Source organism: Nonomuraea sp. B10E15 (assembly GCF_039871615.1).
GTDB lineage: Bacteria > Actinomycetota > Actinomycetes > Streptosporangiales > Streptosporangiaceae > Nonomuraea.
This window is the reverse complement of sequence record NZ_JBDPMB010000005.1, coordinates 171533-229203: the sequence shown is the minus strand read 5'-3', so window position 1 is coordinate 229203 and position 57671 is coordinate 171533. Positions and strand designations below refer to the sequence as shown.

At 72.5% G+C, this 57671-nt stretch carries 48 protein-coding genes (2 of these 48 running past the window's edge); 31 read left to right on the top strand and 17 right to left on the bottom strand.

From position 1 onward, the window contains the following. The 6 genes from mtlA to ptsP form a co-directional block, all read left to right on the top strand. Positions 1-802, top strand: the 3' portion of a protein-coding gene (gene mtlA / locus ABGB14_RS18860; protein ID WP_347644979.1) for a mannitol-specific PTS transporter subunit IIC. It extends 389 nt beyond the left edge of the window; only the last 802 of its 1191 coding nucleotides appear in the window; the start codon falls outside the window, past its left edge; it ends in the stop codon at positions 800-802. A 3-nt stretch (positions 803-805) separates the two neighbouring features. Next, a complete protein-coding gene (locus ABGB14_RS18855; protein ID WP_132518575.1) occupies positions 806-1114 on the top strand; it encodes a PTS lactose transporter subunit IIB in 309 nt (102 codons plus the stop codon). Next, positions 1107-1532, top strand: coding sequence for a PTS sugar transporter subunit IIA (locus ABGB14_RS18850; RefSeq protein ID WP_347644978.1), 426 nt, complete (start codon positions 1107-1109; stop codon positions 1530-1532). Before ABGB14_RS18855 ends, ABGB14_RS18850 begins: the two co-directional genes overlap by 8 nt. Beyond that, complete coding sequence (locus ABGB14_RS18845) at positions 1529-2533, top strand: zinc-dependent dehydrogenase (protein ID WP_347644977.1); 1005 nt, start codon at positions 1529-1531, stop codon at positions 2531-2533. The genes ABGB14_RS18850 and ABGB14_RS18845 overlap by 4 nt, the downstream gene beginning before the upstream one ends. Positions 2534-2627: 94 nt before the next feature. Further along, positions 2628-2909 carry an HPr family phosphocarrier protein gene (locus ABGB14_RS18840; RefSeq protein WP_347619323.1) on the top strand — a complete coding sequence of 94 codons (282 nt, stop codon included), beginning with the start codon at positions 2628-2630 and terminating at the stop codon, positions 2907-2909. Then, entirely contained in the window at positions 2902-4671 is a 1770-nt protein-coding gene (gene ptsP, locus ABGB14_RS18835) for a phosphoenolpyruvate--protein phosphotransferase (protein ID WP_347644976.1), read from the top strand. Before ABGB14_RS18840 ends, ptsP begins: the two co-directional genes overlap by 8 nt. 111 nt (positions 4672-4782) lie before the next feature. On the opposite strand, the gene ABGB14_RS18830 is transcribed toward ptsP, so the two are convergent. Further along, complete coding sequence (locus ABGB14_RS18830) at positions 4783-6000, bottom strand: MFS transporter (RefSeq protein WP_347644975.1); 1218 nt, start codon at positions 5998-6000, stop codon at positions 4783-4785. A gap of 67 nt (positions 6001-6067) precedes the next feature. Here ABGB14_RS18830 and ABGB14_RS18825 point away from each other — a divergent pair, with 67 nt between their 5' ends. Continuing rightward, complete coding sequence (locus ABGB14_RS18825) at positions 6068-6553, top strand: MarR family transcriptional regulator (RefSeq protein WP_347644974.1); 486 nt, start codon at positions 6068-6070, stop codon at positions 6551-6553. A 24-nt stretch (positions 6554-6577) separates the two neighbouring features. Here ABGB14_RS18825 and ABGB14_RS18820 read toward each other — a convergent pair whose 3' ends face one another. Further along, complete coding sequence (locus ABGB14_RS18820; protein WP_347644973.1) at positions 6578-9355, bottom strand: BTAD domain-containing putative transcriptional regulator; 2778 nt, start codon at positions 9353-9355, stop codon at positions 6578-6580. A gap of 111 nt (positions 9356-9466) precedes the next feature. Here ABGB14_RS18820 and ABGB14_RS18815 point away from each other — a divergent pair, with 111 nt between their 5' ends. The 12 genes from ABGB14_RS18815 (at position 9467) to ABGB14_RS18760 (ending at position 25203) form a co-directional block, all read left to right on the top strand. Then, positions 9467-10366 (top strand): winged helix-turn-helix domain-containing protein, encoded by a 900-nt coding sequence (locus tag ABGB14_RS18815; RefSeq protein WP_347644972.1) that lies wholly within the window; start codon positions 9467-9469, stop codon positions 10364-10366. A 312-nt stretch (positions 10367-10678) separates the two neighbouring features. Next, positions 10679-11719 (top strand): hypothetical protein, encoded by a 1041-nt coding sequence (locus ABGB14_RS18810; RefSeq protein WP_347644971.1) that lies wholly within the window; start codon positions 10679-10681, stop codon positions 11717-11719. After that, positions 11716-12669 carry a T3SS effector HopA1 family protein gene (locus ABGB14_RS18805; RefSeq protein WP_347644970.1) on the top strand — a complete coding sequence of 318 codons (954 nt, stop codon included), beginning with the start codon at positions 11716-11718 and terminating at the stop codon, positions 12667-12669. Before ABGB14_RS18810 ends, ABGB14_RS18805 begins: the two co-directional genes overlap by 4 nt. Before the next feature lie 125 nt (positions 12670-12794). Then, the gene (locus tag ABGB14_RS18800) at positions 12795-12977 is read left to right on the top strand and encodes a hypothetical protein (protein WP_347644969.1); all 183 of its coding nucleotides are present in this window, start codon (positions 12795-12797) and stop codon (positions 12975-12977) included. A 125-nt stretch (positions 12978-13102) separates the two neighbouring features. After that, the gene (locus tag ABGB14_RS18795) at positions 13103-15262 is read left to right on the top strand and encodes a glycosyltransferase (RefSeq protein ID WP_347644968.1); all 2160 of its coding nucleotides are present in this window, start codon (positions 13103-13105) and stop codon (positions 15260-15262) included. A 1-nt stretch (position 15263) separates the two neighbouring features. Then, positions 15264-16076 (top strand): DUF692 domain-containing protein, encoded by an 813-nt coding sequence (locus tag ABGB14_RS18790; RefSeq protein ID WP_347644967.1) that lies wholly within the window; start codon positions 15264-15266, stop codon positions 16074-16076. Then, positions 16046-17461 (top strand): SagB family peptide dehydrogenase, encoded by a 1416-nt coding sequence (locus ABGB14_RS18785; RefSeq protein ID WP_347644966.1) that lies wholly within the window; start codon positions 16046-16048, stop codon positions 17459-17461. Before ABGB14_RS18790 ends, ABGB14_RS18785 begins: the two co-directional genes overlap by 31 nt. Continuing rightward, complete coding sequence (locus ABGB14_RS18780; RefSeq protein ID WP_347644965.1) at positions 17442-19478, top strand: hypothetical protein; 2037 nt, start codon at positions 17442-17444, stop codon at positions 19476-19478. Before ABGB14_RS18785 ends, ABGB14_RS18780 begins: the two co-directional genes overlap by 20 nt. Beyond that, complete coding sequence (locus ABGB14_RS18775; RefSeq protein ID WP_347644964.1) at positions 19471-21423, top strand: TOMM precursor leader peptide-binding protein; 1953 nt, start codon at positions 19471-19473, stop codon at positions 21421-21423. Before ABGB14_RS18780 ends, ABGB14_RS18775 begins: the two co-directional genes overlap by 8 nt. Continuing rightward, the gene (locus tag ABGB14_RS18770) at positions 21420-22331 is read left to right on the top strand and encodes a sulfotransferase (protein ID WP_347644963.1); all 912 of its coding nucleotides are present in this window, start codon (positions 21420-21422) and stop codon (positions 22329-22331) included. The genes ABGB14_RS18775 and ABGB14_RS18770 overlap by 4 nt, the downstream gene beginning before the upstream one ends. Before the next feature lie 2 nt (positions 22332-22333). Continuing rightward, positions 22334-23479, top strand: a complete 1146-nt coding sequence (locus ABGB14_RS18765; protein ID WP_347644962.1) for an FAD-dependent oxidoreductase — start codon at positions 22334-22336, stop codon at positions 23477-23479. Further along, positions 23473-25203, top strand: coding sequence for a carbamoyltransferase N-terminal domain-containing protein (locus ABGB14_RS18760; protein ID WP_347644961.1), 1731 nt, complete (start codon positions 23473-23475; stop codon positions 25201-25203). The genes ABGB14_RS18765 and ABGB14_RS18760 overlap by 7 nt, the downstream gene beginning before the upstream one ends. Here the strand turns inward: ABGB14_RS18760 and ABGB14_RS18755 are convergent. Both ABGB14_RS18755 and ABGB14_RS18750 read right to left on the bottom strand, forming a co-directional pair. Continuing rightward, the gene (locus ABGB14_RS18755) at positions 25200-27707 is read right to left on the bottom strand and encodes an ATP-dependent Clp protease ATP-binding subunit (RefSeq protein WP_347644960.1); all 2508 of its coding nucleotides are present in this window, start codon (positions 27705-27707) and stop codon (positions 25200-25202) included. The genes ABGB14_RS18760 and ABGB14_RS18755 overlap by 4 nt on opposite strands. 101 nt (positions 27708-27808) lie before the next feature. Continuing rightward, the gene (locus tag ABGB14_RS18750) at positions 27809-28450 is read right to left on the bottom strand and encodes an SDR family oxidoreductase (RefSeq protein ID WP_347644959.1); all 642 of its coding nucleotides are present in this window, start codon (positions 28448-28450) and stop codon (positions 27809-27811) included. Between the two features lie 328 nt (positions 28451-28778). On the opposite strand from ABGB14_RS18750, the gene gndA reads away from it, so the two are divergent. Next, positions 28779-30203 (top strand): NADP-dependent phosphogluconate dehydrogenase, encoded by a 1425-nt coding sequence (gene gndA / locus ABGB14_RS18745; RefSeq protein WP_347644958.1) that lies wholly within the window; start codon positions 28779-28781, stop codon positions 30201-30203. Between the two features lie 16 nt (positions 30204-30219). Here gndA and ABGB14_RS18740 read toward each other — a convergent pair whose 3' ends face one another. After that, positions 30220-30996, bottom strand: a complete 777-nt coding sequence (locus ABGB14_RS18740; RefSeq protein ID WP_347644957.1) for an acyl-CoA thioesterase domain-containing protein — start codon at positions 30994-30996, stop codon at positions 30220-30222. A gap of 85 nt (positions 30997-31081) precedes the next feature. Here ABGB14_RS18740 and ABGB14_RS18735 point away from each other — a divergent pair, with 85 nt between their 5' ends. The 6 genes from ABGB14_RS18735 (at position 31082) to ABGB14_RS18710 (ending at position 38004) form a co-directional block, all read left to right on the top strand. Then, positions 31082-31510 carry a type II toxin-antitoxin system PemK/MazF family toxin gene (locus ABGB14_RS18735; protein ID WP_347644956.1) on the top strand — a complete coding sequence of 143 codons (429 nt, stop codon included), beginning with the start codon at positions 31082-31084 and terminating at the stop codon, positions 31508-31510. 203 nt (positions 31511-31713) lie between these two features. Beyond that, positions 31714-33243, top strand: coding sequence for an FAD-dependent oxidoreductase (locus tag ABGB14_RS18730; RefSeq protein ID WP_347644955.1), 1530 nt, complete (start codon positions 31714-31716; stop codon positions 33241-33243). 244 nt (positions 33244-33487) lie between these two features. Continuing rightward, on the top strand, positions 33488-34231 hold the full coding sequence (locus ABGB14_RS18725) for a DUF3152 domain-containing protein (protein ID WP_347644954.1): 744 nt from the start codon (positions 33488-33490) through the stop codon (positions 34229-34231). A gap of 13 nt (positions 34232-34244) precedes the next feature. Beyond that, positions 34245-35678, top strand: coding sequence for a carboxylesterase family protein (locus ABGB14_RS18720; protein ID WP_347644953.1), 1434 nt, complete (start codon positions 34245-34247; stop codon positions 35676-35678). 230 nt (positions 35679-35908) lie between these two features. After that, positions 35909-37024 (top strand): MBL fold metallo-hydrolase, encoded by a 1116-nt coding sequence (locus ABGB14_RS18715; protein WP_347644952.1) that lies wholly within the window; start codon positions 35909-35911, stop codon positions 37022-37024. 29 nt (positions 37025-37053) lie between these two features. Next, positions 37054-38004, top strand: coding sequence for a pirin family protein (locus ABGB14_RS18710; RefSeq protein ID WP_347644951.1), 951 nt, complete (start codon positions 37054-37056; stop codon positions 38002-38004). A 13-nt stretch (positions 38005-38017) separates the two neighbouring features. On the opposite strand, the gene ABGB14_RS18705 is transcribed toward ABGB14_RS18710, so the two are convergent. From ABGB14_RS18705 to ABGB14_RS18685, 5 genes are read right to left on the bottom strand one after another with little or no spacing between them, the layout of a single operon-like run. After that, on the bottom strand, positions 38018-38971 hold the full coding sequence (locus ABGB14_RS18705; protein WP_347644950.1) for an ABC transporter permease: 954 nt from the start codon (positions 38969-38971) through the stop codon (positions 38018-38020). Further along, complete coding sequence (locus ABGB14_RS18700) at positions 38968-39939, bottom strand: ABC transporter permease (protein WP_347644949.1); 972 nt, start codon at positions 39937-39939, stop codon at positions 38968-38970. Before ABGB14_RS18700 ends, ABGB14_RS18705 begins: the two co-directional genes overlap by 4 nt. Continuing rightward, the gene (locus tag ABGB14_RS18695) at positions 39932-41506 is read right to left on the bottom strand and encodes a sugar ABC transporter ATP-binding protein (protein ID WP_347644948.1); all 1575 of its coding nucleotides are present in this window, start codon (positions 41504-41506) and stop codon (positions 39932-39934) included. The genes ABGB14_RS18700 and ABGB14_RS18695 overlap by 8 nt, the downstream gene beginning before the upstream one ends. Then, positions 41493-42560 carry an ABC transporter substrate-binding protein gene (locus ABGB14_RS18690; protein ID WP_347644947.1) on the bottom strand — a complete coding sequence of 356 codons (1068 nt, stop codon included), beginning with the start codon at positions 42558-42560 and terminating at the stop codon, positions 41493-41495. The genes ABGB14_RS18695 and ABGB14_RS18690 overlap by 14 nt, the downstream gene beginning before the upstream one ends. A 58-nt stretch (positions 42561-42618) precedes the next feature. Next, positions 42619-45162, bottom strand: coding sequence for a PA14 domain-containing protein (locus ABGB14_RS18685; RefSeq protein ID WP_347644946.1), 2544 nt, complete (start codon positions 45160-45162; stop codon positions 42619-42621). A gap of 161 nt (positions 45163-45323) precedes the next feature. Here ABGB14_RS18685 and ABGB14_RS18680 point away from each other — a divergent pair, with 161 nt between their 5' ends. Both ABGB14_RS18680 and ABGB14_RS18675 read left to right on the top strand, forming a co-directional pair. Continuing rightward, positions 45324-46124: a DeoR/GlpR family DNA-binding transcription regulator gene (locus ABGB14_RS18680; RefSeq protein ID WP_347644945.1), complete on the top strand. Its 801-nt coding sequence runs from the start codon at positions 45324-45326 to the stop codon at positions 46122-46124. An 86-nt stretch (positions 46125-46210) separates the two neighbouring features. Then, complete coding sequence (locus tag ABGB14_RS18675) at positions 46211-47704, top strand: sugar ABC transporter ATP-binding protein (RefSeq protein ID WP_347644944.1); 1494 nt, start codon at positions 46211-46213, stop codon at positions 47702-47704. Positions 47705-47708: 4 nt separating this feature from the next. Here the strand turns inward: ABGB14_RS18675 and ABGB14_RS18670 are convergent, their stop codons facing one another. Next, positions 47709-48410 (bottom strand): hypothetical protein, encoded by a 702-nt coding sequence (locus ABGB14_RS18670; protein WP_347644943.1) that lies wholly within the window; start codon positions 48408-48410, stop codon positions 47709-47711. An 88-nt stretch (positions 48411-48498) separates the two neighbouring features. Beyond that, positions 48499-49341 (bottom strand): RNA-guided endonuclease TnpB family protein, encoded by an 843-nt coding sequence (locus ABGB14_RS18665; protein WP_347644942.1) that lies wholly within the window; start codon positions 49339-49341, stop codon positions 48499-48501. Positions 49342-49378: 37 nt separating this feature from the next. On the opposite strand from ABGB14_RS18665, the gene ABGB14_RS18660 reads away from it, so the two are divergent. After that, positions 49379-49528, top strand: a complete 150-nt coding sequence (locus ABGB14_RS18660) for an Arc family DNA-binding protein (protein WP_347644941.1) — start codon at positions 49379-49381, stop codon at positions 49526-49528. A gap of 113 nt (positions 49529-49641) precedes the next feature. On the opposite strand, the gene ABGB14_RS18655 is transcribed toward ABGB14_RS18660, so the two are convergent. Then, entirely contained in the window at positions 49642-50244 is a 603-nt protein-coding gene (locus tag ABGB14_RS18655) for a hypothetical protein (protein WP_347644940.1), read from the bottom strand. Continuing rightward, positions 50178-51374 carry a serine/threonine-protein kinase gene (locus ABGB14_RS18650; protein ID WP_347644939.1) on the bottom strand — a complete coding sequence of 399 codons (1197 nt, stop codon included), beginning with the start codon at positions 51372-51374 and terminating at the stop codon, positions 50178-50180. The genes ABGB14_RS18655 and ABGB14_RS18650 overlap by 67 nt, the downstream gene beginning before the upstream one ends. Positions 51375-51509: 135 nt before the next feature. Between ABGB14_RS18650 and ABGB14_RS18645 the strand changes: the two genes are divergently transcribed. Further along, positions 51510-52148: a GNAT family N-acetyltransferase gene (locus ABGB14_RS18645; protein WP_347644938.1), complete on the top strand. Its 639-nt coding sequence runs from the start codon at positions 51510-51512 to the stop codon at positions 52146-52148. A 64-nt stretch (positions 52149-52212) separates the two neighbouring features. Here ABGB14_RS18645 and ABGB14_RS18640 read toward each other — a convergent pair whose 3' ends face one another. The 3 genes from ABGB14_RS18640 to ABGB14_RS18630 form a co-directional block, all read right to left on the bottom strand. Next, entirely contained in the window at positions 52213-53274 is a 1062-nt protein-coding gene (locus ABGB14_RS18640) for an NAD(P)-binding domain-containing protein (RefSeq protein WP_347644937.1), read from the bottom strand. Between the two features lie 80 nt (positions 53275-53354). Next, a complete protein-coding gene (locus ABGB14_RS18635) occupies positions 53355-54374 on the bottom strand; it encodes a substrate-binding domain-containing protein (protein ID WP_347644936.1) in 1020 nt (339 codons plus the stop codon). Next, positions 54358-56793, bottom strand: coding sequence for a glycoside hydrolase family 3 N-terminal domain-containing protein (locus tag ABGB14_RS18630; RefSeq protein WP_347644935.1), 2436 nt, complete (start codon positions 56791-56793; stop codon positions 54358-54360). The genes ABGB14_RS18635 and ABGB14_RS18630 overlap by 17 nt, the downstream gene beginning before the upstream one ends. A gap of 408 nt (positions 56794-57201) precedes the next feature. On the opposite strand from ABGB14_RS18630, the gene ABGB14_RS18625 reads away from it, so the two are divergent. Then, positions 57202-57671, top strand: partial view of an extracellular solute-binding protein gene (locus tag ABGB14_RS18625; RefSeq protein ID WP_347644934.1) — the start only. It continues 826 nt past the right edge of the window; 470 of the gene's 1296 nt are visible here — the first part of the coding sequence; it begins with the start codon at positions 57202-57204; its stop codon lies beyond the right edge, outside the window.

The following is a 57671-nucleotide window of genomic DNA, read 5'->3' as shown; positions in this document are numbered from 1 at the left end:
GACCAAGGCCGGCTTCGAGATGCTGGTGGACAACTTCTCCGCCGGCATCGTGGGCGGCGTGATGGCCGTCATCGGCATGCTGGGCATCGGCCCCATCGTGGAGGCCGCCACCACCGCCGCGGGCAACGCCGTGAGCTGGCTGATCGGCAACAACCTGCTCCCCGTCGCCTCCGTGCTGATCGAGCCGGCCAAGGTGCTGTTCCTCAACAACGCCATCAACCACGGCGTGCTCACCCCGCTCGGCATCGCCGAGGCCGCCGAGACCGGCAAGTCGATCCTGTTCATGCTCGAGTCGAACCCCGGCCCCGGGCTCGGCCTGCTGCTGGCGTTCCTGCTGTTCGGCCCGCGCCAGCTGCGGCCCAGCACCCCCGCCGCGATGCTCATCCAGTTCTTCGGCGGCATCCACGAGATCTACTTCCCGTACGTGCTCATGAAGCCGCGCCTCATCCTGGCCGTCATCGCGGGCGGCGCGGCCGGCGTGTTCACGTTCATCGCCACCGGCGCCGGCCTGGTCGCCTCGCCGTCGCCCGGCAGCATCTTCGCGTATCTCGCGGTCACCCCGAGGGGCGGCTGGCTCGGCTCCAGCCTGGGAATCCTCGTGGCCGCGGCCGTGTCGTTCGCCGTCGCCGCCGTCCTGCTCGGCTTCGGCCACGGCGAGAAGGCGGAGCAGGACGACTCCGCGGGCCCCACCGCGTCCGCAGAATCCGCCGAAGGCACCGAGCCCGCCGCCGGGCCCGCCACCGGGCCCACCACCGGCTCCACCACCGGCTCCACCACTGAGCCCGCTACCAAGGAGGCCTGAACCATGCCCAGCATCGACAGCAAGGACATCAAGAAGCTCATCGTCGCCTGCGACGCCGGGATGGGCAGCAGCGTGATGCTCGCCTCGCAGTTGCGCAAGCAGCTCAAGGACAGCGGCGTCACCGTCGAGCACACCCCGGTCAACTCCATCCCCGACGACGCCGACGTCATCGTGTGCCACTCGGGGCTCGCCGCCAGGGCCAAGGCCTCCGCCCCCGGGAAGCCCCTGGTGTCGTTCCAGATCTTCCTCGGCGACCCGGCGGTGACCAAGCTGGTGAACACCATCAAGAACGGCGGCACCGTCGATGCGTGACGACCTGCTCGACCCGCGGGCCGTGCTGCTGCACGAGAGCGCCCCCGACCGCGAGGCGGCCATCCGCCGGTGCGGGCGGGCGCTGGCCGACGTCGGGGCGGTCGCGGAGCCGTACATCGAGGCGATGCTCGAACGCGAACGGTCGATCTCCACCTACGTCGGCGAGGGGGTGGCCATCCCGCACGGGACGAACGCCTCCAAGGAGGACGTCCGGCGCGACGCGATCTGCGTGGTCCGCTTCCCCGGCGGGGTCGACTGGGACGGCGAGCAGGTCACCCTGTGCGTCGGCATCGCCGCCAAGGACGACGGGCACGTGCGGTTGCTGTCGCAGCTGGCCGAGATCCTGCTCGACCCCGACCGCGCGAGGACGCTGCGCGAGGCCACGGAGGTCTCGCAGGTGATGAAGGAGCTCACATGAAGGTCGCCAGATTTCACGCACCCGGCGACATCAGGATCGCGGACGCGCCCGAACCCGAGGCGGGGCCCGGCGAGCTGAAGATCCGGGTGCGCAACTGCTCGACGTGCGGCACGGACGCCAAGATCTTCACGTTCGGCCACCACCACATCAGGCCGCCGCGCGTCATGGGCCACGAGATCGCCGGCGAGGTCGTCGGCACGGGCGCGCGGGTGCAGGTGATCGCCGCCATCCCGTGCGGCACGTGCCAGGAGTGCGTACGCGGCCGCCGTACGGTCTGCCCGAACCAGGAGTCGATGGGCTACCACTACGACGGCGGCTTCGCCGAGTACATGATCGTCCCTGCCAAGGTGCTGGCCGTGGACGGCGTCAACACCATCCCGTCCGGCGTCGGCTTCGCCGAGGCGTCGGTGGCCGAGCCGCTGGCGTGCGTGCTGAACGGCCAGTCGCTGGCGCGCGTCGGCGCGGGCGACGACGTGGTGGTGATGGGCGCGGGCCCGATCGGCTGCCTGCACGTGCGCCTGGCGCGGGCGCGCGGCGCCTCCCGGGTCTTCCTCGTGGACGTCAACGCCGAGCGCCTGGCGATGGCGGCCGAGCTCGTACGCCCCGACGCGGCCATCGACGCCGACCCGGCCGAGCAGGTGCTCAAGCTGACCGGCGGCAGGGGCGCGGACGTCGTGATCACGGCGGCGGCGTCGGGCGCGGCGCAGGAGCAGGCCGTGCGGATGGCGGCCAGGCAGGGCCGGATCAGCTTCTTCGGCGGCCTGCCCAAGGACGATCCCGTCATCGCGCTCGACTCCAACCTGGTGCACTACCGCGAGCTGACCATCGTCGGCGCGAACGGCTCCAGCCCCGCGCACAACGCGGAGGCGCTGCGACTGGTCGCCGACGGCGCCGTGGTGGTGTCCGACCTCATCACCCATCGGCTGCCGCTGCCCCAGGTGCTCGACGGGATCGATCTCGTCAGCAGGGGCGCGGCCATCAAGGTCACCATCGAGCCCTGACGAACGAACGCTGATGAACGAACGCTGAAGAACGAGCCCCGAAGACACGAAGATCGAGCACGCGAGATCGAACATGGAGCCTGGGAGGCTTCTCATGGCACAACGAACGGTGGCCGTGGCCTCGGCCAGTGGCCTGCACGCCCGTCCCGCCAAGCTGTTCGTCCAGGCGGCGGCGAAGCTGGGGGTGCCGGTGACGGTCCGGCTGGGCGAGAAGTCCGTGCCGGCCAGGAGCATGCTGGGGGTGCTGTCGCTGGGCGCGGTGCGCGGCTCAGAGGTCACGCTCGAAGCGGAGGGGCCCGGGGCGGAGGAGGCTCTGGACTCCCTGGCGGCGCTGCTGTCGCGCGACCTGGACGCGGAAGAGGCCCTCGATGCGTGACCTGTCCCGCCCTGACCCCCTTCCCCCCGGCACGGGACCGCAGAGGGCCACGACTCACGACGGCGGCTCCGGCGGCGGCCCCGAGGCGGGCGCCGCCGGAGGGCTCGCCGGCCTCGGCGTCAGCCAGGGTCGGGCGGCGGGCCCGGTGATCCGGATGGCGGGGCCGCCGGCGCTGCCTGAAGCGCGCCCGGTCACCGACCCCGCCGCTGAGGCGGCCACGGTCGCCAGGGCCCTGGAGGCGGTCGCCGCCGACCTCAACCGCCGCGCCGCCGCCGCCCGCGCCGCCGCCGCCCGCGCCGCCGCCGCCCGCGCCGCCGCGGCCCCGGGCCGCGGCGCGACGACCGGTGAAGCGGGGGTCGCGGGCGGGGAGCAGGCGGCGGAGATTCTCGAGGCGCTGGCCATGATGGCCGAGGACCCCATGCTGCTGGAGGAGGCCGAGCGGCGGGCGCGCGACGGCGCCGGCGCCGCGCACGCCCTCGACGCCGCCTTCGCCCAGCACCGCGACGCCCTGGCCGGGCTGGGCGGCTACCTGGCCGAGCGGGCAGCCGATCTGGACGATCTCAAGCACCGGGCGGTGGCGTTCGCGCTCGGCCTGCCGATGCCCGGCCTGCCCGCCCCCGGCCACCCGTACGTGCTGGTGGCCGAGGACCTCTCCCCCGCCGACACCGCGGGGCTGGGGCCGGACGTGCTGGCGCTCGTCACGGAGCGGGGCGGGCCCACCAGCCACACCGCGATCCTGGCGCGGGGCCGCGGCCTGCCCGCGGTGGTGGCCTGCGCGGGCGTCATGGGCCTGCCCGACGGCACGGTCGTCGGCGTGGACGGCGGCACCGGCGAGGTCACGACCGGCCTCACCGAGGAGCGGGCGGCCGAGATCGTGGCGGGCGACCGCGCGGAGCGGGCCAGGCTGGCCGCGAGCAGCGGCCCCGGCAGGACCGCCGACGGCCATCCGGTGAAGCTGCTGCTCAACATCGGCTCGGCCAAGGATCTGCGGCCGGGCGCGGAGGGCGTCGGGCTGTTCAGGACGGAGTTCCTGTTCCTCGGCCGTACGGTGGCGCCGTCGTTCGAGGAGCAGGTGGCCGCGTACGCGGAGGTGTTCGAGCAGGCGGAGTCCGTGATCGTGCGCACGCTCGACGCGGGCACCGACAAGCCTCTGCCCTTCCTGGGCCTGCCCGAGGAGCCGAACCCCGCCCTGGGCGTGCGGGGCCTGCGGGTGGACCGGATCCTGCCCGGCGTGCTGGACACCCAGCTCGACGCGATCGCCGAGGCGGCCAGGGCGACGGGCACGCGGGCATGGGTGATGGCGCCCATGGTCACCACCGTCGAGGAGGCGAGCGGGTTCGCCCGCCGCGCCCGCGAGCGGGGCGTCGCGAAGGTGGGTGCGATGGTGGAGGTGCCGGCGGCGGCACTGCGGGCCGGGGCGCTGCTGCGGGAGGTCGACTTCCTCAGCATCGGCACGAACGACCTGGCCCAGTACACCTTCGCCGCCGACCGCCAGCACCCGGCGCTGGCCGATCTGCTGGACCCGCGTCAGCCCGCCCTGCTCCAGCTCATCGGCATGTGCGCGCGGGCGGGCAGGGAGGCGGGCAAGCCGGTCGGGGTGTGCGGCGAGGCGGCCGGCGATCCGCAGCTCGCGCCGCTGCTGGCCGGGCTGGGCGTGACGAGCCTGTCCATGGCCCCGGTGTGCGTGCCCGCCGTGCGGGAGGCGCTGGCCGGCCTCACCCTGGAGGAGTGCCGGCGCCGCGCCGAGGCCGCCGTCGGCTGAACCGGTCAGTCCGACCCCCGGTCAATGGTCATAGGAGACCAGCGACCGGGCTCGTGACGGGATCACCGCGAAGCCGTCCCGTCAGGGCGTCCCACCGCACGACGCGGGGCCTCACTGCGAGGACGGGGCGTGCTTGCGGTCCGGGTCGGGGCCGGAGGACGCCTTGGAGGGCTTGCCCAGGAGGAGGATTGCGGCGAGGTTCGCCGCGGCGACCAGGGCACCGCCGATCAGGGCCAGCGCCGTCACCCCGGTGACGGCGGCCAGCGGTGCCGCCGTCGCCAGCCCGAACGGTCGCGACGCGAACGAGATGAGGTGGTCGAACGACCGCACCCGCCCGAGCGCGTGCTCGGGGACCTCGTCGGCCACCACCGTCTCCCACAGCGGGCTGAGCAGCCCCAGCCCGAACATCGCCACAAAGTACGCGCTCGTCATGACCCAGAGGGACGAGCCCGCGGCCAGGGCCGCCATGGGAAGCAGGTAGCACGCGGCCCCGGCCTGCACCACCGCCAGCGGCCGGCGGATGGGCAGCCGGGGAGCGGCGAACACGCCCAGGACCATGCCGGCCGTACCGCTCTGCACGATCAGCGCCCAGCTCGCCTCGCCGCCCAACTCTTGGACGGCCACCACGGGGCCGAGCGTCAGGAACACTCCGGCCACGAGATGCCACACTCCGTGTCCCAGCACGCAGGCCAGGAACCACGGCCGCGCCCTGATCTCCCGCCACCCCTCGGCCACATCCCGGCCGAAGGAGGAGGTGGCGTCCTGCCCGCCGCGATCCGGAGCTCGGGTGCGGATCCCTCCGAGGGTCAGCGCCGAGCAGGCGAACAACACCGCCGTGAGCGCGACCGCCCAACCGGGACCGGCGGCCACCGTGATCGTGCCGGCCAGCGCGGGAGCGACGACCGCGGAAAGGCTCGTCGCCACGCCGATTCGGGTGTTCATCCGCAACCTGTCCTGCGACGGCACCACCGCGACCACCATCCTGGGCACCGCCGGGCTGCCGAACGAGATGGCCGCGCCCGAAAGCGCCGACAGCAGCGCGAGGTCCAGGAGGCGATGCACGCCGAGCAGCAGTTCGACGGCGATGACGGCCTGCGACAGGCATCGGACGAGGTCGGCGAGGAGTGCGACCAGCTCGGGCCGGATCCGGTCGGCCAGCACTCCCCCCACGGGCAGCAGGAGCAGGAGGGGGACCATCTCGCTCGCCAGCACGATGCCGAGCGCCCCGCCGTCGTCGGTGATCCGCAGGACCGCCAGGGTCAGCGTGGTGGGGATGAGAGCGGTGGCCAGTGCGGACAGGCATCGACCGATCAGGAGCCGCTGGGTCATGAGCCCCGAAGCTATTTCGCCAGCGAAACATTCGTCAAGCAATAATTCGCTTCCGTATGATTTCTCCATGGAAGATTCGGTCGATCGCCATCTGGCCCGCTGGCGTGGCAAAGCACCCTTCGACGAGCGGACCGAGGGCATCGTGACGCGGATGCAGGCCCTGGTGAAGCATCTGTCCCACACCAAGGAGGCGGCGCTGCGGGAGGTGGGCATTCAGGACTACGAGTTCGACACCCTGCACCGGCTGGTGGCACGCGACGGGTCGGCGACCCCGTCCGAGCTGGCCGGCGACCTCCTGCTGTCCCCGGCCGGGATGACGGGCCGGCTCGACACGCTGGAGCGGTCGGGTCTCGTGCGGAGAGTGCGCAGCGCTGAGGACCGCCGCCGCGTGGACGTCGAACTGACCGCCAAGGGCAAGCACCTGTGGACGGACGCGATGTCCATCTGCGCGGAGGTGGAGAACGGCCTGGTACGCACCCTCACACCCGCGGACCAGGTGCGGCTCGACGGCCTGCTCAAGCAGCTCCTGGTGTGGATGGAAAGCGACCGCTGAACCGTCGCGCGCGCCGGCGCGGCCTCACATGTTCCTGAGGATGACCTCGGGGGTGCGCGGATGGGCCGCGGCCTCGATGGCGGAGCGTTCGGCCGCGTCGATCAGGTTGAGCTCGTACAACAACTCGGCGGACCTGGACCAGCAGTCCCGCGCCCGAGCGCCCTGATCGAGGTCGTCCAGGGCCAGGCCGAGCCCCCACCAATGGATGGCCTCCGTGCAGCTCCCGAGATCACCGGCCACCCGGTCGGCGTCGAGAGCCTGCCGGAAGTAGTCGGCCGCCTCCTTGCTCCGGCCACAGCGCCGGTGGGCCTCGGCGAGATGGCCCAGGGCGATGGCGGTGCCGACCGAGTCGCCGATCTCCCCGGTGATGGCCAGGGAACCCTCGTACGCGTCGATGGCCTCCTCCAGGCGGCCGGCCCGCCGGTAGGTGAGCCCGAGGTTGGCCAGCGTGATCGCCTCGCCGAACCGGTTGCCCTGGCCGCTCTCGAGCCCGACCGACTGCCGGAACCTGACGATCGCGTCGTCGTAACGGCCGAGCCTGCTGTGGACGACGGCCAGCCGGTCGAGCTGCGCCGCTTCCCCGCGGCGGTTGCCGCTCTCGTGGTACAGCTCGCGGGAGGTCTCCAGATGCCGGATCGCGTCGCTGTGCCGGCCCAGGTCGGCCAGCACGTACCCCATGTCGCTGTGCGCGACGGCGCGGTGGTGCGCGCCGCCCAGCCGGTCGGCCGACGCCATCGCCAGCTCGGCGATCTCGTGCAACTCGCGCCATCGGCCGCGCTCGTAGAGCGGGAAGAACAACGCCGCGGACAGGGCCGTGACCAGATCGTCGGCGGCCAGCGCCGCCGCGGTGCCGACCACCGCGGGCAGGTTCGCGGCCTCGGCGTCCACCCAGGCGTAGACGTCCTGCCTGTCGGCGAAGCGGGGAGGCGGAGCGGACGTGGCAGGGCCGAGGGTGGTGCGCCAGACGGCGACGGGGATCACGATGGCGCTGGCGTTCCTGGCCAGGGCCAGATAGGCGTCCAGAGCCCGCCGTACGGCTGCCGCCCTGTCCCCGGCCGGGTCCTCGGCGGCGGTCAGCTCCCTGGCGAGCAGGCGGGTCAGATCGTGCAGGCAGTAGCGACCCGGCGCGACCGCCTCCACCAGGTGCGCGTCGGCGAGCCGGTCGAGGAGGCTCTCCACGTCGGTGTGCGGGAGCCCGGTCAGGGCCGCGACGGTGTCGGTGCCCAGCTGCGGCAGGTCGAGCAGGCTCAGGTACCGGAACAGGCGGGCCTGCGCCGGGTCGAGATCGCGGTAGCTGACCTGCAGGCTCGCTCGGACGGCGCGGTCGTCCGTCTCCAGCTCCGCCAGGCGGCGACGCTCCTCGGTCAGCCGGCGCGCGAGCCTGCGCAGCGTCCAGGTGCCCTGGGTGGCGACGCGCGCCGCCGCGATGGAGATCGCCAGCGGCAGGTGGCCGCAGTGCCGGGCCACGTCGGCGAGCGATTCCTCGTCGGCGGGAACGCCGTGACGTGCGATCAGCCGGGTGAGCAGGGCGCGGGAGTCGTCGTCGGACAGGACGCCCAGCTCGCACAACGACTGGCCTTCCAGCGAGGCCAGTGCCTTGCGGCTGGTCACCAGGACGGCGCAGGTACGGCTGGCCGGCAGCAACGGGCGCACCTGCGCGGCGTCCCGCACGTTGTCGAGCACGATCAGCAGGCGACGCCCCATGGTCAGCGAACGGAACCGGGCGGCGGCCTCGTCGGGGTCCGCGGGCACGGCGGCGGCGTCCAGGCCGAGCGAGCGCAGCAGCCGGCTCAGCGCTTCGATGGGCTGGAGCGGCCTGCCGCCGGGGGACGCCCCGTGCAGGTTGAGGTAGAGCTGGCCGTCGGGGAAGTCGTCGCGTACGGCCCAGGCGACGTGGATGGCCAGCGCCGACTTGCCCACGCCACCGCCTCCGGAGACCACCAGCGGGATAGGGCGCTCGCCGGCCACCTCGGCCGTCAGCTGCTCGACCAGCCCGGTGCGCCCGGTGAACATCGGCGGGTCGGCGGGCAGCTCGCACGGGCCGGGCGGCCGGCCGGGCAGTTCGAGATGCCGCTCATGGCCGAGTATCGCCCGGTGCAAGGCCTCCAGCTCGGGACCGGGAGCCAGGCCGAGCTCCTCCGCCAGGAGCCGCCTGCCCTCCTGGTACACGTTCAGGGCGTCGTTCTGGCGGCCGGAGCGGTAGAGGGCCAGCATGAGCTGGGCGCGGAAGCCTTCGCTGAACGGGTGGTCGGCCACGAGCCCGACCAGGTCGGGGAGGAGTCGCGCGTGCGCACCCAGCGCGAGCTCGGCGTCGATGCGGCACGACTGCGCCACCAGGCGGCGTTCCTCTAGGCGGTGAGACTCCTCCCGCAGCGACGGGTGGTCGGCCAGCTCGCCGAAGGCGCGGCCCCGCCACAGGCTCAGTGCCTCTCCGTACCAGCGGGCCGCATTGACCCGGTCGCCGCCGGAGCGGGCCCGGTCGCCCTGCTCGACCAGCTCCTCGAAGCGGGCCGCGTCCAGGCCGGCCTGCCCCAGGTGCAACCGGTAGCCGCCCGCGTCGTGCTCGATGGACGTGCCCGCACCGAGCGTGGTGCGTAAACGGTAGACGTAGACGCGCAGGTTCTCGCGCGCGGACTTCGGCGGCTCGTGTTCCCAGAGGGCGTCGAGCAGGCGGCCGGAGGAGACGGGGGCCCCGCGGCGAGCCAGCAGCATGGCGAGGATGAGGCGCTTGCGGACGGACCTGATGGCGATCGGGCGGCCATCGACGGTGAACCCGACATCGCCGAGGATCGTGAACTCCAACAGCCCACCTACCTGTCAGGATGACCACGTGACGTGGCGATCGTATATGCGGGATATACGCCCCCCTTTTACTTTATGACTTCACTGGAGTAAGGCTCGCGGGAGGCGCTCATGCTGGACCTCGGCTCGATCCGCTGCTCAGCCGAGCCCATGCCGCTGATCGAGACGTTGAACAGCCTTCACTCGCTCAGCCGCGTCCGTCATGAGGGGGAACTGCGCGGGTGGCAACGGCACGCGGCCGCGCGCCTGCCTGCCATGGCCAGGCCGTTGCTGGACATGGTGACGCTCTGCCAGAACGCGCTGACCTTCATCGCTCCGCCCGAGCCGGAGCTGGATCGGGCGTTGCGCCTGGTGGCCGGCATGCCTGACAGCACCGTGTGGGGGGAGCTGCGCGCGGCGTTCGCCGGGCGGGAGATCCCGCGGTGGCTCACCGCGTTCGTCGGGAGCACCGGCCAGCGGACCGGGCTCACGGCCGCGCTGCGCTCGTACTTCCGCGCATGCCTGCTGCCGTACTGGGACGACGTGCGCGCGGGGCATGAACAGGAGGTGGTCGAGTTCAGCCGGTCCGTGACCCGGCACGGCATGCGCAGCGCGGTCCAGCCGCTCGCCGAGACCATCCACCGGCCCCTCGCCTCCGGCGAGGGGCCGGTCACCTTGGCGCCGTCGCCCCTCTGGGACGGCGAGCCCGTCGGCCGGTCGTTCCTCGGCGGTGAGCTGATCGTGGTCTATCCGACCACCGCCCCGCTGCCGCCCGAGCCGTCCACGCCGCGGGAGCGCCAGGTGGCGATGGAGCAGTTGCTCGGCCACACGCGTGCCGCCATCCTGCACAACCTCACCTCGCCCTGCGGGACGACGGAGCTGGCCCGGCGCGTCGAGATGAGCATGCCGACGACGTCAGAGCACATCGCGGTGCTCAGAGCCACCGGGCTGGTCACCACGACCAGGATCGGCAAGAACGTGCGGCACGCGCTGACGCCGCTCGGGCTGGTCCTGCTGAGCGGCCGTCGCTGACGTCACCCTCCGCACCGGCGCCGGAGGCCGTCATCGCTTCGGCCCACGCCGAATTCATGGACGGGCCTCGACCCCGCGGGTTTACATGTCACTTGACCGCAATCGAGAAGGGAATGCGCATGATTTCCAGAGAGCTCATCGACGCCGCGACCACGTACGTTTCCCGCGATGAAATCGCCACCGACGGGACCGAACTCACCGAGATGGCGCCGCTGACGACGATGAGGTAGCGAGTCAACCCGACCGTGCATGGGCCTTCGGTTACGAAAGCCCATGCCCGGTCTTCGGATACAGGCGCACGGAGGAATGGAAATGTCGGCGGACCGAGCAGCGGACATCCGGTCGCTCCTGGCCGGGATGGGATATGCGGACTTCGTCGCCGACCCGGCTCCGCCGCGTGGCCGGAACCTCATCTGGACGGGATACTCCACATCCGCCGGCGGTGCCCCGCGGCGCCTTTTCGCCAAAAGGCTCACCGGCGCGGTCGCGGACACGGCGGAACGATTTTCGAGAGCACTTCACTTCGCCGAGTTCGCCGGCTTCGGAGACAACTCCCTGGCGGCGCGCACACCGGCGCTGGTCGCCTCGGAGGAAGGCGCCCGGCTGCTGATATACGACTACCGATCGGGCCCGTCCGCTTTCGAACTGCCCGTCGACGACGAGCTGTGCCGCGAATGCGGGCAGCTCATCGCGCTGCTTCACTCCCGTGACCTCACGGCCGGGATCTCCGCGTCGCCACTCGCTCGTCCGGCGCTGGACGAGTTCAGAGCGTTGCCGCTGCGAAGCTATCTGGGAGCGAGCGGCGGCGAACTGGCGATGTGGCGGCTCCTGCAGCAGGACACCGCCCTGATCAGCGCGATCGCCGCGCTGCTTGCGCTGGAGGACGACGCGCCCCGGGTTCCCGCGCACTGCGATCTGCGTCTTGACCAGTTCCGCCGCGACGAGGAGGGGCTCTATCTCACCGACTGGGAGGAGTTCAGGGCGGCGGATCCCGCCCGCGACGTCGGCAGCCTCGCGGGCGACATCGTCTACCAGGCTCTGTGCGGGGCGCTGTCGGGCAAGGCCGGCGCCGGCGACCTCGGGCAGCGTCTGGACTCCGCGTTCGGCAGGGCGCGGGGACATGTCTCCGCGATGTGGGAGAGCTATCTGGCGTCGGTGGACGTCGACCCCACGGGCCTGGCGGAGCGGGCGGGCCGATTCGCGGGCTGGCACCTGATCGACAGGACTCTGGCGCTCACGCAGATCAGCGGCCGCCTGCCGGCCAAGGGGAAGGTCATGCTCGGGGTCGGCCAGATGTTGTTACTCAGCGGAAGCGAGGCCGGCGCGCGCGTGGGCCTCGATCGATCAGCGTGAGCAGGATCCGTATCGCCCGACGCCTGCGCCCGCTCCTTCACGGGATCACCGTGTACCCCGACGGCACCCGGGCGGAGGCGGGCCCGCGCCACCGCCTGTCCGCAGCCCACCCGGCCGAGCTCGAACGGCTGCTGGCCAAGCTCGTCTACGACCGTTTCCATGTCGGGAACGACGACCACGACATGACGCCGTCCCCCGCCCTGGAGGAGCCGTTGCGGGCGTCCGTGCCGCATCGGCGCACCCCCGCACCGGTGGAGGTCCTGAGCGAGGAGGCGGGTTCCGCCGACGTCGTCGCCCGGATCGACGGCGTGCGCGTCCTGATCCCTGCCTCGTCGATCCGGCCGGGCACGGGGGTGGCGGAGCTTCCGTGCGCGCGTGCCGCGCTTTCCCCGGGATTCCTCGTCGTCGACGGCTCGCGCGGGTCCTGTCCGGACACCGCCGTCCTCCGTGTCTACGTGCATCTCGCCGATCCGGCGGCGGCGCCGGCCGTCTGGGCTCGTACGCTCCGGATCCTGGAGGAGGCGGAGGTCCGTTACCGGGCGAAGGTTCTCTCCCGGGCGGGCATGTACCCACGAACTGATGCGCTGGTCGCCTATCTCCCCGAGGAGGCGGCCCCGGTGGCCGCCCTCGTCGCGGACCGGCTCGACGGTGTCCCAGGGCTCGGCAGGGGAACGTCCGTGTTCGCGCGGCCCATCGCGGACTCCGTCGCGGTGGCCCGCGAGCCGGTGGGCCGGCCGGGCGGCGCGCTGAGCTTCGGCCTCCACCGCGCGACCGCGGTCGCGGCCGGCCTCATCCGGCACGCCTCGGGCCCGCGAGCGATCACCAAGGAGGAGGCCGTGGCCGACGCGCTCGCGCGATGGCGGATCGACCCGGCCGCGCCCGAACGCAACCTCCGCTGCTCGCACGGGTGGACACCCTCGCGGCGCCGATCGTGCCGGCGGTGTGGATGAGCGCGAGTCGCCGTACGCGGATGGGGGGAACGCCCACGGTTCGGCGCATTCCGAAATCATCGACAGGCGTGCTTTCTTCCCGCAGCCTGTGATTGTCAATGCGCCAACCGTCGAAAGGCGACGCAGTGTCCGTGGACCTGTCAGTCGCAACGCCGGTCGATTCGGCGACGTCACCGGGAGAGATCTTCCAGATCAGCGACGTCGCCCTGCCGCAGCAGTACACGGCAGTGGACGAGAACGGCATGGAAATGATTCCGTGCATCGGATGCGGCACCAGCATCGGCCCCTGTCTCTACTGCCGCGGATAACAGCGTAGGGCGACCTGACGATGGGTCGCCTTTTTCGCTGCAAGGCCGGTAAGGCGCGTATCTCGCAGCGCCTTACCGGCCCGTCACCCGGAAAACCAGGAAAGGGTTTCGCCTTGCGTCTGTGCATGATCGGCAAGTATCCCCCCATTCAGGGCGGGGTCAGCCGGGAGATGTTATGGGACAGCTACGCGCTGGCGAGCATGGGACACGAGGTCCACGTCGTCACCAATGCCAGTGAGGTGGAAGCGGCCTTCAGACTTCAGGACGATCTGTACGCCGGCCAGCCGGGCGCCGATCCGCGCGAGGAGTCGGCGGTCCGGGTGCACCAGACGGCGAGCGACCCGCGGACCCTGCGTTACGTGCCGTTCGCCAATCCCTTCGTCAGCAAGCTCGCCGGCACGGCGGCCCGTGTCGTCGAGGATCACGGCCCGTTCGACTTCGTCTACGGCTATTACCTGGAACCGTACGGGGTCGCCGCGCATCTGGTCTCCACGTGGACCGGCGTCCCTTACGGGCTGAGGCACGCGGGCAGCGACATAGGGCGGCTCTACCGCCACGACGGGCTGCGCGAGACGTACGGGCACGTGGCGCGGAGCGCGGATTTCTGGATCGCGCCGACACTGACGAGCCGCGGCCTGCACCATCTGGGCGTCGAGCCCGAGAGGCTGCACCGGCACGTCCGCCACAGCGTGCCCACGCCGTTCTTCCACCAGGACGCCGAGCCGATGAACGTGGCGGCGGTTCAGGACCGGATCAACGAGGACGGCGAGCTGAGCGGGGTCTACCGGCGGCGCGAGAGGTCGTTCCGGCAGGGCGAGCCGACCCTGGGCATGTACGGCAAGGCCGGGGACACCAAGGGGATGTCCGACCTGCTCCGTGCCTTCGCCGCCACGCCGGGGAGGGACGCCGGGCACAACGTGGTGATCGCCACGAGCGGCCCCGCGACGGAGGTGCGGCGCCTGTACGCGCTGGCCGAGCAGCTGGGCATCCGGCGCAACCTCACGTTCCTGCCGTTCATGCCGCCGTGGAAGGTGCCGTCCTTCATCGCGGCCTGCGACGCGGTGGCCTTCCTGGAGCGCGACTTCCCGATCGGCGTGCACCGGCCGCTCGTGCCCCGGGAGATCCTCGCCTGCGGCGGATGCCTGATCCTCTCTCGCGACGTGGCCCGCTACCAGCTGTACGCCGACCAGTTGCGCGACGCGGAGAACTGCCTGCTGGCCGACCCGCGAGACGTCGGCGAGCTCGGCGACGCCATCGGCCGGGCGCTCGGCGATCCGGTGACGGCCAGGGCCATCGGCCGGCGCGGCCATGACGAGATCTCGCGAGAGCTGGAGGACTGGGAGGGCTATGTCACGTATGTGGCGGACAACTTCGCGCGTATCGCATCGGAGGCCGAGTCGAGGAGGACCGAGATGACCATGGCGGAGACCCAGGCCGCGCTGGCGCGCCTGTACGTCGACGAAGCGTTCAGGGGCTGGTTCGCGCACGCGCCCGAGGAGGCGCTGCGCAAGTACGAGCTGACGGAGCCGGAGAAGGACACGCTCAAGGCGATCGACAAGAAAATGGTCGATCTGTTCGCCCAGACCCTGCGCAACAAGCGTCGCGGGCGCCTCGTCGCCACGTTTCCCCTCACGTCGAGGGTGTGCGGCAGGGAGGTCGTCGGCCGCTATTTCGAACGCTACTACGATCTGCACCCCGCCCAGCCCAACATGCTGGTGGCCGAGCACGCCATGGCCTTCGGCCGGTTCCTCGTGGACTGCATCGCCGTCACGGCCTCCCTCCCGTCCTACGCGACCGATCTGTGCCGCTACGAGCAGGCCATGAGCGAGATGCGGTTGACGCCCCTGCCCACCGACGATCTGCTGCTGCTCGACGCCGTTCCCCCCGAGGGGGCGAACGTGGCGCCGGAGGCCCGGCCGGTGCTGGCGCCCGGCATCCGCGTGCTGCGCTTCGACTACGACATACCGTCGATCGCCGACGCCGTCGAACGAGGAGAGGCCCCCGAGTCCGCACGGCGGACGCCGGTCGTGCTCGTCATGCGGGTGCTCCCGCAAGGCCTGCCCGAGGCGTTCCGGGTGAACGAGGCCACGGCCGCCCTGCTCGACCTGTGCACGGGAGACAGGACGCCGGCTCAGATCACCGCCCTCCTGGCCACCCGCTTCGGCAGGCGGGCCGGCATCGAGGAAGCCCTTTCGGGGGCGCTCACGAGCCTGCTGGCCAGGAACGTCGTACGGGTCGGCGCCGAGCACGCCCCGACCGGCGCGGACGAGAGCCGAGGTGCCTGACATGCTGGACATCCCCATGCTGGGTGCGGGGCTGGGTTTCCGCGAGGAACTGTCCGAGGAGATCTACGCGGCCCGCGACCAGATCGACTTCGTCGAGATCATCGCGGACCAGTACATGAGGCCTGCCGCCGACCTCGGCGGGCTGCGCAGGCTGGTCGACGCCTTCACCGTCATCCCGCACGCCGTCGGGCTGTCGATCGGCACCATGGGCCCCGTTGACCGGGAGTACCTGGAGGGGGCCAAGCGGGTGAGCGACGCCTGCGGGTCCCCGTACTTCAGCGACCACCTGTGCATGACCAAGGTGCCGGGCATCGACCTGGGGCACCTGGCCCCGCTGTGGTTCACCGAGGAAGTCCTCGCCAACACCGTCGAGAAGGTGAACGTGGTCCAGGACGTCCTGGGCAAGCCGCTGGTGCTGGAGAACGTGACGTACGTCGTCGACATCCCGGGCGCTCAGATGGCGCAGCCGGAGTTCTTCCGGAGACTGACCGACGCCACCGGCTGCGGGGTCCTGCTCGACGTCACCAATCTCTACACCAATTCCGTGAACCACCTGTTCGACGCGGAGAAGTTCATGGCTGAGATGCCGCTCGGCCATGTCGTCCAGGTTCATCTGGCGGGCGGCTTCTGGCGTGACGGCATCCTCATCGACGGACACTCGGACCCCGTGCCCGAGGAGGTCTGGGAGCTCTACGCCACTCTGTGCGCCCGGGCGGACATCAAGGGCGCGCTCCTCGAACAGGACCAGAACCTGACGGACATCAAGCCTCTTCTGGAGCAGGTATGGCGGGCCAGGAAGATTCTGAACGGCTGACCGCCACGGCGTCGGTGAGGCTGCGTCCCGGGGTGGGCTGCGTGCCCCACCACGGCGGCGGTCTCTATCTCGCGGCCTGGCCGCACGGCCAGCACCTGCCGGCGATGACGCCCGCGCAGCGGGAGGTGCTCGCCCGGCTGGCGGAGGGCCCCTGCGACAGGCACGGCCTGACGGGGGAGGAACGCGAGCTCGCCGAGCTGCTGGAGCGCGGCGGCTGGCTGGAGACGACGCTCCACCAGGGTGAGCGGCCGCTCTACGGCATCGTTCCCGTCAAGCCGCTGGACGCGCCGGGCGGCCCGCCTCCACGCGGTGCGGATCCCCGATGGCGGCTCTCGCGCTTCGCCCTCCTGCGGCGGGAGCGGGCGGGGATGGTGCTGGAGTCGCCGTGTGCCAGCGCCGACATCCTCATCCACGACCCCGCCCTCCTGGGCCTGCTCGGCGGGCCGGACGGCGCATGCGGAACGTGCCCCTCCCTGCCGGCGGACGTGTTCTGGCGCGACCTGTGGCGTACCGGGTTCCTGGTGGATGAGGAGGCGGGCGAGGAACGGCGGCTGCGCCACTGGAGCGTGCACGACCTGTGGTTCCACACGCGCAGCCGGTCCGGGAGCCGGGGACGGCCAAGGCACGGTTTCGGGGCCACCTTCCGGGGGCGGGGACGCTTCCCCCAGCCGCCCGCGCGCCGCGCGGCATCCTCCGGTCCGCTGATCGATCTCTTCGTCCCGGACCTCCGGGGTCTCCGCGACGCGGATCCCCGCCTGACGGCCCTCGTGGAGGACCGCGAGTCGATGCGGGTCCACGACGACGGCGATCCGCTGTCCCTGCGCCGGCTCGGGGAGTTCCTCTACCGTTGCGCCCGCGTGCGCGACGTCACCACCAGCGACGGCATGCAGCTCGTCGACGTGCCGTACCCCTCGGCTGGGGCCCTGGGAGAACTCGACCTCTACCTGGTCGTACGCCGGGTCACCGGACTCGATCCCGGCCTGTACCTCTACGACGGGCACGCGCACAGGCTGGAGCGGCGCCCGGCCGATGCCGCGGCACGGCGGCAACTCGTCCGCGATGCCGCGGCGTCCGCGGGAGGAGCGCCGCCGCCGCAGGTCGTCATCGTCGTCGCTGCCCGGTTCGCCCGCCTGATGTGGAAGTACGAGGGCATGGCGTACGCGGCCGTGCTCAAGGACGTCGGGGTGTTGTTCGAGCTGATGTACCTGGTCGCGGCGGCCATGGGGATGGCGGGGTGCGCGCTGGGCGCGGGCAACGCCGAGTTGTTCAGCCAGGCCGCCGGGCTGGACCGCTTCGAGGAGTCCAGCGTCGGGGAGTTCCTTCTCGGCAGTGCGCTGTCACCGCCCGTCGCGGAAGGGGGCGCCGATGGCGTTCCGGCTGCGTGACGGCGTCCATCTCACCCCCACGAGCACAGGGGTGCTGATCCACACCCCTCACGGCAGGACCGACGTGGACGACCCGTCGATGTACCGCCGGCTCGCCTCGCTCCTGCCGCTCCTCGACGGCAGCCATGCCCTCGGCGACCTGATCGGCGCCTTCCCCGCGCGCGAGGAGGCGGAGGTACGCCGGGCGGTCTCGTTGCTGCGCCGGGCGGGAGCGGTCGTGGACCGCGCCGCCGACGACGACCACACCCTGCGGCCGTGGGAGACGGCGGAATACCGCAACGAGATACGATTCCTCGACTACCACCGGTCCTTCGCGGCGCGGGCGTTCGAGGATTACCGGAACACCGCGTGCCTGGTGGTCGGAGCGGGAGAGCTGGCCCTGGCGTGCGTCCGCGGCCTGATCGCCACGGGGATACGGCTCGTGCGCGTGGCCGTGCCTCCAGCCGCCGACCGGCAGGTCTTCGCGTCCGTCACCCCGCGCGACGCCGGCCAGCGGATCGAGTGCCACGTCCTGGAGAGCGCGTCTCACGCGCGGCCGGCGGAGCTGCTCGACGGCGCGGGAATCGTCCTGGCGGTCACGGGCCCGGGCATGCCGTGGCAGGGGCACGTCGAGGTGGCGCCGGGCACGGTGTTCGCGGAGGCGGTGCACGCGGACGGCCACGAGGTCTGGCTCGGCCCCGTAACGACCTCCTCTTCCGGACCGGCACCGGCGCGTCTGCCGGATCTGCTGGCCCGATGTGCCGACGCCGCCCCTCGGGCGGAGGACGGAGGGCGACCGGAGGGGGAGGGCCGGATCACGTCGGAAGCGCTGCGCTCCGCGACCACGGTGGCCGGCCACAGGTTCGCGCAGTCCGTCTTCCGGCAGGTCACGGGCGTGGGGGGCGCCACGGAGCCATGCCATGCCCGGCTGGACCTCACGACGCTGGAGAGTACGGACCATCACGTTCTGGCGCATCCCTTCGAACAGCCCGCGGACCGGCGGCAGTCGCGTGACGGCTTCATGGACCGTGTCGCCGCGCTGGAAGCCGGGCGGCCACTCGGCGGGCAGGAGCTGCGCAGCCGCGCCCGGCCCTGTCTCGACCCCCGTACCGGGATCTTCACGGACGTCACCCGGGCGGGATCAGCGGGTCCACCGGTCCACGTCCACGAACTGGCCGTCGTGGATCCCGCCGGGCGAGGCAGGGCGGGCACGGTCGCCGGATACGGGGCGAGCCGCGAGAGCGCGTACCGCGACGCTCTGCTGCGCGGCTTCGCGCTCTACGGAACGGCTACCTGCGACCCGCGGCGGTTCGCCGCCGGCGGGACGGTCCGGATGAGCGCCCGCGCGGCGGCCGAGGCGTTCCGGCGAGGGCAGGTGGACGGCGAGGTCTGGGGGCTCGACCTGAGCGTGCGGGACGCCGTTCGCGTCGACGCGCGGCGGGCTTTCCCGCCTCTGCCGTGCCCGGAGTGCCCGCCCGACGGGGTCGCGGCCGGCCTCGACTGGGAGCAGGCGCTGACGCGGGCGCTCCTGGGGCGGGCCCGCCGGCTGGCGCTCTCGCGGATCGCCGATGGGAGCGCGGCCTTTCCCGAGATCGACCTCGCCGACGCGCCTCTCACCGGCTGGGGACTCGCCTGCCGGGACATCATGGCGACAGCGGCGGCGACGCCACGCTGCTACGACCTCAGCCCGGTGACCGTCGCCCCCACGCTCTGCCTGTGCCTCGGTTCGCGCACGGTGGCCTGTGCCAGTGGTGTGTCGGTCGTCGCGGCCCTCCACGAGGCACTGCTGCTCGCACTGGCCCGCCTCCAGGCGGCGGCAGGCGACGCGTGGTGCCCACCGCCTGTTCCGCCGCTTCCTGACGTCCCGCCCGGCACAGGTTCGCGAGCCGATCCGGAGCGAGCGCCTCTCACCGCGGCGGATTTGGCCGAGGCTTTCGTGGCGCGGGGCCACAAACCCGTCGCGGTGCCACTCGACCATGATCAAGAAGTGGGCCGGATTCTCCCCTATGTCGTTAACGTGGTGATGCGCCGTGCCTGATATCGCGCTCGTCGGCAGCGGGCTGATCCACGACGCCGCTGCCGTCCGTCTGAGCGAGTCATGGAACGTCATCCGGCCCTCGATCAGCGATCCGAGGTGCGCTGCCGCTTCCGGAGCAGTCATGTTCATCGCCGTGAGCGACGCCTGGGGGACCCGGCACCAGGAGCCCGCCCGGGAGGCGTGTCGCGCCGCCGGCCTCCCGTGGCTGCCGGTACGGACGGAGCTCGGACGTGCCGTCGTCGGGCCGGTCGAGCGGCAGGGCGCCGCCGGCTGCCAGGCCTGCTGTGACTTCAGACGCGGCAGGGGAAGCAGGGCCGCCGTCGGCGACCGCGCGATGCGCGAACGGCACGCGCCGGTTCTCTCCCGGACGCCGTCGCCCTGGCTGACCGGGCTGGGGTGCGAGGCCGTCGCCGCGGTGGTCACCGGGGAAGCGCACCTGATCGCGGCCGGAGCGCCGGAGCGCCCGCGGACGGACCGCGCGCTGGTGTCGGTGGCGCTGGACACCCTGGCCGTGACCGTGAGCCGGTTCCTGCCGGACCCCAAGTGCCCCTCTTGCGGCGGCCTGCCCGACGACACGCCGGGCCTTGCCAAGATCTGCTTGTCCACCCTGCCCAAACCGTCCCCGACGACGTACCGGCTGGCGCGTCCCGACCCCGACGAGCTGTTCGCCGCCTACGTCGACAGCGAGACGGGGCTGGTCGGGGAGGTGATCGAGGACGTGAGCAGCGGTCTGGCGACCGCATCGGCGCTGGCGGGAGTGCGGCACGTCGCGTACATGGCCGGCCACGGGCGCGCCGGCCGGGCACGGGACAGCCGGGCCCTGGCCGTCCTGGAGGCGCTCGAACGGTACGCAGGCTTCGAGCCGAACGGCAAGAAGCCGGCCGTCCGCGGCAGCTACGCCGAGCTGCGAGCCGACGCCCTCGACCCGCGATCGCTCGGCACGCACGCGCCCGTCCAGTACGCCGCCAGGGGATTTCCGTACCAGCCGTTCCACGAGGACATCGTGTGCGACTGGGTGTGGGGCCACTCCTTCTCCAGGGACCAGCCGATTCTCGTGCCCGCCTCGGTCGCCTACTACGGCCGGGGCCGCGACCGGCCCTTCTTCTACCCCTGCTCCAACGGCTGCGCGATCGGCAGCCGGCTGGAGGAGGCCGTGCTGCATGCGATCCTCGAGACGGCCGAACGCGACGCGTTCCTGATGACCTGGCACGCCGCGCTCTCCACCCCGGCGCTGGACCTGCGCACGGCCAGGGACCCTGGGGTCGCGCTGCTCGGGGCGGCGATGGAGGCACGAACCGGCTACCGCCTGCGCGTGCACGACATCACGCTGGAACACGGGGTCCCCTGCGTGTGGGCCATGGCGGTCGGGCAGCCCGGCGGCCCGCGGTCGGTCTCGGTCGCGGCCGCACACCCCGACCCGTGCCAGGCTGTCGCCAGGGCGCTCGGCGAGCTCGCGGTGCTCATCCCCGCCGTCGAAGCCGACCACGCGGCGAACGGCTGGCGCGCGTCGCTCATGGCCGAGCGGCCGGAGTTCGTGCGGAGGCCCTCTGACCATGGCCTGCTCCACGCCGCCCCCGAGGCCTTCCCCCGGCTCGGCTTCCTGACCGGCGCGCCGGAGGGACGCCCGTTCCACGAGGGCTTCGGCGCGGAGTTCCCCCAGATCCGGCACGACGACCTGCGCGACGACCTGGCCGCGCTGGCCGGCCGCTATCTCGAGACCGGGATGGACGTGATCGTGGTGGACCAGACGGCCCCCGAGCATCGGGTCCAAGGGCTCGCCTGCGTGAAGGTGATCATTCCTGGGACGCTGCCCATGACGTTCGGCCACGACCACCGGCGGCTGGAGAACCTTCCACGGCTGACCGAGGTCCCGTACGCGCTGGGCCACCGTCCGCAGCCGATCTCGCCGGACGAGCTCAACCTCTTCCCGCACCCTTTCCCGTGAGGCCCGACGTGAACCCCGTCTTCCTTCTGGCCCCCGCCCGCTCGTGCTCCACCGTGGCGGTCGCCATGCTCTCCCAGCATCCGCGGATCTACGGATTCCCCGAGCTGCTGTTGTTCACGGCGCCGACCCTCGGGGAGATCCTCCACGGTGCCGGCAGGCGGTCCAGGCTGCCGCCGCAGTGGATCCAGAACCAGCTCAGCGGTCTCGTACGGGCGGTCGCCCAGCTGCATCACGGCCGTCAGGACGACGCCGCGACCGGAGAGGCCCGGACCTGGCTGGAGCGGCACGCGCACTGGCCCTCGACCCGGCTCCTGGATCACCTGCTCGACCTGGTGCACCCCGACGTGGGGCTGGAGAAGTCGCCGGACACGGTCGCCGACCCGCGAGCGCTCCAGAGGTGTCTGGCGGCCTATCCGGACGCCGGGTACCTGCATCTGACACGGCACCCGCTGGCCACGATGAGGTCCATGCGGGAGCACTGGGGCGGGGTGCGCGCCGACCTGGACCCGGAGGCGCTGTCCGCACGATGCGCCGCGGCCTGGTACCGCTCGCACACCGCCATCGTCGCCGCGCTCGCGAAGGTGCCGGAGGAACGCCGGCTCCGGGTGCGGGCCGAGGACCTGCTCGGCCGGCCCGCCACGGAACTCCCCCGGATACTCGGCTGGCTCGGGCTCGAGCGGACCGACGCGGTGCTCGACCGCATGCGCGCCACCCAGGACTGGCCCTTCGCCGGGCGGGGCGCGTCGCAGAACCTGTTCGGCGGCGACTGGAAGTTCCTCCGCGACCCTCGGCTGCGTGCCCTGCCGGACCCCGGCCCCGTCGACTTCGACGAGTCATGGGGGATCGGCGAGGGCTCCCGGCGGCAACTGGTACGGCTCGCCGCGTCCCTCGGCTACGAAAGGACATGATCATGAAGGTCGTCATCGTCGGGGCGGGCATCGCCGGGCTGGCCGCCGCCGTCCGGCTGCATCGCGCCGGGTGGGAGGTGATCGTGCTCGAACACGCGCCCCGGCTCCGCGACGGCGGTTACGTGGTGAACTTCTCCGGCCTCGGGTACGAGGCCGCGGACCGGATGGGCATCCTGCCGGCGCTGCAGGAGCACCGCGTGGTCTACGACTGGATCACCCACATGAACGCCTCCGGCAGGTGCGCCAGGATCTCCGCGCGGGCCCAGGACGCGCTCGGCGGGAACCAGAGCTACAACCTGATGAGGGGCGACATCGAGCGTACCCTGTTCGACGCCCTGGACGGCGGCGTGGACATCAGGTACGGGTGCACGGTCAGCCACATCGACCAGCTCGGCGGCGGCGTCCGGGCCTGGTTGAGCGACGGGACCGTCGAGCGGGCCGATCTGCTGATCGGCGCGGACGGCCTGCACTCGGCCGTCCGCCGGCTGGTGTGCGGCCCGGAGGAGCGGTACCGCCATGACCTGAACCACCTGGTCGCGGTCTTCGCGTTCGACACGGCGCCCGCCGGTCTCGCCCCGCGTACGTCCACGTCGCTGAACGTGGACGGCCGCCAGGTCGCCGTCGCCAACGTGCCGGGCAGAGGCGCCCTTGCCCTCTTCTCCCATCGCACGACCCGTCAAGGGGCTGAGCTGTCCGCCGGGGCACGGGCCACCCTGTCAAGGGTCTACGGCGATCTCGGCTGGGTCGTGCCGGAGCTGCTCGCGCGCATGCCGGACGACGGCTCGGGCTATTTCGACGGGGTGAGCCAGATCAGGATGGACCGCTGGAGCCGGGGGCGGGTGGTGCTGCTGGGAGACGCGGCCTGGTGCGTGACGCTGTTCGCCGGAGCCGGGACCTCGCTCGCCGTCGGTGGCGCCGACCTGCTGGCGACCTGCCTGGAGCGGGCGGACAGCGTCGAGGACGCGCTGCGTGCCTGGGAGGCGCAGTTGCGGCCCCAGGTGGTGTCGAAGCAGAAGGGCCGGAGATCGATCCATCGGCTGCTCGCGCTGCTGGCGGACCCGCGCGGCGAGATCGAGGTGTTCGACGGCGGGCCCGTCGGCCTGGGCGTGCCGGCCACAGCGGAGGCCGCAGCGGAGACAGCATGCTGATCTGCGGGCTGAAACTGACGCACGACGCGGGCGTGGCGGTGGTCAAGGACGGTGAGCTGGTCTTCAGCATCGAGGTGGAGAAGCTGGCGAACCGGCGTCGCTACAGCCCGATGCACGATCTGGACCAGGTGGTCGGGATTCTCGCCGCCGAAGGATTCGAGCCCGGCGACATCGACCGTTTCGTCATCGACGGATGGATGGGAGACGGCGACGGCGGACCGGCCGGACTCGCCACGTGCTCCGAGGGCAGGCCTCTGACGCTGCGAGCCGCGCCGTACCACGAGCCGGTCGGGGCCCGCGAGGCGGTGTCGCGGCTGGAGTTCGGCGGACTGCCCCTGGGCGGGCGTTCCTACCGTTACTCCAGTTACGCCCACGCCGTCGACCACCTGTACTCCGCCTACTGCACGAGCCCGTTCGCCGAGCGCGGCGAGGACGCGCTGGTGCTGATCTGGGATGCCGGGATGGCGCCTCGGCTGTATCACGTCCGCGCGGCCGGGCAGGTGGAGGCGCTGGGAGCGCTGTTCCCCCTGGCGGGCAGCGCCTTCGCGTCCTTCTCGCTGCGCTTCGAGCCGTTCCGCCGCCGGGTGCCCCCGAGCGGGCGGGCCGAGCGGGTCACCACGCACCTGGAGGTCGCCGGGAAGGCGATGGCCTTCGCGGGGCTCGGAACGGTCGAACCGGGCGCGTTCGGCGCCTTCGACGACATCGTCCGCGCGGCGGGGCCGCTGCCCCGGCCGGCCGCCCTCGCCGTGGCCGAGCAGGCGGAGGCACGGCGGGCGGAGCTGTTCCGTGGCCTGTCGGAAGCGGACCTCATCGCGACCTACCAGGCGTACCTGGGCGAACTCCTGCTGGCCGGGCTGCGGCGCAAGCTCGACGCGCACGGCGGCCCCGGGCAGAATCTGTGCGTCGCCGGCGGCTGCGCGCTCAACATCAAATGGAACAGCTCGCTGCGGCGCAGCGGCCTGTTCCGCGCGGTGTGGGTGCCCCCGTTCCCCAACGACTCGGGATCGGCGCTCGGCGCCGCCTGTGCCGAGCTGGCCCATCTCGGCACGGCCGCGCTGTCATGGGAGGTGTACTCCGGCCCTCGCCTGGACAGGACGCCGACGCCGCCCGGGTGGCGATCCAGGGCCTGCGACGAGACGGAGCTGGCACGCGTCCTCCACGAGGAGGACGAGCCGGTCACGGTCGTGGACGGCCGGGCGGAGCTGGGTCCCAGAGCGCTCGGCAACCGCAGCATCCTCTCCGCGCCCGTCAGCCCCGGGATGAAGGACAGGCTGAACGAGATCAAGCACCGGTCCGGCTACCGGCCCGTCGCCCCCGTCTGCCTCGAATCGAGGGCCGCCGAGATATTCGACCCCGGGCTGCCGGACCCCTACATGCTCTTCGACCACGTGGTGCGTGCCGGATGGACGGCACGGGTCCCGGCCGTGCTCCACGTCGACGGGACCGCCCGGCTGCAGACCGTCACCGCCGCTCGCCAGCCCGTACTCGCCCGCGTGCTCCAGGCCTACGAGCGCCTGTCCGGCATTCCCGTGCTCTGCAACACCAGCGCCAACTTCAACGGCAGCGGATTCTTCCCCGATCTCGCCTCAGCCATGCGGTGGAACGGGACGCGCCACATCTGGTCGGAGGGAGTGCTGCACACCCGGCGGTGCGGTGCACCGTCGCGGGCAGAGCCATCGCCACCCGCCCCGCCCGCCGCCACCGGCCTGTCGCCGGAGGACTAGACCCCTTCCGGGCTGTACGCCCTGAGCTGGAGGCCGTCGCCTTCGACGTCCACGGTGACCCGGCCGTGCTCCTCGATCTCGCCGGTCAGCAGCATGGTGGACAGCCGGTTGTCCAGCTCGCGCTGCACGGTGCGGCGCAGCGGCCGGGCGCCGAACTCGGGCTGGTAGCCGCGCTCGGCCAGCCAGTCCTTGGCGGCGTCGGTGACCTCCAGCGTGACGTCCTGGCCGCGCAGCCGCTGCCGGGTCCGTTCCAGCATCAGGTCCACGATCTCGCGGAGCTGCTCGCGTTCCAGCCGCTTGAAGATGATCGTCTCGTCGATGCGGTTGAGCAGCTCGGGCCGGAGCGAGTGGCGCAGCAGGTCCATGAGCCGGTCGTGCAGTTCCTGGGTGTCCTCGGAGCCGAGGATCATCTGCGCGCCGATGTTGCTGGTCATGATGACGATCGTGTTGGTGAAGTCGACGGTGCGGCCGTGGCCGTCGGTGAGCCGGCCGTCGTCGAGCATCTGCAGCAGGATGTTCATCACGTCGGGGTGGGCCTTCTCGATCTCGTCGAGGAGGATGACGCCGTGCGGGCGGCGGCGTACGGCCTCGGTGAGCTGACCCGCCTCCTCATATCCGATATATCCGGGCGGCGCGCCGATGAGGCGCGAGACCGTGTGCCGCTCCTGGAACTCGCTCATGTCGATGCGCACCATGTGGTCCTCGCCGCCGAACAGCGCCGCGGCCAGGGACCTGGCGAGCTCCGTCTTGCCGACTCCGGTGGGGCCCAGGAACAGGAAGCTGCCGATGGGACGGTTCGGGTCGGACAGGCCCGCCCGCGCCCTGCGCACCGCCTCGGCGATGGCGACGACGGCCTCGTCCTGGCCGATCACGCGCTGGTGCAGGTGCTCTTCGAGCCTCATGAGGCGCTCGCGTTCACGCTGGGTGAGCTGGGTGACCGGGATGCCGGTCTGCCGGGACACGACCTCGGCGATGTCCTCCACCACGACCTGCGGGACGCTGTCCTCGCCGCGCCTGGCCCGCTCCAGCTCCGGCCTGACCTTGCCGATCTCGCTGGTCAGTTCCTTGGCGCGGTCGAAGTCGTCGGAGGAGACGGCCTGCTCCTTGTCGCGGCGCAGCGAGTCGAGGCGCTCCTCCAGCTCGCGCACGCCGGCGCCGGGCGTACGCGAGCGCAGCCGCACCCGGGCCGAGCCCTGGTCCATGAGGTCGATGGCCTTGTCGGGCAGGAAGCGGTCGGAGATGTAGCGGGCCGACAGGTTCGCGGCCGCGTCGAGGGCCTCGTCGGTGATCCGCACCTGGTGGTGGGCCTCGTACGTGTCGCGCAGCCCGGCCAGGATCTCGACCGTCTGCTCCACGGTCGGCTCCGAGACCAGGATCGGCTGGAAACGGCGTTCGAGCGCGGCGTCCTTCTCGATGTTCTTGCGGTACTCGTCGATCGTGGTGGCGGCGATGACGTGCAGCTCGCCGCGGGCGAGAGCCGGCTTGAGGATGTTCGCGGCGTCCATGCCGCCCTCGGCGGAGCCGGCGCCGACCAGGTTGTGCACCTCGTCGATGAAGACGATGGTCTCGTCGGCGTGCGCGCGCACCTCGTCGATGACCTTCTTGATGCGCTCCTCGAACTCGCCGCGGTATTTCGTGCCCGCCACCATCCCCGTCAGGTCGAGGCCGATGACGCGGCGGTCCTTGAGCATGTCGGGGACGGTCCCGTTGACGATGCGCTGGGCGATGCCCTCGACGATCGCGGTCTTGCCGACGCCCGGCTCGCCGATCAGGCACGGGTTGTTCTTGGTGCGGCGCGACAACACCTCGATGCACTGCTCGATCTCGTCCTCGCGGCCGACGACCGGGTCGATCCCGCCCTGCCTGGCCTCTTCGGTGAGGTCCCTGCCGTACTCGTCGAGCGTAGGGGTGTCGCCGCCTCCCCGGCGCTGCTCTCCCGCCTGCGCGCCGCCGGACATGATGGCCTGCTGCAGCTCGTTCGCGGATGCGCCCTGTTCCTGCAGGAGGCGGGCGGCGCCGGAGTCGGGGTTGGCGGCCAGGGCGAGCAGGAGGTGTTCCGGGCCGATGTACGACGACTGCAGGGCGCGCGAGATCCGCTGGGCGTCCAGGATGGCGCGCTTGGCCGCCGGTGAGAGCGTCGTGGGCGGCTCGCCGGGCGGAAGCTGGGCAGGGCCGGAACCGGTGAGCGCGTCGATGCGGTCGCGCAGCCGTCCGACGTCCACGCCCGCCGAGCGCAGTATGCCCTCCGTGGCGTCGTCGTCGACCAGGGCGTCGAGCAGGTCGAGCACGTCCAGGTCGGCGGCGCCACGCTGGCCGGCCTCCTCCAGGGCGCGTCTGAGGACCTCCCTGGCCGACGCGCTGAGCAGCCTGCCGACGTCCACCCGCTGGATGCTGGGCCGGGCCGGCGGCCAGGCCTCCATACCTCCGAAGACGCGACCCGTGAGGTCCTCGAACCCCCTGAACGGGTCCCCGCCGAAGAACGACCTGAACGGCATGTCAGACATGAATCCCCCTAAGGCTCAGGGGACATCTAGCCCTGTGTGTCGCACTTCATAGCCAGATTTCGGCAAAGCCTGCTGCTCCTGGGGCGGCCGATCGCCGCGCCTCACCCACCCGCGACGGCGTCGGCGACGGGCGTGTCACCGGAGACGAGCTCCAGCGTCCGGTGGACGGTCCCCGGGGCGTCGAGCAGGGCCGCGATGACGGCGGCCACGTCGTCGCGCGGCACGGAGCCCGGCGGGACCTCCGGCGCCAGCCTGACCAGGCCGGAGCCCGGGTCGTCCGTCAGCCGGCCCGGGCGCAGGATCGTCCAGTCGAGGTCACGGGCGCGCAGGTCGTCCTCGGCCTCGGTCTTCGCCCTGATGTAGGCGGCCCAGACCGCGTCCCTGCCGGGCGCGGGCGGCTTGCCCGCGCCCATGCCCGAGATCTGGATGAACCGTCGCACGCCGGCCGCTTCGGCCGCGTCGGCGAGCAGCACGGACGCGCCCTTGTCGACGGTCTCCTTGCGGGCCGCGCCGCTGCCCGGCCCCGCGCCCGCGGCGAAGACCACGGCGCTCGCGCCCCCGGCGATCCGCGCGACCTCACCGGCCGACGCCCGCTCCAGGTCGCACACCACGGCCTCGGCGCCGGTCGCCTCGACGTCGGCGACATGAGCCGGGTTGCGCACCAGGCCCACGACGCCGGATCCGAGGCGCCGCGCCAGGCGCAGTGCTATCTTCCCGTGGCCGCCCGCGATGATGATCCGCATCGTTCCCCATGGTGTCGAGACTCCCCCGCCCCCGCGGGGAGCGGCTTGCCCGCCTCCCCCGGCTGAGGGCGGCGGCCAGACCGGCAATGCCCGTTCGGCACGTCTTCATTCCCCGCCGGCCGACCCGCGGTTGCCCACCTGCGGGCGGGCACAACCCGATGGCGGCCGTCCGGCATCGGGCGGGCGCCGGCGGGTATGGCAGGGAGGACGTTCTCGTCGTCCTGCCGGACGGCTCGAGGAGCCGGGTGTACGGCAGGCGGTGCGCGGTGGGAATATCCCTCCGAACGCCCGGGCTGGATCATGCGTACCCCCACAGAGGAGATTCACTATGGATTTGGCAGACATCGGCGTCACCGGCCTGGCCACCATGGGACGCAACCTGGCCCGCAACCTCGCCAGGCACGGATACGCGGTGGCGGTGCACAACCGCTCGTACAGCCGTACCCAGCAGCTGATCAAGGAGTTCGGCGGCGAGGGCACGTTCGTGCCGTCCGAGGAGCTGGCCGCGTTCGTGGCCTCTTTGAAGCGCCCGCGCCGGGCGATCATCATGGTGAAAGCGGGGGCGGGCACCGACGCGGTGATCGACCAGCTCGCCGACCTGATGGAGCCGGGCGACATGATCGTCGACGGCGGCAACGCGCACTTCCAGGACACCCGGCGGCGCGAGGCCGCGCTGCGCGAGCGGGGCATCCACTTCGTCGGCACCGGCATCTCCGGCGGCGAGGAGGGCGCGCTGCTCGGCCCGAGCATTATGCCGGGCGGGTCGAAGGAGTCGTGGGAGGCGCTCGGCCCGATCCTTCAGGACATCGCGGCCCAGGTGGACGGGGTGCCGTGCTGCGTGCACGTGGGCCCCGACGGCGCCGGACACTTCGTGAAGATGGTGCACAACGGCATCGAATACTCCGACATGCAGCTCATCGCGGAGTCCTACGACCTGCTGCGCCAGGCACTGGGCGCGACGCCGGCCGAGCTGGCCGAGGTGTTCAGGGAGTGGAACCGGGGCGACCTCGACTCCTACCTGATCGAGATCACCGCGGAGGTGCTCGACCAGGTGGACGCCGAGACGGGCAAGCCGTTCGTGGACATCGTGGTCGACCAGGCCGAGCAGAAGGGCACCGGCCGCTGGACCGTGCAGAGCGCGCTCGACCTGGGCGTCCCGGTGACCGGCATCGCCGAGGCGACCTTCGCCCGCGCGCTGTCCGGCCACCCGGAGCAGCGCGCCGCCGCCGCGGGCCTGCAGGGGCCGAAGCTGTCGGGCGTCGGCGGGCGCGAGCTGGTCGAGGACGTGCGCCAGGCCCTCTACGCCTCCAAGATCGTGGCGTACGCGCAGGGCTTCGACCAGATGGCGGCGGCCTCGAAGGAGTACGGCTGGGACCTCGACCTGGGCGCCATGGCCACCATCTGGCGCGGCGGCTGCATCATCCGGGCCAAGTTCCTCGACCGGATCCGGGCCGCGTACGACACCGACAGGGCGTTGCCGACGCTGCTCGCCGACCCGACGTTCGCGGCCGTCCTGGACGCGGCCCAGGAGTCGTGGCGGCGGGTGATCACCACGGCCGTGCAGATCGGCGTGCCGACGCCGGGCTTCTCCTCGGCGCTGGCCTACTACGACGGGCTGCGGCGCGACCGCCTGCCCGCGGCGCTGGTGCAGGGGCTGCGCGACTACTTCGGGGCGCACACCTATCACCGGGTCGACAAGGAGGGCGCCTTCCACACCGACTGGTCCGGCGACCGCGCGGAGCGCCCGGCCTGACGGTGAGCGCCGCCGGTCAGCCTCTCCCGAGAGGCGCCGGGTTGGCCACCGCCGTCACCAGACAGAAGCCGAGCGGTCCGGCCGGGTCGTGCAGCGTGACCTGCCCGGTCGCCACGCCGCCGGTGCTGAGGTGGCCGGTGGCCTCGATGCCGAGGAGATCGCTCTCGGGGGGCCTGGCGAGCGTCAGCGTGTAGTCGGCGTTGATGAACCGAAGCCCGTCGGCCCCCGTGTTGCTGAGCGGGCTGGCGAAGTCGGCGGCCAGGGCCGCTCGTACGAACGGTGTCAGCGGCTCGTCGTCCACCAGCGGGTGCCGCTCGCGCAGCCACACCCGTCCCGGCCCGGGTGCTCCCCAGCCGGACACCCGCCACAGGTCGAACGGCGGCGTCCACGCGCTCCCTTCGACCGGCGGGCCCGAGGGCGGCGGCTCGTCCCACGCGGGCGTGACGACCGTCTGCTCTCCTTCGGGCTGCTCGCCCTGCCTCAGCAGCACGGCGCCGGCCCGCGCGATCACGCCCTGCTCGGTGGAGATCGTCGCGTCGGCCACCCGGATCCGGCGGCCGTCCCGCACCAGGGTGGTCTCGACCGTGACGGGCAGCATGGGGCTGTTGCGGAAGAGGTCGACGGTCAGCCTGGCGAAGCGCAGGCCCGGCTCCGCGTGGCGCCGCTCGATGGTGCGGGCCGCCAGCCCGCCGAGCAGCCGGCCGTGGAGCATGTCGGGCGACCAGGGGCCGCGGGCATGGGGGGCGGGGACGAGTTCGTCCCCCTTTCGCGTGAAGAAAGCTGAGGACGGCACAGAATCAGATTCTAGAGGCGAGCAGGCGGCGGCCGGGCGCGCGCCGGGATGGATTTTCGCCAGCTTGACCCCATAAGCTCCCACAATGCGCGATCTAGGTGAGGACCCCCGGCCCGCCCGGGGTGCGGTACGCGAGATCCATTCCCTGCACGGGCCCGCCACCCTGGCCTACTCCCCCGACCTCGACGGCATGGCCGACCCCGGGGAGATCGTCTGGGCCTGGGTGCCGTACGAGGAGGACCCCTCGAGGGGCAAGGACCGCCCCCTGCTGGTCGTGGGCCGCACCGGGCGCAGGCTCCTGGCCATGATGTTGTCCAGCAAGGGCGACGACGGCCCCGACTGGCTGGAGCTGGGGTCGTGGGGCCGCGACGACCGGGTCTCCTACGTACGGCTCGACCGGGTCTTCGAGCTGGACGAGGACGACATCCGGCGCGAGGGCGCGGTGCTCGACGGCGAGCGCTTCGCCCGGGTGGCGGCCAGGCTCATGAAAACCCACGGCTGGGACGCCGGCTAGCCGTTCGCCGCGTCCGGGCAAGGATCGCGTAGCCGGTGGCGCCGCGGCGGCCGCCGAGCCGGGAGATCGTGCGCGGCCGCGGGTGCGGCGGCGAGCCGCGCCCGGGGACCGCCCCGGCATGAGAGGGGCGCGGGCCGGTATCGGGATGGTAAGGGGACGACCCGGGCATCAGGCCGGTTCGGAGAGGCTGCGACGATTGGACCATGCGCGTTGTGGTGATCGGAAGCGGCATCATCGGAGCCGCCGCGGCCTACTACCTGACCGGCCGCGGCGCGACGGTGACGGTGGTGGAGTCGGGCTACCGGGGCCAGGCGACGGAGGCGGGCGCGGGGATCGTGTGCCCGTGGGTGGACCACGCGGAGGACGACGCGTGGTACCAGCTGACCCGCGAGGGCGCCCGCGACTATCCGGGGCTGGTCGAGGAGCTGGGCGAGGACATCGGCTACGCCAAGGTGGGCGCCCTGCTGGTGACCGAGGAGCCGGCCGAGCTGGAGCAGGTACGCGCCCTGTTGCACCGCCGCTACCCCGAGGCGCCGGAGATGGGCGAGATCACCGACGTACCCACCCCGTCCGAGCTCTTCCCCCCGCTGTCCGACGACCTGAGCGCGATCCTGGTGCCCGGGGCGGCCCGGGTGAACGGGCGCGCGGTCCGCGAGGCGCTCCTGCGCGCCGCCGTCGCCCGGGGCGCGCAGGTCCGTACGGGCATCGCGACGCTCACGCCGGGCGGCGAGGTTCTCCTGCGCCCCGTGGGCTCCGCCGTGCCCGGCACGACCGGCCCCACCGGCCCTCTGCCCGGGCCGGCGGACGGCGACGCCACGGCCGGACGCGCCGGGCCTGCCGGTGACGACACCACGGCCGCGGGTGGTGGCACGCCGGCCGAAGCCCCTGGCGACGCCGCCACCGCCCGCCCGGCTGGTTCCGGCGTTCCCGCCGGAACCACCCCGGAAAGGCTCCCGGGCGGCCCGGCCGGAGCCGGGCGCCCGGGGCAGCCGGCCGGCGCGGAGGTGACCGGCGGGCCGACGGTTGAGCGCACGGGTGGAACGGCGGGTGCGGACGTGACGGGCGCGCCGGAGGGTGCGGAGGTGCCTTTCCGCGGCGGCGAGCAGGTGGCCGGCGCGGGCAGCACGTCGTGGCGGCAGGCGACGCCGCTCGAGACGACGGACGTGCCGCTCACCGGCACGGGAGCCCACAGCTTCCCCGGTGAGGGTGTCCCGCTCGACGCGGACGTCGTGATCGTGGCCGCCGGGGCGTGGACAGGTGAGGTGTGCCGGCCGCTGGGTGTGAAGCTGCCGGTCTTCCCGAGGCGCGGTCAGATCCTGCACGTCACCCTGGAGGGCATCGACACGGCCTGGTGGCCGATCGTGCTGCCCAGGATCGGCCCCTACCTGCTGGGCTTCCCCGGCTCCCGCGTCGTCATCGGCGCGACCATCGAGGACGTGGGATTCTCCCCGCGCGTCACGATGGGCGGGCTCGGCGAGGTGATCGCGGCGGGGCTGCAGGTGGCGCCGGGCCTGCTGGGCTCGACGGTCGCGGAGACGAGGGTCGGGCTGCGGCCGGTGTACGCCCCCGGCGGCGCGCTCATCGGACGCCTCACCAGCCGTGTGGTGGTGGCGACGGGCCTGAGCTCGTACGGCCTGACGGCGGGCCCGTTCACCGGCCGGATCGCCGCCGCTCTGGCACTCGGCGAGGACCCGCCCATCGACCTCACCCCCTACGCGCCTGCCGTCGCCTGAACGCCCGCCCGCGCCACCTCCCGTGTCGCGCCCCGGAGCCCGGGCCCTGCCGCACGACCGAAGCCGCCGTTCGGCACGGAGACCATGGCCGGCGAATGCACCATCACCACATAGGTCGCTGAAAAGTCGTACAACCCACAAGGCACCCCCTTCACCGGCGCAACCCCCACCCCACCCGACAAGCGTGACAAGCAGCCTCGTATGATCGGATTTCTCCCCACCGTGATCTCGTGGGGAGGCCACGTTGCCGCTGCTCGCACTGCTGCTGATGCTCCTGCTCCTGCTGGCCACCGGATGCGGCACCGAGCCGGCCGCCCCACCAGGCGCCCCACCAGGCGCCCCACCGGCTGCCTCACCGGCCGCGACCCCCGGCAGCACCTCCAGCGAGCCGCCGCCACCCCGCGGACGGCGACCGCCCGCGCCCGTGCGGGTGCCGCACGCGGCGTCGGGGACGTACGCAGTCGTGCGCGGCGGCGCGCCCGCGAGGCCGGGACGCGGCCCGGTGGTGCGGTACCTCGTCGAGGTGGAGCGCGGCCTGCCGTTCGATCCCCGTACGTTCGCCTCCGAGGTGCACCGCACGCTCAACGACGAGCGAGGCTGGGGGCGTTTCCGCAGGGTCGATCATCCGCCGGTGAGGGTGCGCGTCGCCCTGTCCAGCCCTCGCCTCACCAGCCGCCAGTGCCGGCCGCTGCGCACCGGGGGCACCCTCTCCTGCTGGAACGGAACCCGTTCGGTCATCAACGCCCTGCGCTGGGCCAGGGGCGTCCCGCAGTACGACGGCGACCTGACCGCCTACCGGCACTACCTGATCAGCCATGAGGTGGGGCACAGCCTCGGGCACGGCCACCGCCGCTGCCCGGGCCCCGGCCGGCCGGCCCCGGTGATGGCGCAGCAATCCAAGTCGCTGGGTGGCTGCCGCCCCAATCCGTGGCCGTTTCCGGGTCGCAAATCTCGCGAAAAACACCAGACTGAAGATCGGAGACGCTGAAGGAAGGAATCGAATGATCACTATCGGCGCCGGCCGGGTACGCGGTTCTGAGCAGAACGGCATCTCGGTCTTCAAGGGCATACCGTTCGCGAAGACCCCGTTCGGGCCGCTGCGGTTCGCCGCGCCCGTTCCGCCCGACCCGTGGGACGGCGTGCTGGAGGCCGTACGGTTCGGCCCGCGGCCGCCCCAGCCGCCGATGATGCCCGGCCTGCCCGCGTGGAGCCCGGACGAAGGGCTCGACTGCCTCACCGTCAACGTCTGGACGCCCGACCCCGGCGGTTCCGGCCTGCCGGTCATGGTGTGGATCTACGGCGGCGCGTACCGCTCGGGCTGCGCCGACCTGCCCGTCTACGACGGCGCGACGCTGGCGGGCCACGGCGTCGTGGTGGTCACGTTCAACCACCGGGTCGGCATGGAGGGGTACGGCCACGTTCCCGGCGCTCCTGACAACCGGGGCCTGCTGGACTCGGTGGCCGCGCTGCGCTGGGTGCGGGAGAACATCGCCGCGTTCGGCGGCGACCCGGGCAACGTCACGGTGTTCGGCGAGTCGGCGGGCGCCGGCGCCGTCGCCTGCCTGATGGCGATGCCCCTGGCCGGCGGCCTGTTCCGGCGGGCCATCGCGCAGAGCGTGCCGGGGATGTTCTTCACGCCGGCGCACGCGGCGCGGGTCACGGAGTCGATCGTCGCCAGGACCGGGGGAAGATCCCCGTACGACAGCCCCGCGGAGGTGCTGGTGGCGGCGGCGGAGGCGGTCGCCACCGAGGACATCCCGGGAAATCCCCGTGAATGGGGGCCGATCGCGTTCGCCCCGATCGCCTTCGCGCCCGTGGTGGACGGCGAGGTGCTGCCCGACACGCCGTGGAACGCCCTGGCCGCCGGAGCGAGCCGGGACGTCGAGCTGATCGCGGGCTTCAACCGGGACGAGTACCGGATGTTCCACGTCATGGGCGGCGGGCGGTTCGACGACGTCGGGCGGGCCATGCGCGTCCTCGCGCCCGCCGGGGCCGAGCGTGCCTACCGCGAGGCGTTCCCGGAGGCGTCCGACGAGGACCTGTACGTGACGCTGCTCTCGGACTGGATGTTCAGGATGCCGAGCGCGCTGCTCGCCGACGCGCACACCGGCACGACCTTCGCCTACGAACTGACCTGGGCGCCCACGCCGGTGTTCCGGGCCTGCCACGGCCTGGACGTGCCGCTCACCTTCGGGGCGCTCGACGACGAGCTGGCGCAGATGCTCGCCGGCGAGTCTCCCGACCTGCCGAAGCTGTCGGACCAGGTCCGCACGGCCTGGACGGCGTTCGCCGCCACCGGAGACCCGGGCTGGCCCCGGTACGACGCGGCGACCGCCACCACCCACGTCTTCGACGTCGGACCCGCCGACCTGAACGACCCGGAGGCGGCCTCGCGCGCCATCTGGTCGGAGCGGGGCTTCTCCCCGATCGGCTGACCGCCGAGCCCCGCGGCCACCGATGCGCGCCCTGGCGCGCCCACGCCGCCATCCTGTCCACCGGCGCGCCGCGCTCGCCACGTGGCCGGTCCCGCCGGCAGCGTCGACCACATCGTGGATGGCGGGGCGATCAAGCCAGTGGGAACTATCGCGATATATCGTAGGTTGGGGAACACCGGGGTATCCCGCCGGGTTGAGCGGGACCGACTGAATTTCCAGGGGAGTGAGCGATGGCACGAATGCGGACGGCACGGCGCGTCCTCGCGGGTGGTGCGGCCCTCGCCGCAGCCGGCTGGGCACTGCGCGACCTGCCCGTGGAGCTGGGCGTACGGCCACTGACGTCGGGGCCCGACCGGGAGGGGCGGATACGACGTTCGCCGCAGTTCAGGGACGGCGCGTTCGCCAACCCGACGCCGGAGACGGCCCTGGCCAGGCCGCCCGCGAGCATGCTCGGCGACCTGGCCAGGGACAGGGAGCAGCGCCGCCCCGGCGGCATCGTCCCGATGCGCGTCCCGCCGTCCGGCCCGCCGCCCGCCGACGGCGTGCGGGCCGTCTGGTACGGCCACGCCTCCACGCTGGTCGAGATCGAGGGCAGGCGGGTGCTGTTCGACCCGGTGTGGAGCACGCGGGCCTCGCCCTCGCACCTCATCGGCCCGAAGCGCCACCATCCGGTTCCCGTGGAGCTCCGCGAACTGCCGCAGGTCGACGCGATCGCCATCTCCCACGACCACTACGACCACCTCGACCTGGCGACCGTGCGCGGGCTGACGCGGACGCAGAAGGCGCCGTTCCTGGTGCCGCTCGGCATCGGCGCGCACCTGGAGCGGTGGGGCGTGCCCGCGTTCCGGATCATCGAGCTCGACTGGAACGAGGAGGCCGAGGTCGCGGGGCTGCGCTTCGTCGCCACGGCGGCCCGGCACTTCTCCGGCCGGACGTTCACCCGCAACGACACGTTGTGGGGCTCCTGGGTCGTCGCGGGGGCGAGCAGGCGGGTGTTCTACGCCGGCGACTCCGGCTATTTCGAGGGTTACCGGGGCATCGGCTCGGCGCACGGGCCCTTCGACCTGACGCTCGTGCCGATCGGCGCCTACAGCCCGGCCTGGCCGGACATCCACATGACTCCGGAAGAGGCCGTCAACGCCCATCTCGACCTGGGCGGCAGGCTGCTGCTCCCGGTGCACTGGGCGACGTTCACGCTGGCCCTGCACCCGTGGGCGGAGCCGGTGGAGCGGTTGTGGCGCGAGGCCAAGGCCCGCGACGTCACGATCGTCGTGCCGCGGCCGGGCGAGGCGGTGGACACGACGGCCGCCCCGGTGGTGGACGGCTGGTGGGAAACCCTGGCCTGACCACCCGGCGCGGGACGTACAGTCGGAGCGTGAGCAACCTGGAGCGGGACCCGCGGGAGATCCGCTGCGGCGCCGGCCCGGACGGTGAAGGCCCGGACGGTGAAGGCCCGGACGGTGAAGGCCTGGGCGAGGTGCTGGCGGGCCGCGAGGTCCCGCTCGGCGGCCCGCGCGCGATGGCGGTGAGCAGGACCCTGCCCGGCCGGCAGCGGCGGATGATCGGCGCGTGGTGCTTCGTGGACGCCTACGGGCCGCAGCGGGCCGAGATGCGGGTGCCTCCGCACCCGCACACCGGCCTGCAGACCGTGAGCTGGCTGGTCTCGGGCGAGGTGCTGCACCGCGACAGCCTCGGCACCCTGCAGGAGGTACGCCCCGGGCAGCTGAACCTGATGACGGCCGGCCGCGGCATCTCGCACTCGGAGGAGTCGCCGCTCACCGTGTTGCACGGGGTGCAGCTGTGGGTGGCGCTGCCCGGCGAGCACCGGCACGCCGGGCCCGCTTTCGAGCACCATCCCGTCATGCCCGTGCTGCGCGGGCCCGGCTTCGAGGCGAGAGTGATCATGGGGGCGCTCGGCGGGGTGCTCTCCCCCGCGACCACGTTCACGCCCCTCGTGGGCGCCGAGATCACCGTGGACGGCGCCGGAGAGGTGCCGCTCGACGCGGGCTTCGAGCACGGGTTGCTGCTGCTCGACGGCGCGGTCGACCACCTGGAGCGCGGGCCGCTGCGCTATCTCCCGCCGGGACGCTCCCGCGTTCGGCTGTCAGGGCGGGGCCGGGTGCTGCTGATCGGCGGCGAGCCGTTCGGCGAGGAGATCGTCATGTGGTGGAACTTCGTCGGCCGTTCCCACGACGACATCGCCGCGTACCGGAAGGACTGGATGGAGGGCGAGGGGTTCGGCGCCGTCGAGGGGTTCGACGGGGCGCCGCTCCCCGCGCCCGTCCTGCCCGCCATCCGGCTCAGGCCGCGCGGGCGGGCCCGCTAGGTCCGGTCCGCGGTCAGGTCAGCCGCTGCGCCCTGCTCAGCAGCCGCTGCGCCACCACCACCAGCGCCAGGAACAACCCGCTCACCACCTGCTGGAACGCCGATGTCAGGTCGCCCACCTGGTTGATCAGGCTCTGGATCACGCCGAGCAGCAGCACCCCCGCCACCGTCCCCGTGATCCCGCCCGCTCCCCCGGTCAGGAGGGTCCCGCCGATCACGACGGCGGCGATCACGTCGAGTTCCAGCCCGATGCCGAGGATCGTGACCCCGGACGACAGGCGGGCCGCGTTGAGCGCGCCGGCCAGCCCGGCGAGCAGCCCCGACATCAGGTACACGTAGACCTTGGTCCGCGCCACCGGCACGCCCATGAGCGCCGCCGCCTGCTCGTTGCCGCCGATGGCGTAGACGTTCTGGCCGAAGCCCGTACGCTGCAGCAGCACCATCGCGGCCAGCGACAGGGCGATCGTGATGTAGACCGGGTACGACAGGCCGAGCACCTGTCCCCGCCCCAGCTCCGCGAAGGCCGGGTCCTTCACCAGATACGTCGTGGCGCCCTCGTCGGAGATCGCCAGCATGAGGCCGCGCACCCCCAGCAGCCCGGCCAGGGTGACGATGAACGGGGCCATGCCCGTACGCGCGATCACCAGGCCCTGCAGCAGGCCGACCAGCCCGCACACCGCCAGCGGCAGCAGCAGCGCCACGGCGAGCCCGTGCTGCGAGCCGTAGGCCCCCAGCACGCCTCCCAGGACGAACAGCGACCCGACCGACAGGTCGATGCCGCCGCTGATGATGACGAACGTCATGCCGATCGCGATGATCGCCAGGAACGACGACGACACCACCACGCTGACCGCGTTCCCCGGCGTGGCGAAGGAGTCGAACGCCAGGCTGCCCACGATCACCACCACGCCCAGCACCATGACCGCGCCGTGCTGCTGGAGCACCCGGCTCACCTGTCCGCGGTTCATCGAGTTGCACGCTCCCTGGTGGCGTAGACGGCGGCCAGGATGATGACCGCCTGGACCATCTGGGTCCACGACTGCGGCAGGTTGTGTTTGATCAGCGTGGCCGCCAGCAGCTGCATGAGCAGCGCGCCCATGACCGTGCTCAGCACCCTGATCCGGCCGCCGGTCAGCGGGGTGCCGCCGACGACGACGGCGGTGATCGCCGACAGCTCGATGAACAGCCCGAGCGACGTCGGGTCGCTGGCCTGCAGCCGTGCGGTGGCGAGCACCCCCGCCAGCGCCGCGAGCAGCCCGGAGATCACGTAGACGATCAGCAGGACACGTTTGACGGGCAGCCCGGACAGCTCGCTGGCCGACCGGTTGCCGCCGATCGCCACCACCTGCCGGCCGAACGTGGTCCGCCGCACCACGAACATCACGACGAGCGTGAGGGCCGCCGCGATCAGCACGATGACGGGGATCCCGGCGACCGAGCTGCTGCCCAGCGCGATCAGGTCGGGGTTGCGGAACTCGACCAGCTGCGGCACGAGCACGTTGGCCAGCCCTCGTACGCCGACCAGCAGGGCCAGCGTGGCCACGATCGGCTGCACGTTGACGTAGGCGACCAGCGCCCCTCCCACGGCTCCCACCGCGGCCCCGCCGAGCACGGCGACGATCAGCGCGGGCAGCCAGCCGTACCCGAGGTAGAGGACGACCAGCGCGGCGGCCAGCGACATCGCCGAGCCGACCGACAGGTCGATGCCCTGGGTGCCGATCACCAGGGCCATGCCCAGGGAGACGATCACGATGGGGGTGACCTGGACGAGCTGGGTGCGGAAGTTCGACACGTCCAGGAAGTGCGGGGTGAACAGTACGTTGAACAGCAGCAGCGCGAGCACGGCCGCGTACACGCCGTAGTCCTGCACCCAGGCGAACACGCGTGGTTTCAGCACGGCGACCCGGCCGCCGCCGTGGGTGGTGAGCTCAGCCATCGGACTGCTCCGCGATCGTCGCCATGATCCTCTCCTCGGTGACGTCGTCGCCCGACAGCTCCCCGGCGACCGCGCCGTCGCGCAGCACGAGGATCCGGTCGGCGCCCTCGACCAGCTCCTCCAGATCGGAGGAGATCAGCAGCACGCCCAGCCCCTCCCCGGCCAGCTCGTCGATCAGCGCCTGCACCTCGGCCTTGGCGCCGACGTCGATGCCCCGGGTGGGCTCGTCGAGCAGCAGCACCTTGGGCCGTACGGCGAGCCAGCGGGCGAGCAGCACCTTCTGCTGGTTGCCGCCGGACAGCTCGGAGACGAGCTGGTGCGGCGAGGCGGCCTTGATCCTCAGCCTCCGCATGAAGATCTCGACCACGCGGTCGATCTTGACGTCCGACACCACGCCGCCCCGGCCGAGCGAGGGCAGCGCGGCGAGCGCGATGTTCTCGCGGACGGACAGGGTCGGGATGATGCCCTCGGCCTTGCGGTCCTCGGGCAGCAGGCTGACGCCCGCGCGGATGGCCGCCGTGGTGGAGCCGGCGCGCACGGGCGCCCCGGCCACGAGCACCTGCCCGCCGTCCAGCGGGAGCGCGCCGACGATGGCCTTGGCGGTCTCGGTACGGCCGGCGCCGAGCAGCCCGCCGAGCCCGACGACCTCGCCCGGCCGGACGGACACGTCCACGCCGTCGAGGACGTGCCGCCGGGTCAGGCCGCGTGCCTCGACGGCCGGGGAGCGCCGGCTCCCCCCGCCGTCAGGAGAGCCGTCGGAGTCCGCGCCCGCTCGCAGGCCCGCGCGGTCGCGGGAGAAGCGGGTCATGCCGTGCGAGCGGACCTCGTTCAGGTCGCGGCCGAGCATCAGCGAGATGAGCCGCAGGCGTTCGACGTCGGCCAGCGCCCCCGTGTGGGCGACCCGGCCGTCGCGCAGCACGGTCACCTGGTCACACACCCGGTAGAGCTCGTCGAGGCGGTGGCTGACGTACATGACGGCGATGCCCTCGTCGCGCAGCCGCCTGATCACCCCGAACAGCGTCTCGACCTCGCGCGGCTCCAGCGACGAGGTGGGCTCGTCCATGATGACCACCCGCGCGTCGATGGACACCGCCCTGGCCAGGGCGACCATCTGCTGGGCGCCGACGCCGAGCGACCGCAGGGGCCGCCTGACGTCGGTCTCGACGCCGTAGCCGGCGAGGACCCGTTCCGCCTCGCCGTTCATGGCGGCGGAGTCGATCACGCCGAAGCGGCGCGGCTCGCGGCCGAGCAGCAGGTTGCGGGCCACGCTCATCATCGGGACGAGGTTGACCTCCTGGTAGATGGTGGAGATGCCGGCGCGCTGCGCGTCCATGGGGGTGCCGAAGGCGGCGGGTTCGTCCCTGTGGCGCAGCTCGCCGCCGTCCGGCTGGTAGACGCCGGTGAAGACTTTGATCAGCGTGGACTTGCCGGCGCCGTTCTCCCCCACGAGGGCGTGCACCTCACCCGGGCGGAGGGCGAGGGACACGCCGTCGAGGGCGAGCACGCCGGGGAAGCGTTTGCTGACCCCCCTGGCCTCGAGAACCGGTTCCAAGTCAGTACGCCTCACCGAGGGAGTCCTTGGCGTTGGTCGTGTCGTAGTCCCGGTCGGAAATGATCACCTTGTCGGGGATGGCCTCTCCGTCCAGGAACTTCTGCGCGGTCTCGAAGGCCAGCGGGCCGAAGCGGGGGTTCGACTCGATGACGGCGTGCAGCCAGCCGTCGGCGATGGCCTGGACGGCGCTGCGGGTGCCGTCCACCGACACGATCTTGATGTCGCCGGCCTCCTTGCCCGCGCCCTTCAGCGCGGTCACGGCGCCCAGGGCCATCTCGTCGTTCTCGGCGTAGATGCCGTTGATGTCGGGGTTGGACTGGATGAGCTGCTCGGTGACCTGCTGGCCCTTCTCGCGGGCGAACTCGCCGGTCTGCTCGAACGAGATCGTGATGCCCGGCGCCTTCTCCTTGACGCGGTCCTTGAAGCCGTTCGTCCGCTCGGTGGTGACGTTGTTGCCGGGGGCGCCGAGGAGGATGGCGACCTTGCCCTTGCCGCCGAGAGCGTCGATCATGCGGTCGGCGGCGCGTTTGCCCTGCTCGTAGAAGTCCGAGCCGATGAACGTCAGATAGTCGCTGCACGGCTTGGCGTTGATCTGCCGGTCGACCGTGATGATCGGGATCTTCTTGGCGGCGGCCTGCTGGAGCACGGGCTCCCAGCCGTCGGAGTTGAGCGGGGCGATCACCAGGAGCTGCACGCCCTGGGCGATGAGCTGCTGGACGTCGGTGATCTGCTTGGAGAACTGCGACTGGGCGTTGGTGACCTTGAGGTCCTTGATGCCGAGCTCGGCCGCCTCGTCCCTGATCGACTTGGTCTCGGCGATCCGGAACGGGTTGGCCTCCTTCTCCGACTGGGAGAAGCCGACCGTGGCCGTCTTGAGGTCGAACTTCGTGCCGCCGAACTGTTCGAGCGTGCACGTGGGCCCGGCCGAGCCGGTGGGGCTCTGGACGACCTGCTGCCCGGCGGTGCTGGTGGCGGCGGGCGCGCTCTGCGGCTCCTCCGACTTGGCGCAGGCCGACGCGGTGAGGAGCACGGCCAGCGTCAGCGCGGCTGCCCGGACATGGGGGGTCATGGCGTTCCTTTCCTATCAGGAGCCGTGCCCGGGCCACGAGGCCCGGGCATGGCGGAGCTCAGGCGCAGGGCGGGTTGATCGCGCCCGTCAGCGCCTTGTGCGCGTCGTGGACGCGCTTCACGTCGGGCTTGGTGACCGCCCGGTCGTACGTCATCAGGCCGTTGATCTCGGTCTCGACGTCGGTCGTCTGGGTGTAGATCGCGGCGCTGAGCTGCTCGCAGGCGTGCAGCCGCTCCAACTCCTCGATCATGCCGACGTAGCGGTCGGTGAGGGACTCGGGGTCGGGTTCGACCGCGTAGCCCCAGCCGCCGCCGGACCAGGTGTGGCCGACCATCGGCAGGGCCAGCCCGCCGTACTCGCCGATCACGTTGGCCCTGGTCCCCTCGGGCTTGCCGGGGTTGCCGGGGCCGGGGTAGATGTGGAAGTCCTTGACGTCGCCGTTGCCGCCGTCCACGGCGCCGCAGCAGTTGACCCCGCTCATGTTGTTCACCAGGCGCGAGGGGTCCCAGCCCTTGACCAGGTCGGCGATGCGCGCCTGGTCGTACTGCCCCCAGCCCTCGTTGAACGGCACCCACATCACGATCGACGGGCTGCTGCGGTGCTGGTCGACCAGCTCGCGCAGCTCGGTCTCGAACTGGGGCCGGTCGTCGGCGCGTACGGTCGACGGCATGTCCTGCCAGACCAGCAGGCCGAGCTTGTCGGCGTGGTGGTACCAGCGGTCGGGCTCGACCTTGACGTGCTTGCGCACCGCGTTGAAGCCGAGCGCCTTGGTCTGCTCCAGGTCGTGGCGCAGGGCCTCGTCGGTCGGGGCGGTGTAGATGCCGTCGGGCCAGAAGCCCTGGTCGAGCGGGCCGATCTGGAAGACCGGCCGGCCGTTGAGGAGCATCCGGTTGCCGGACACCTCGATGGAGCGCATCCCGAAGTACGACTCGACCCTGTCACGCTCGAGCCTGACCTCCAGGTCGTACAGGTGGGGGTCGTCGGGAGACCAGAGCCTGGGCTTGCGCACCGGGATGCTGAGCTCCTCGCCGGTCCTGCCGGTGGCCCTGCCGACCACGCGCCGGCCGTCCCTGGCCGTCACGATCACCGTGCCCGGCGAGCCGTGCACGGTCACCTTGACCGCCTGCCCCGGCACGTCGGGCACGGCGTCGACGCGCTCGACGTGGTCCTTGGCGACCGGCTCGAGCCAGACGGACTGCCAGATGCCGGACACGGTGGTGTACCAGATGCCGCCCGGGTTGAGCCGCTGCTTGCCGACGGCCTGGCTGCCGGTGTCGGTCGGGTCGTACACGCCCACGACCAGTTCCTGGCGGCCGTGGCGCTTGAGCGCGCCGGTCACGTCCACGCTGATCCGGTCGTATCCGCCCTTGTGGGTGGTGACCTGCTTGCCGTTCACGTAGACGGCGGCCTGCCAGTCAACCGCGTCGAGGTGCAACAGGACGCGCTCGCCGCGCCAGCCGCGCGGCACCTCGAACGTCCTGCGGTACCACATGCGCTCCTCGTGCCGGCCGATGCCGGACAGCTGGGACTCCACGGGGTACGGCACGACGACGCGTTCGGGCAGGTCACGGCCGATGGGCGCGGCCTCGCCCTCCTTGGCCGGGCCGAACTGCCAGGTGCCGTTGAGGCTCTGCCAGCGGTCCCTGACGAGCTGCGGCCTGGGGTACTCGGGCAGCGGCCTGGCCGGGTCGACGTCGTCGGCCCACTTGCTGCGCAGGATGTAGGCGGAGGCGTTGAGCACGTAGCCGTAGGTGTAGGCGGCCAGCTCGGTGCCGTCGGCGTAGGTGATGCCGCCGGTGCCGTCGTAGCCGGTGCGCACGGTGTTGCCGGCCTTGGCGGGGATCGGGTGCTTCAGCTTGAGCTCGACGGTCTCGGGGCTCTTCAGGGTCGCCGAGGTCACGGGCCAGGCCGTCCCGCCGACGGTGACGGCGAGCTTGCCGGCCGTGCCCGCGGGCAGTTCGGCGAGCGCCTTGGGGAAGGTGAGCGTGGCGACGTCGCCGGCCTCGTCGAGCCGGGCCTCGGCCGGGCCTCCGGGTTCGAAGTCCTCGGGCAGCGTGAACGCCTCCGCGGGGACGACGGCCTTCGGCTGGCTCGGGCTCTGCCACCGCAGCCGCAGGTGGGCGCCGCCGTAGTGCTCGAAGTACTCGACCTTGACGTCGTACTTCCTGCCGGCCTCCAGGGCGATCGGGGTGCCGGTCTGCTCCTTGTCCCAGTCGTCCACCCAGTGGTCGATGATCGGCTTGCCGTCGATCCAGAGGCGGAAGCCGTTGTCGCCGATCATGGAGAAGGTGTAGGTCTCGGAGTGCTCGGGCTGGATCTGCCCGGTCCACCGGACGGTGACGTCGTCCTCCCTGCCCGTCAGCATCGTGAAGACGGGGTTCAGGTCGGCCAGCTCCAGGTTGGGGTCGACGACGCTCGCCTTGAGCTCGGCGAAGTCGAACGCGCCCGCGGCCGAGGCGAGGTAGTAGTCACCGCGCAGGCCGTGCCGCTCGACCGCGGCCGAGCCGGAGGAAGGGGCAGAGGAGGAGGCGGAGGCGGATGGCGGCACCTGCCATAAGACGGACATCAGAACGGCGAGCAACAGCACGAGGGGCTTACGCAACGGGGGGTCCTTTCGGTGCGCTGATCACGTTCGGACAGCTTTTGACCCTGACATGCTCCAAAGTAAGCACTGCCGGACCGAGCCGGTCAAGATTTCCGATCAGATTCGTTCGCGTTCGGTCAGAGGTGAACGCATGTTGGCGCGTCGAATATGATCGGGACGTGAGCGACACGCAGAGCGACGGCCGCAGGCCCGTGTTCGCCGCCGAACGCAGGCAGCGCATCCTCGAGCTGGTGCGTGCCAACGGCGCGGTGTCGCTGCGCGAGCTCGCCCAGGCCGTCCGCTCCTCCGAGGTCACCGTCCGCCGCGACCTGCGCGCCCTGGAGTCGGAGGGCCTGCTCAACCGCCACCACGGCGGCGCCACCCTGCCGGGCGAGCTGTCGCGCGAGGCGGGCTACGCGCACAAGGTCTCGCTCGAGTCCGCCGAGAAGGCCGCCATCGCGGAGCTGGCCGCCGCGCTCGTGGAGGACGGCGACGCCATCGTGGTCGGGCCCGGCACCACCACGCAGGAGTTCGCCCGCCGCCTGACGCGGCACTCCGAGCTGGCCGTGGTGACCAACTCGCTGCTGGTCGCCCAGGTGCTGGCCGGCTCGCCGCGCGTCGAGGTGATGCTGACCGGCGGCACGCTGCGCGGGTCGATCCTCGCCCTGGTGGGCAGCGCGGCCGAGCACTCGCTGGCGGGGCTGCGGGTGCGCAGGGCGTTCATCTCGGGCAACGGGCTGAGCGCCGACCGCGGCCTGTCCACGCCCAACGTGCAGGTGGCGGGCGTCGACCGGGCGCTGGCCGCGGCCGCCGAGGAGGTCGTCGTGCTGGCCGACCACACCAAGGTCGGCGTCGACACGATGGTCCAGACCGTGCCCGCCGACCAGATCGACCACCTGGTCACCGACGACTCCGCGCCCCGCGACGTGCTCGACGAGCTGAGCGGCCGGGGCGTGCGCCTGCACGTCGCCCAGTTCTGATCGCCCTACTGATCGAATGTGACAAACCCGTTACGGGAATGTTTTCTTGCTCGACCACCATCAAGGTGGAGGCAACCGTGCTACAGGTGGCAGGCGTTCTCAAGACCTTCCAGGGCGTCACCGCCCTCGACCACGTCACCATGTCCGTACGCCCCGGCGAGGTGCACGCCCTGGTCGGCGGAAACGGCGCGGGCAAGTCGACCCTGGTGAAGGTGCTCTCCGGCGTCTACCCGCCCGACGCGGGCGAGCTGCGCGTCCACGGTGACCCGGTCAGGTTCGCCGGCCCTGCCGACGCCAGGCGGGCCGGGATCGCCACGATCCACCAGGAGACCAACCTCGTCCCCACCATGAGCGTCGCCCGCAACCTGCTGCTCGGCAGGGAACCGCGGGGCCGGCTCGGGCTGATCGACGCAGCGGCCGTGCACGCCCGCGCCGAGGAGGTGCTGGCCGCGTACGGGCTGCGGGTCGACGTGCGCCGCCCGCTCGCCTCGCTCAACGAGGGCACCCGCCAGCTCGTCGCCCTGGCCAGGGCGGCCACCGCGGACGCCCGCCTGGTCATCATGGACGAGCCGACGTCGGCGCTGGAGCACGCCGAGCTGGAGACCCTGTTCGGCGCCGTGACCCGGCTGCGCGAGGAGGGCCGCTCGGTCATCTACGTCACCCACCGGCTGGAAGAGCTGTTCGGAATCTGCGACCGGGTCACGGTGCTGCGTGACGGCCGGGTCGTGCACACCGGGCCGATGGCGGGGCTCGACCGGCTGCGGCTGGTCTCGCTCATGCTGGGGCGGCCGTTCCACCCGGTGGAGCCGCCGCTCGCGGCCGGCCAGGCCGACGAGCCCGCCGACGTGCCCGTGCTGGAGGCCACGGGCCTCACCCGCCACCACGTGCTCGACGGGGTGTCGCTGGCGGTGCGGGCCGGCGAGGTGGTCGGGCTCGGCGGGCTGCTCGGCGCCGGCCGCAGCGAGACGGCCCGCGCCATCGCGGGCGCCCTGCCGGTGGACGCGGGACAGGTGACGGTGGCCGGCGCGCGCCCGTCACCGGGGGCCCGCAAGTGGTCGGTCAGGAGCGCCGTACGCGCCGGGATCGGCCTGGTGCCGGAGAACAGGAAGACCGAGGGCATCGTGCCCACGCTGTCGGTGCGCGACAACATCGCGCTGGCCGCGCTGCCCCGGCTGTCGCGGGCCGGGATCGTGTCCGACGCGCAGGTGGACGGCATCGTGACGACGTTCATGAAGCGGCTGGGGATCAAGGCGGTCTCGCCCCGGCAGCCGGCCGGCGAGCTGTCGGGCGGCAACCAGCAGAAGGTGCTGCTGGCCCGGTGGCTGGCCATGCATCCCAAGGTGCTGCTGCTGGACGAGCCGACCCGCGGGGTCGACGTGGCGACCAAGCTGGAGATGCAGGCGCTGCTCGACGAGCTCGCCGTGGACGGGCTGGCGATCCTGCTCATCTCGTCCGACGTCGCCGAGCTGGTGGAGAACTGCGACAGCGTGGTGGTGCTGCGCGACGGCGCGATCACCGAGCAGCTGACCGGTCCCGAGGTCACCGAAGACCGCCTGCTGGCGGCCCTGGCCAAGGACTGACCGGTCAATAGACCGAGATGTGCGGGTGGTCGTAGTGGTTGGCCGTCGTGCCGCCACGGTCCGACATCGTGCGCCACGTCCCGGACGTGGCGTGCCAGATGCGCTGGCGATAGATGACGTACATGATGCCGAGCCGCTTGGCGTTCTTGATCGCCCACTTGGCGATCTGGTCGCCGCGTTCGAGCTCCGCCGCCGACGGCATGGCGCCGCCGCGGCTCAGCATGAAGTCGCAGGCGCGTCCGAGCGGATGCTCGCCGCCGTCCTGGATCGCCCGGAAGCAGCCGATCCCGTACGGCACGTCGAACCGGTCCTGGATGAGCTTCCTGACCAGCCGCATCCTGGGCGTGATGTGGTCGGACCCCTCGGGCAGCTGCGGCACCCACGTGCCGTCGGAGCGCCGCACGCCCGGCGCCTCGTGCAACTGGTCGATCTTGTCCTTGGTGCGTTCGATCTGCTTCTCGGCCTTCTCCTTGCGCTCCTCCAGGTCGCCCGTCGTGCGGGCGAGCTCCTTGGCGCGGGCGGCGGCCTCGCCGGTCGCCTGACGGTGCTCGTCCCTGACCCTGGCGTGATCGCGCAGCCTGGCGTCCTGCCGGGCGACGAGGTGCCGGGCCAGGGCCGTCCGGCCGAAGAGGGCCGTCGGCTCCCGCTCTCCGGACAGCAGGGTGAGCGCGCCGGGCTCGCCGCCGGTGTACTGGGCGACGGCCATGGCCCTGAGCTCGGTGGAGTGGCGGTCGTAGACCTTCTGGGCGGCGGCCAGCTTCTTCCGCGCGGCCTTCTCCGGGTGCTGCCCTCCGCTAGGCGGCGGGTCTTACGATCCCTCCGCAGGCGTTTAGCCTCTCCGCCCGTCCGGCGGCGAGGATGTTGATCGCGGCGTTGACATCCCGATCGACCAGGGTGCCGCACGCCGCGCACGTCCACGAGCGGACGTTGAGCGGCATCGACCCGGCCACCGTGCCGCAGGCCGAGCACAGCTTCGAGCTGGGGAACCAGCGATCCACCTTCACCAAGGTGCGGCCATACCGGGCGGCCTTGTACTCCAGCATCCCGGCGAACTGTGCCCATCCGGCGTCGTGCACGGACTTCGCGAGCTTCGTGCGGGCCAGGCCCTTCACGCACAGGTCCTCCACCATCACCGCTTGGTTGTCGCGGATGATCTGGGTGGACAGCTTGTGCGTGAAGTCCCGGCGCGCATCGGCCACCCGGGCGTGCGCCTTCGCGACGCGGGCGCGTGCCTTGGCGCGGTTGCTCGACCCTTTCGCCTTGCGGCTGAGGGCTTGCTGCGCCTTGCGCAACCGTCGTTCGGCGCGGCGCAGAAACCGGGGGTTGCCGATCTTGCGGCCGTCCGACAGCACCGCGAAATGCGTCAGCCCGAGGTCGACACCGGCCTCGGTGACGGCCTGCGGCAGCACCACCGCCGACGCCCCGGAAAGCCAGGCCCGTTCCGGGATCTTCTTCGCCTCGGTGACGACCTGCTTGGACAGCTCGCTGTCCGTGATGTACGGCAGACCGGATGCGTGGGCTTGCTGCCGGGCGCGCAGCGCGTCGTTGTACACCACCCTGGCGCACCCGAACGCGCGGGCCAGCGCCTGACACTGACCCGGGGTCGGGTAGAGGCGGAAGTTGTACCGGAGCTGCACGATTCGATCTTACCCGACGTGACACTACGATGGTGTCATGACGCGGATTACGCTCCGGCTTCCCGATGACGTGCACGCCCGGCTGGTCGCCCGCGCCGAGACCGAACGGCGATCCCTGAACTCTCAGATCGTGCACCTGCTTGAGATCGCGCTCACCGCCGACGAGGCGCACGACGAATCTCCTTGACGGCGATTCGTCTTTCCTGCCCCGCTACGCGGACAAGTCCACTGCACCACCGGCCCGAAGGCCGGAGCACTGCGGACGATCTTGGTAGACGATCATGGCCCGTGGCACGCAACTCACGGCCGGCCCCGCTCGCGCGACCGGCGTACCCTGCGGACCACGATCTGCCGTCCGAGCAGCACCGACCCCGGCACCAGCACGACCCCCAGAAGGCTGGAGCCCAGGCCCAGGCCGATGCCGGCGTCCACCAGGCCGTCGCCGTCGCCGCCGAGCACCGGCAGGCCGAGCGACACCGAGACCGAGACCGACAGGAGCGGCTCCCTGTCCCGCACCGGAGGGTCGGGCTCGTTCGTGCCGGGCGGCGGGTCGTCGGGCGGATCGTCAGGAGGGTCGGTGGCGGGCGGGTCGCCGGCGGTGGGCAGCGTCGTCGGCGGGGTCGTCGGCGGGGTCGTCGGCGGGGTCGTCGGCGGGGTCGTCGGCGGGGTCGTCGGCGGGGTCGTCGGCGGGGTCGTCGGCGGGGTCGTCGGCGGGGTCGTCGGCGGGGTCGTCGGCGGGGTCGGCTCCGGACGGCTGGTCCGGGTGGGCTCGCGAGTCGGCTCGCGGGTGGGCTCGCGGGTCGGCTCGCGGGTCGGCTCGCGGGTCGGGCGCGGCCTCACCACGGGCGGCGTGTCCGGCCGGCCGACGTGGGTGACGGCCGGCGGCGTCTCCCTGAGCGACACGCTCGGCTCCGGCTCCGGCGAGGTCGGCGCGGCGGACGTCGGGGAGGCCGCCGTCGGGGTGGCCGGCGCCGCCACGGACGCGGACGCCGACGCGTCCGTGGCGGCGGAAGGGCGGTGCCGCTCCTCGTGTCGGGCGGATCGCCCAGGACCACGAACGCCGACACCACCGCCGCCGCGGTCGCCAGCACCAGCCCGCCCGTCACCGCGAACTTGGTCGCGGGCGCCAGCGTGGTGTGGAACAGGCTCGTGGAGCCCCCGTCGGCCGCCGGCTGCGGCCGGGGCAGCAGCGCGGTGAGCGGCACGGTCAGGAGGCCGAGGCCGGCCCGTCCCCGCCGCTCCCAGTCCTGCCCGTACGAGGCCAGCGCGACGCCCTCCAGCTCGGCCAGGAACACGCGCGCCGACTCCGGCCGGGCCGCGGGGTCCTTGGCCAGGCCGTGCTCGACGATCGGCCGCAGCGGCTCGTCCACCTCCTCGACCGGCGGCGGGACGTGCTGGTGCTGGTAGGCCAGGGCGGCCACGTCGGTCCCCTGGAAGGGGCGATGGCCGGTCAGGCACTCGAAGAACACCAGCGTCGCGGCGTAGACGTCGGTCGCCGGGCCGGCCGGGGCCTCGTCCCACTGCTCGGGGGCCATGTAGGAGGGGGTGCCGACGAGGTCGGCCGTCTCGCCGACGTGCGCGGCCACGCCGAAGTCGACGAGCTTGCTCTCACCCTCCCGGGTGATGATCACGTTCTCGGGCTTGAAGTCCCGGTGCACGACGCCGCGCTCGTGCGCCTCGGCCAGCCCGAGCAGCGCCCCCTTCAGCACCACGAGCGCCGACTCCGCTCCGGTCGCGCCCTCGTCCGCCAGCAGCCGCCGGAGCGTGACGCCGTCGACCAGCTCCATGACGATGACGGCGTCGTCGCCGGCCTCGACGTAGTCCAGCACGCGGGCCGTGTGCGGGCTGTCGATCTCCTGGATGACCTGCGCCTCGGCCCTGAACCTGCCGGCGAACTCGTCGTCCTCGCGCAGCGGGTCGGACAGGTGCTTGATCGCGACCGCCAGCCCGTCGGAGTCGCGTACGGCGAGCATGACCCGCCCGGTCCCGCCGTGTCCGAGTTCCCGGATTTCGGTGTAGCCGGGAACGTCCATAGGGGACCTCCTGACCCGATAAAGATCCTTATGTCAGGACGCTAACCCGGTGTAACACCGTGTGTCGACCCTCTTCGCCCGGGTGACCGGCCCCCTGCCGCAATCGATATCCTTCCTCCTCCCTAGAGTGGCCTCGTGGCGATCGACGATCATCTGCGCGAGTGGCTCGGCGCCTGGCCGCCCACGGAGAAACTCCAGGTCACCGGCTCCCGCCGGCGCACCCTGCCCGGCTGGGACGGCCAGATCCACCCGGCGCTCGGCGTCCGCACCCCGGACGGCGGCGTGTTGTCGGTGCCACCGGAGCACGTGACCCGCGTGGCCGCCGCTCGGACGATGGCCGAGGTGCCCAAGATCGTCGCCTACGCGGAGCGCGGCTGGTTCGAAGCCGCCTTCCGCTGGACCACCCGCCCGGCCCCGCTGCAGGACGCCGGGCGGTGGCGGCCCGCCACCGCCCCCGGCGTGCCGGCCTGGCTGCACCCCTTCGGCGGGGAGGTCCTGGTGGCCACCGACCCCGGCACGGGCGAGCACCTGGCGGGGGTGGGGATCAAACGGCACGACGCGTACGGGCACGAGCTGGCGGTGGTCACGGCCCCGGCGGCGCGCGGGCGCGGGCTGGCCAGGAGGCTGGTGGCGCAGGCCGCCCGGCGGGTGCTCGACGAAGGGGCGGTGCCGACGTACCTGCACGCCCTGGAGAACGCCGCGTCGGCGGCCGTGGCGCGGGCGGCGGGTTTCCCCGACCGGGGCTGGACCGCCTTCGGCGTCGCCGAACGGTGACCGCCCGCCTCGCACCCGGCTGCCGCACGCACCAGCGGGCCGACGGGCCGGGCGGGCACGGGTTTCAGGCGGCCGGGCGGGCGGGCGTGGCGGCGAGGTGGTCGCGGACGTTGCGGGCGGCCGTGCGGCCGGCGCGGTTGGCGCCGATCGTGCTGGCCGACGGGCCGTAGCCGACGAGCTGGAGCGCGGGCTCCTTGACCACCTGGGTCCCGTCCACCGTGATGCCGCCGCCCGGCTCCCTGAGGCGCAGGGGCGCGAGGTGGTCGAGGGCGGAGCGGAAGCCGGTGGCCCAGATGATGGTGTCGGCCTCGACGGTCAGCCCGTCGTTCCACGCGACACCGTGCTCGGTGATGCGGTCGAACATCGGCAGGCGGTCGAGCGCCCCCTTGGCGAGCGCCTCGCGCACGACCGTGGTGTAGGGCAGTCCGGTGACGCCGACGACGCTCTGCGGCGGCAGGCCGGCGCGCACGCGCTCGTCGACCATCGCCACGACCTCCCGCCTGGCCTCCTCGTCGAAGTCGTCCCTGAACAGGGGCGGGCGGCGGGTGAACCACGCCGTCGTGGCGGCGACCCCGGCCGTCTCGGACAGCACGTGCATCGCCGAGGCCCCGCCGCCCACGACGGCCACGTGGCGGCCGGCGAACTCCGCCGGCCCGCGGTAGCTCACGTAGTGGAGCGCGCGCCCGCGGAATCCGGCGGCTCCCGGATAGTACGGCCAGTGAGGTCGCGTCCATGTGCCGGTCGCGTTGACCACGGCTCTTGCCGCCCACTCCCCCGCGTCGGTCACGACCGCCAGCCGGCCGCCCGGCCCGCGCCGCACGGACTCGACCCTGACCGGCCGGAGCACCTCCAGCCCCTGCTCGCGCTCGTAGTCCGCGTAGTAGCCCGGCACCACCTCGGCGGCCGGCCGCCGGCCCGTGGTCTCCGGCGGGCGGCGCAGGCCGGGCAGGTCGAAGACACCGTGCACCTTGTCCATGGTCAGCGTGGGCGAACGGTGCCGCCACGCTCCCCCGGGCCCTTCCGCCGCGTCCAGCACGACCGGCTCGAAACCGAGCCGGCGCAGGAAGTACGTGCTGGACAGTCCCGCCTGCCCGGCGCCGATCACCACGACCTCGCTCTCCTCCACGAACAGAGGCAACCATTTCCACGCCCACGATCTTCCCGGAGCGGCGAGGACGGCGACGTCGCCGAGCCGGCGGCGGACGTTCAGGCGGGTGCGACGGGGGCCGTGGAGCCACGGACCACGAGGCCGGTGGCGAGCTCGACGTGGTGGGAGTCGATCTTCTCCCCGGCCGCCAGGCGCAGCGCGGTGCGGAGGGCCACGCCGCCCATCTCGCGCAGCGGCTGGCGGACGGTGGTCAGCGGCGGTGAGGCCATCTGGGCGATCTGGGTGTCGTCGAACCCCACGATGCTGAGGTCTTCGGGGATGCGCAGGCCGCGCGCCCGGGCGGCCTCCATGATGCCGAGCGCGGTCTCGTCGCTGGCCGCGAATATCGCCGTGGGGGCGCGCGGCAGCTCGAGCACGGCCGCGCCGCCCGTCACGCCGTCGTGGTAGCGGAAGTGCCCGGTCTGCACGTAGCCCGGCAGCACGGGCGTGCCCTCGGCCTCCATGGCGGCGCGGTAGCCGTGCAGCCGGGCCTGGTTGCAGGCCGCGGCCGCCGGGCCCCCGACGTAGGCGATGCGCCGGTGGCCGAGGGAGAGCAGGTGCTGGGTGGCGGCCAGGCCGCCGGCGAAGTTCGTCGACCCGATGCTGGTCACGCGGGTGCGCGGCAGGTTGAGCGGGTCGATGAGGACGAGCGGCACCCGGGCTCTGGCCAGCGCGGCGAGCTGCCCGGTGGTCAGCTCGCTGGTGACCGCGATCAGCGCCCGGCGGCCGGCGGCGGCCAGGCCGCGGGCCCAGGCGGCGGTGCGGTCGGCGCGCCTGATGCTGACCACGACCCCGACGCCGGCCTCCCCGGCGGCGGCCACCGCCCCCTGGATGATCTCGGTCGAGTAGGCGTTGAGGTCGGCGTCGAACTGCAGCTCGACGCTGCCCGCCCCGGCGACCTCGCCCCGGCGCGGGCTGGGGGCGACGTAGTCGTGCTGCCGCAGCAGCGCCTCCACCAGCGAGCGGGTGGCGGGCGCGACGTCGCTGCGGCCGTTGAGCACTTTCGACACGGTCGCGACCGACACGCCCGCCGAGGCGGCGACGGTCGCGAGCGTGGTCCGCCTAGGACTGGCCGGCATCTCCACCCCCTTGCCCGGCGGCGCCGTGACCGACGTCAACGGGTGTCACGAGCCGCCGGCCGGGGCCGGGACGGCGCAGCGGACCGGTCAGGCGTACGGTGCCGCGGCACGGCAGGTCGGCGGCCGAGGTGCCGACGAGCACCTCGATCTCGCCCGGCTCGACGATCCTGTGCAGGTCGCGGCCGGTGAAGGCGGTGCGGTCGGCGTGGACGTGGAAGCGCACGCCGGTGCTCTCGCCGGGCTCCAGCCGCACGCGGGCGAACCCGGCCAGCTGCCGCACCGGTCTGGTCACCTGGGCGACGACGTCGTGCAGGTAGAGCTGGACGACCTCCTCGCCCGCCCGGCCGCCGGTGTTGCGGACGTTCACCGCCACCGTGAACTCGCCGTCTGTGGGCACCTCGGCGTCGCTGATCACCAGGTCGCCGACGTCGAAGGCGGTGTAGGAGGCGCCGTATCCGAAGGGGAACAGCGGGGTCGGGTCGAGGTTGCTGATGCCCTCGCTCTTGGTGCCCAGCGGCGGCTGCAGGTAGGTGCCCGGCTGCCCGCCGTGACCGCGCGGGATCTGCACGGGCAGCCGGCCCACGGGCTGGACGCGTCCGGACAGCACGCCGGCGATCGCCGCCGCGCCCTCCTCACCGGGCATGAACGCCTGGACGAGCGCGGCGGCTCCGGCGTGCACCTCCCCCAGCGCGTACGGGCGCCCCGAGACCACGACGACGACGACGGGCGTGCCCGTGGCGGCCAGCTCGGCGAGCAGGTCGGCCTGCACGCCGGGAAGCCGCAGGTCGTCGGCGTCGCAGCCCTCGCCCGAGGTGCCCTGGCCGAACAGCCCCGCCAGGTCGCCCACGACGGCGACGCACAGGTCGGAGCCACGCGCGGCCGCCACCGCGGCGGCGAAGCCGGAGCGGTCGTCGCCGCGCACGTCGCAGCCGCGTTCGTGGCGGATCTCGGCGCCGGGCAGTTCCCCGCGCAGCGCGTCGAGCACGGTGGGCGCCTCGATGCCCAGCCCGAGGCCGGGATGGCGGGGCAGGACGTGGTTGGGGAAGGCGTAGCAGCCCATGAACGTGCGCGGGTCGTGGGCGGCGGGTCCGACCACGGCGACGCTGCGCGGGCCCTCGCGGCCCTCGCCGAGCAGCGGCAGGACGTCTCCGCCGTCCAGCAGGACGATCGAGCGCTCGGCCAGCTCCCTGGCCAGTGCGCGGTTGCCCGGCGAGTCGAGGCCGACGCCTCCGGCCGCGGCGACCGAACGCTCCGGTGTCCAGTCGTGGTCGAGCAGCCCGAGCTCGGCCTTCTGGGTGAGCAGTCGGCGGGCGGCCCGGTCGATCAGCGACTCGGGAAGGTCGCCGTTCCTGACCCGCTCGGCCAGGTGCCGGCCGAAGCCGAGCGTGTCGGGCAGCTCGACGTCGACGCCGGCGGTGAGCGCCTGCACGCCGGCCTCGTCGGTGTCGGCGGCGACCTCGTGCATGGTCGCCAGGAACGGGACCGCCCAGTAGTCGGAGACCACCGTGCCGGTGAAGCCCCACTCGTCGCGCAGCAGCTCGGTCAGCAGCCAGGGGTCGGCCCCGGCGGGGACGCCGTCGACGTCGGAGTAGGAGTTCATCACCGAGCGCGCGCCGCCGAGCGTGATGGCCGTCTCGAACGGCGGCAGGATCATGTCCATCAGCTCGCGGCGGCCCATCGGCACGGGGCCGTGGTTGCGGGCCGCCCGCGAGGCGGAGTAGCCGGCGAAGTGTTTGAGCGTGGCGATGACGCCGGTGCTCTGGAGCCCGCGGACGTAGGCGGTGCCGAGCATCGCCACGAGGTACGGGTCCTCCCCCATCGTCTCCTCGACCCGCCCCCACCGGTAGTCGCGCACGACGTCGAGCACCGGGGACAGGCCCTGGTGCACGCCCAGGGCGGCCATGTCGCGCCCGATGGCCGCGGCCATCCGCTCGACCAGGCCGGGGTCGAAGGTGGCTCCCCAGGCGATGGCCGCGGGGTAGACGGTCGCGCCGTAGCTGGTGAAGCCGGTCAGGCACTCCTCGTGGACGATCGCGGGGATGCCGAGCCGGGAGCTCCCGACCACGGCCCGCTGCAGCCGGACCACCTCGGCGGCGCCCTCGGCCGTGGTCACGGGGGCGCTGCCGTACACGCGGGTCAGGTGGCCGAGCCCGTCGCGGACGGCCTCCTCCAGCGGGACGGAGCCGGAGGCGCCGAAGACGTCCTGCATGGGCGCGACGTTCGGGGACTCGGAGCCGGGCTCCGGCTCGTCGGGCTCCGGCATGTCGTTGCCGATCCACCGGCTGCCCAGCTGGCCGATCTTCTCCTCCAGGGTCAGCTCCGCGAGGAGGGCGTCGACTCGGTCGGCGACGGGAAGCGCCGGGTCCTGCCACGGACGGAGTGCCCGGTCCGCCTCAGGTGTCCGCTCTAGAGCCGTCATCTGCTGCTCTCCTCAAGAAGTGCGTTTGTGTCGGAGACATTTCGAAATATTTCGAGGCCGGCCGACGATCTCATCGCGGATTTCCGAAGGCCAGGTGGACCAGCGATAGCCCGCGCCCCAGTACTGTACACGGGCCTTGGCCGGACCGTAATCTGTTCGCTCCGCGGCGGGTCTTGACACACCTTTGGCCGAAACCTAGATTGGCGAAACCCGCGGTCATGTCGAAAAAGTTTCGGAGAGCTGACTCAAGGAGGAGTGGACCAGTGGTGTCCCCGAGGACGCCGATCCACGACCGCCGGCCACCGCATCCGATGACCAACGAGCCGCGGCCAGACACCGCGACGTTCGAGTACGGAGATCCCCGTGGAGCCAAGGACAACGTCTCGCCGCACTTTTCTCAGCCTCTCCATGGGCCTGCCCCTGGGAGCCGCGCTTGCCGCCTGTGGCAGCTCGGGCCCGACCAGGCCCGGCACCCCTAGTGGTGGCGGCGGCAGCGGCGCTACTTACTGGTACCTGTCGACGCAGCCGCAGGAGGGCGTGCGCACCAGGACCGTCGAACGGTTCAACAAGGCCAACCCCAACGGTCAGATCGCGGGGACGACCTTCCAGAACGACGCGTTCAAGACCAAGATCAAGACAGCTATCGGCGCGGGCCAGGCGCCCACGCTCATCTGGGGCTGGGGCGGCGGCACGCTGCGCAGCTACGTCCAGGCGGGCCAGGTCGACGACCTCACCTCCTGGTTCGACCAGAACGCCACGCTGAAGGACCGGCTGTTCCCCTCCTCCTTCGGCGCCGCCACGATCGACGGCAAGATCTACGCGATGCCCTGCGAGACGATGCAGCCGATCGTCCTCTACTACGACAAGCGGGCCTTCGA

Bases quoted from the DNA above. Each gene is read 5' to 3' on its own strand.
- ABGB14_RS18795 (WP_347644968.1), top strand. From the start codon at position 13,103: ATGATCGGCAAGTATCCCCCCATTCAGGGCGGGGTCAGCCGGGAGATG.
- ABGB14_RS18845 (WP_347644977.1), top strand. From the start codon at position 1,529: ATGAAGGTCGCCAGATTTCACGCACCCGGCGACATCAGGATCGCGGAC.
- ABGB14_RS18810 (WP_347644971.1), top strand. From the start codon at position 10,679: ATGTCGGCGGACCGAGCAGCGGACATCCGGTCGCTCCTGGCCGGGATG.
- ABGB14_RS18635 (WP_347644936.1), bottom strand. From the start codon at position 54,374: ATGCCGGCCAGTCCTAGGCGGACCACGCTCGCGACCGTCGCCGCCTCG.
- ABGB14_RS18720 (WP_347644953.1), top strand. From the start codon at position 34,245: ATGATCACTATCGGCGCCGGCCGGGTACGCGGTTCTGAGCAGAACGGC.
- ABGB14_RS18690 (WP_347644947.1), bottom strand. From the start codon at position 42,560: ATGACCCCCCATGTCCGGGCAGCCGCGCTGACGCTGGCCGTGCTCCTC.
- ABGB14_RS18815 (WP_347644972.1), top strand. From the start codon at position 9,467: ATGCTGGACCTCGGCTCGATCCGCTGCTCAGCCGAGCCCATGCCGCTG.
- ABGB14_RS18850 (WP_347644978.1), top strand. From the start codon at position 1,107: ATGCGTGACGACCTGCTCGACCCGCGGGCCGTGCTGCTGCACGAGAGC.
- ABGB14_RS18750 (WP_347644959.1), bottom strand. From the start codon at position 28,450: ATGCGGATCATCATCGCGGGCGGCCACGGGAAGATAGCACTGCGCCTG.
- ABGB14_RS18825 (WP_347644974.1), top strand. From the start codon at position 6,068: ATGGAAGATTCGGTCGATCGCCATCTGGCCCGCTGGCGTGGCAAAGCA.
- ABGB14_RS18650 (WP_347644939.1), bottom strand. From the start codon at position 51,374: ATGGACGTTCCCGGCTACACCGAAATCCGGGAACTCGGACACGGCGGG.
- ABGB14_RS18700 (WP_347644949.1), bottom strand. From the start codon at position 39,939: ATGGCTGAGCTCACCACCCACGGCGGCGGCCGGGTCGCCGTGCTGAAA.
- gndA (WP_347644958.1), top strand. From the start codon at position 28,779: ATGGATTTGGCAGACATCGGCGTCACCGGCCTGGCCACCATGGGACGC.
- ABGB14_RS18715 (WP_347644952.1), top strand. From the start codon at position 35,909: ATGGCACGAATGCGGACGGCACGGCGCGTCCTCGCGGGTGGTGCGGCC.
- ABGB14_RS18705 (WP_347644950.1), bottom strand. From the start codon at position 38,971: ATGAACCGCGGACAGGTGAGCCGGGTGCTCCAGCAGCACGGCGCGGTC.
- ABGB14_RS18830 (WP_347644975.1), bottom strand. From the start codon at position 6,000: ATGACCCAGCGGCTCCTGATCGGTCGATGCCTGTCCGCACTGGCCACC.
- ABGB14_RS18755 (WP_347644960.1), bottom strand. From the start codon at position 27,707: ATGTCTGACATGCCGTTCAGGTCGTTCTTCGGCGGGGACCCGTTCAGG.
- ABGB14_RS18730 (WP_347644955.1), top strand. From the start codon at position 31,714: ATGCGCGTTGTGGTGATCGGAAGCGGCATCATCGGAGCCGCCGCGGCC.
- ABGB14_RS18855 (WP_132518575.1), top strand. From the start codon at position 806: ATGCCCAGCATCGACAGCAAGGACATCAAGAAGCTCATCGTCGCCTGC.
- ABGB14_RS18660 (WP_347644941.1), top strand. From the start codon at position 49,379: ATGACGCGGATTACGCTCCGGCTTCCCGATGACGTGCACGCCCGGCTG.
- ABGB14_RS18630 (WP_347644935.1), bottom strand. From the start codon at position 56,793: ATGACGGCTCTAGAGCGGACACCTGAGGCGGACCGGGCACTCCGTCCG.
- ABGB14_RS18840 (WP_347619323.1), top strand. From the start codon at position 2,628: ATGGCACAACGAACGGTGGCCGTGGCCTCGGCCAGTGGCCTGCACGCC.
- ABGB14_RS18670 (WP_347644943.1), bottom strand. From the start codon at position 48,410: ATGGCCGTCGCCCAGTACACCGGCGGCGAGCCCGGCGCGCTCACCCTG.
- ptsP (WP_347644976.1), top strand. From the start codon at position 2,902: ATGCGTGACCTGTCCCGCCCTGACCCCCTTCCCCCCGGCACGGGACCG.
- ABGB14_RS18765 (WP_347644962.1), top strand. From the start codon at position 22,334: ATGAAGGTCGTCATCGTCGGGGCGGGCATCGCCGGGCTGGCCGCCGCC.
- ABGB14_RS18760 (WP_347644961.1), top strand. From the start codon at position 23,473: ATGCTGATCTGCGGGCTGAAACTGACGCACGACGCGGGCGTGGCGGTG.
- ABGB14_RS18785 (WP_347644966.1), top strand. From the start codon at position 16,046: ATGGCGGGCCAGGAAGATTCTGAACGGCTGACCGCCACGGCGTCGGTG.
- ABGB14_RS18790 (WP_347644967.1), top strand. From the start codon at position 15,264: ATGCTGGACATCCCCATGCTGGGTGCGGGGCTGGGTTTCCGCGAGGAA.
- ABGB14_RS18735 (WP_347644956.1), top strand. From the start codon at position 31,082: ATGCGCGATCTAGGTGAGGACCCCCGGCCCGCCCGGGGTGCGGTACGC.
- ABGB14_RS18780 (WP_347644965.1), top strand. From the start codon at position 17,442: ATGGCGTTCCGGCTGCGTGACGGCGTCCATCTCACCCCCACGAGCACA.